At 65.2% G+C, this 57,671-nt stretch carries 44 protein-coding genes (2 of these 44 only partly in view); 21 read left to right on the plus strand and 23 right to left on the minus strand.

Going from position 1 to position 57,671, the window contains the following annotated elements; genetic code table 11:
* The 6 genes in view from H8F01_RS11435 to H8F01_RS11460 are tightly spaced (at most 10 nt apart) and all read right to left on the minus strand, a layout consistent with a single transcriptional unit that may run on beyond the window.
* Positions 1–685, minus strand: the 5' portion of a protein-coding gene (locus tag H8F01_RS11435; RefSeq protein WP_187055255.1) for an SMP-30/gluconolactonase/LRE family protein. The gene continues 242 nt to the left of window position 1, outside the view; only the first 685 of its 927 coding nucleotides appear in the window; it begins with the start codon at positions 683–685; its stop codon lies beyond the left edge, outside the window.
* Positions 682–1,443 carry an SDR family NAD(P)-dependent oxidoreductase gene (locus H8F01_RS11440; RefSeq protein WP_187055256.1) on the minus strand — a complete coding sequence of 254 codons (762 nt, stop codon included), beginning with the start codon at positions 1,441–1,443 and terminating at the stop codon, positions 682–684. The genes H8F01_RS11435 and H8F01_RS11440 overlap by 4 nt, the downstream gene beginning before the upstream one ends.
* 2 nt (positions 1,444–1,445) lie before the next feature.
* Complete coding sequence (gene dgoD / locus H8F01_RS11445) at positions 1,446–2,594, minus strand: galactonate dehydratase (protein WP_187055257.1); 1,149 nt, start codon at positions 2,592–2,594, stop codon at positions 1,446–1,448.
* A 10-nt stretch (positions 2,595–2,604) separates the two neighbouring features.
* The gene (locus H8F01_RS11450; protein WP_187055258.1) at positions 2,605–3,228 is read right to left on the minus strand and encodes a 2-dehydro-3-deoxy-6-phosphogalactonate aldolase; all 624 of its coding nucleotides are present in this window, start codon (positions 3,226–3,228) and stop codon (positions 2,605–2,607) included.
* Positions 3,229–3,232: 4 nt separating this feature from the next.
* Positions 3,233–4,156: a 2-dehydro-3-deoxygalactonokinase gene (locus H8F01_RS11455; RefSeq protein ID WP_187055259.1), complete on the minus strand. Its 924-nt coding sequence runs from the start codon at positions 4,154–4,156 to the stop codon at positions 3,233–3,235.
* Positions 4,153–4,878: a FadR/GntR family transcriptional regulator gene (locus H8F01_RS11460; protein ID WP_187055260.1), complete on the minus strand. Its 726-nt coding sequence runs from the start codon at positions 4,876–4,878 to the stop codon at positions 4,153–4,155. The genes H8F01_RS11455 and H8F01_RS11460 overlap by 4 nt, the downstream gene beginning before the upstream one ends.
* A gap of 372 nt (positions 4,879–5,250) precedes the next feature.
* Here H8F01_RS11460 and H8F01_RS11465 point away from each other — a divergent pair, with 372 nt between their 5' ends.
* The 5 genes from H8F01_RS11465 (at position 5,251) to H8F01_RS11485 (ending at position 13,236) form a co-directional block, all read left to right on the plus strand.
* Positions 5,251–6,381: an aldose epimerase family protein gene (locus tag H8F01_RS11465; RefSeq protein WP_238480954.1), complete on the plus strand. Its 1,131-nt coding sequence runs from the start codon at positions 5,251–5,253 to the stop codon at positions 6,379–6,381.
* 124 nt (positions 6,382–6,505) lie between these two features.
* Positions 6,506–7,690: a cellulase family glycosylhydrolase gene (locus tag H8F01_RS11470; RefSeq protein WP_187055262.1), complete on the plus strand. Its 1,185-nt coding sequence runs from the start codon at positions 6,506–6,508 to the stop codon at positions 7,688–7,690.
* A gap of 110 nt (positions 7,691–7,800) precedes the next feature.
* A complete protein-coding gene (locus H8F01_RS11475; protein ID WP_187055263.1) occupies positions 7,801–10,578 on the plus strand; it encodes a TonB-dependent receptor in 2,778 nt (925 codons plus the stop codon).
* Positions 10,579–10,678: 100 nt separating this feature from the next.
* Positions 10,679–12,259, plus strand: coding sequence for an exo-alpha-sialidase (locus tag H8F01_RS11480; protein ID WP_187055264.1), 1,581 nt, complete (start codon positions 10,679–10,681; stop codon positions 12,257–12,259).
* Between the two features lie 11 nt (positions 12,260–12,270).
* On the plus strand, positions 12,271–13,236 hold the full coding sequence (locus H8F01_RS11485) for a glycoside hydrolase family 43 protein (RefSeq protein WP_187055265.1): 966 nt from the start codon (positions 12,271–12,273) through the stop codon (positions 13,234–13,236).
* 129 nt (positions 13,237–13,365) lie between these two features.
* Here the strand turns inward: H8F01_RS11485 and H8F01_RS11490 are convergent, their stop codons facing one another.
* Entirely contained in the window at positions 13,366–13,656 is a 291-nt protein-coding gene (locus H8F01_RS11490) for a hypothetical protein (protein WP_187055266.1), read from the minus strand.
* 538 nt (positions 13,657–14,194) lie between these two features.
* Here H8F01_RS11490 and H8F01_RS11495 point away from each other — a divergent pair.
* Positions 14,195–14,647 (plus strand): nuclear transport factor 2 family protein, encoded by a 453-nt coding sequence (locus H8F01_RS11495; RefSeq protein WP_187055267.1) that lies wholly within the window; start codon positions 14,195–14,197, stop codon positions 14,645–14,647.
* A gap of 128 nt (positions 14,648–14,775) precedes the next feature.
* Complete coding sequence (locus H8F01_RS11500; protein WP_187055268.1) at positions 14,776–16,425, plus strand: M20/M25/M40 family metallo-hydrolase; 1,650 nt, start codon at positions 14,776–14,778, stop codon at positions 16,423–16,425.
* Positions 16,426–16,611: 186 nt separating this feature from the next.
* Here the strand turns inward: H8F01_RS11500 and H8F01_RS11505 are convergent, their stop codons facing one another.
* Together H8F01_RS11505 and H8F01_RS11510 are read right to left on the minus strand one after the other, a co-directional pair.
* The gene (locus H8F01_RS11505; RefSeq protein ID WP_187055269.1) at positions 16,612–17,259 is read right to left on the minus strand and encodes a hypothetical protein; all 648 of its coding nucleotides are present in this window, start codon (positions 17,257–17,259) and stop codon (positions 16,612–16,614) included.
* A 148-nt stretch (positions 17,260–17,407) separates the two neighbouring features.
* A complete protein-coding gene (locus H8F01_RS11510; RefSeq protein ID WP_187055270.1) occupies positions 17,408–18,526 on the minus strand; it encodes a hypothetical protein in 1,119 nt (372 codons plus the stop codon).
* Positions 18,527–18,843: 317 nt separating this feature from the next.
* Between H8F01_RS11510 and H8F01_RS11515 the strand changes: the two genes are divergently transcribed.
* Positions 18,844–20,025: an alpha/beta fold hydrolase gene (locus H8F01_RS11515; protein WP_238480955.1), complete on the plus strand. Its 1,182-nt coding sequence runs from the start codon at positions 18,844–18,846 to the stop codon at positions 20,023–20,025.
* Between the two features lie 102 nt (positions 20,026–20,127).
* Here the strand turns inward: H8F01_RS11515 and H8F01_RS11520 are convergent, their stop codons facing one another.
* Positions 20,128–20,721, minus strand: a complete 594-nt coding sequence (locus tag H8F01_RS11520) for a DUF4124 domain-containing protein (protein WP_187055271.1) — start codon at positions 20,719–20,721, stop codon at positions 20,128–20,130.
* Positions 20,722–20,984: 263 nt separating this feature from the next.
* On the opposite strand from H8F01_RS11520, the gene H8F01_RS11525 reads away from it, so the two are divergent.
* The 4 genes from H8F01_RS11525 to H8F01_RS11540 all read left to right on the plus strand — a co-directional run bounded on the left by H8F01_RS11525 (position 20,985) and on the right by H8F01_RS11540 (position 29,360).
* Positions 20,985–21,998: a LacI family DNA-binding transcriptional regulator gene (locus H8F01_RS11525; RefSeq protein ID WP_187055272.1), complete on the plus strand. Its 1,014-nt coding sequence runs from the start codon at positions 20,985–20,987 to the stop codon at positions 21,996–21,998.
* A gap of 244 nt (positions 21,999–22,242) precedes the next feature.
* Entirely contained in the window at positions 22,243–24,777 is a 2,535-nt protein-coding gene (locus tag H8F01_RS11530) for a glycoside hydrolase family 3 protein (RefSeq protein WP_187055273.1), read from the plus strand.
* Between the two features lie 367 nt (positions 24,778–25,144).
* Positions 25,145–27,577 carry a TonB-dependent receptor gene (locus H8F01_RS11535; RefSeq protein ID WP_187055274.1) on the plus strand — a complete coding sequence of 811 codons (2,433 nt, stop codon included), beginning with the start codon at positions 25,145–25,147 and terminating at the stop codon, positions 27,575–27,577.
* A 202-nt stretch (positions 27,578–27,779) separates the two neighbouring features.
* Positions 27,780–29,360 carry a tryptophan halogenase family protein gene (locus H8F01_RS11540; RefSeq protein ID WP_187055275.1) on the plus strand — a complete coding sequence of 527 codons (1,581 nt, stop codon included), beginning with the start codon at positions 27,780–27,782 and terminating at the stop codon, positions 29,358–29,360.
* A gap of 42 nt (positions 29,361–29,402) precedes the next feature.
* Here H8F01_RS11540 and H8F01_RS11545 read toward each other — a convergent pair whose 3' ends face one another.
* From H8F01_RS11545 to H8F01_RS11575, 7 genes are all read right to left on the minus strand, one after another.
* A complete protein-coding gene (locus H8F01_RS11545) occupies positions 29,403–29,684 on the minus strand; it encodes a hypothetical protein (protein WP_187055276.1) in 282 nt (93 codons plus the stop codon).
* 232 nt (positions 29,685–29,916) lie between these two features.
* Positions 29,917–30,378, minus strand: coding sequence for a hypothetical protein (locus H8F01_RS11550; protein ID WP_222615658.1), 462 nt, complete (start codon positions 30,376–30,378; stop codon positions 29,917–29,919).
* 109 nt (positions 30,379–30,487) lie between these two features.
* Positions 30,488–31,441: a hypothetical protein gene (locus H8F01_RS11555; RefSeq protein ID WP_187055277.1), complete on the minus strand. Its 954-nt coding sequence runs from the start codon at positions 31,439–31,441 to the stop codon at positions 30,488–30,490.
* 260 nt (positions 31,442–31,701) lie between these two features.
* Complete coding sequence (gene pip, locus H8F01_RS11560; protein ID WP_187059257.1) at positions 31,702–32,655, minus strand: prolyl aminopeptidase; 954 nt, start codon at positions 32,653–32,655, stop codon at positions 31,702–31,704.
* Positions 32,656–32,799: 144 nt separating this feature from the next.
* Entirely contained in the window at positions 32,800–35,730 is a 2,931-nt protein-coding gene (locus H8F01_RS11565; protein WP_187055278.1) for a TonB-dependent receptor, read from the minus strand.
* 240 nt (positions 35,731–35,970) lie between these two features.
* Positions 35,971–36,351, minus strand: coding sequence for an MliC family protein (locus tag H8F01_RS11570; RefSeq protein WP_222615659.1), 381 nt, complete (start codon positions 36,349–36,351; stop codon positions 35,971–35,973).
* Positions 36,352–36,354: 3 nt separating this feature from the next.
* Positions 36,355–38,337, minus strand: a complete 1,983-nt coding sequence (locus H8F01_RS11575; protein WP_238480957.1) for a serine hydrolase domain-containing protein — start codon at positions 38,335–38,337, stop codon at positions 36,355–36,357.
* 291 nt (positions 38,338–38,628) lie between these two features.
* Between H8F01_RS11575 and H8F01_RS11580 the strand changes: the two genes are divergently transcribed.
* On the plus strand, positions 38,629–39,666 hold the full coding sequence (locus tag H8F01_RS11580) for a sensor domain-containing diguanylate cyclase (protein WP_238480958.1): 1,038 nt from the start codon (positions 38,629–38,631) through the stop codon (positions 39,664–39,666).
* A gap of 16 nt (positions 39,667–39,682) precedes the next feature.
* Here the strand turns inward: H8F01_RS11580 and H8F01_RS11585 are convergent, their stop codons facing one another.
* The 3 genes from H8F01_RS11585 to H8F01_RS11595 all read right to left on the minus strand — a co-directional run bounded on the left by H8F01_RS11585 (position 39,683) and on the right by H8F01_RS11595 (position 43,743).
* Positions 39,683–40,360 (minus strand): MarC family protein, encoded by a 678-nt coding sequence (locus H8F01_RS11585; RefSeq protein WP_187055279.1) that lies wholly within the window; start codon positions 40,358–40,360, stop codon positions 39,683–39,685.
* A gap of 108 nt (positions 40,361–40,468) precedes the next feature.
* Entirely contained in the window at positions 40,469–41,335 is an 867-nt protein-coding gene (locus H8F01_RS11590; protein WP_187055280.1) for a ribonuclease H-like domain-containing protein, read from the minus strand.
* On the minus strand, positions 41,332–43,743 hold the full coding sequence (locus H8F01_RS11595) for a DEAD/DEAH box helicase (protein ID WP_425490115.1): 2,412 nt from the start codon (positions 43,741–43,743) through the stop codon (positions 41,332–41,334). The genes H8F01_RS11590 and H8F01_RS11595 overlap by 4 nt, the downstream gene beginning before the upstream one ends.
* A 183-nt stretch (positions 43,744–43,926) precedes the next feature.
* On the opposite strand from H8F01_RS11595, the gene H8F01_RS11600 reads away from it, so the two are divergent.
* The 6 genes from H8F01_RS11600 (at position 43,927) to H8F01_RS11625 (ending at position 53,250) form a co-directional block, all read left to right on the plus strand.
* Positions 43,927–44,592: a response regulator gene (locus H8F01_RS11600; RefSeq protein WP_187055282.1), complete on the plus strand. Its 666-nt coding sequence runs from the start codon at positions 43,927–43,929 to the stop codon at positions 44,590–44,592.
* Positions 44,589–45,989 carry an ATP-binding protein gene (locus tag H8F01_RS11605; protein WP_187055283.1) on the plus strand — a complete coding sequence of 467 codons (1,401 nt, stop codon included), beginning with the start codon at positions 44,589–44,591 and terminating at the stop codon, positions 45,987–45,989. Before H8F01_RS11600 ends, H8F01_RS11605 begins: the two co-directional genes overlap by 4 nt.
* A gap of 132 nt (positions 45,990–46,121) precedes the next feature.
* A complete protein-coding gene (locus H8F01_RS11610) occupies positions 46,122–47,441 on the plus strand; it encodes a TolC family protein (RefSeq protein ID WP_187055284.1) in 1,320 nt (439 codons plus the stop codon).
* The gene (locus H8F01_RS11615; protein WP_187055285.1) at positions 47,438–48,499 is read left to right on the plus strand and encodes an efflux RND transporter periplasmic adaptor subunit; all 1,062 of its coding nucleotides are present in this window, start codon (positions 47,438–47,440) and stop codon (positions 48,497–48,499) included. Before H8F01_RS11610 ends, H8F01_RS11615 begins: the two co-directional genes overlap by 4 nt.
* Positions 48,496–51,555, plus strand: a complete 3,060-nt coding sequence (locus tag H8F01_RS11620) for an efflux RND transporter permease subunit (RefSeq protein WP_187055286.1) — start codon at positions 48,496–48,498, stop codon at positions 51,553–51,555. The genes H8F01_RS11615 and H8F01_RS11620 overlap by 4 nt, the downstream gene beginning before the upstream one ends.
* Positions 51,556–51,642: 87 nt before the next feature.
* Positions 51,643–53,250, plus strand: a complete 1,608-nt coding sequence (locus H8F01_RS11625) for an ArnT family glycosyltransferase (RefSeq protein ID WP_187055287.1) — start codon at positions 51,643–51,645, stop codon at positions 53,248–53,250.
* 38 nt (positions 53,251–53,288) lie between these two features.
* Here the strand turns inward: H8F01_RS11625 and H8F01_RS11630 are convergent, their stop codons facing one another.
* From H8F01_RS11630 to H8F01_RS11640, 3 genes are all read right to left on the minus strand, one after another.
* Positions 53,289–55,148 (minus strand): sensor domain-containing diguanylate cyclase, encoded by a 1,860-nt coding sequence (locus H8F01_RS11630; protein WP_187055288.1) that lies wholly within the window; start codon positions 55,146–55,148, stop codon positions 53,289–53,291.
* 2 nt (positions 55,149–55,150) lie between these two features.
* Positions 55,151–55,459: a hypothetical protein gene (locus H8F01_RS11635; protein WP_187055289.1), complete on the minus strand. Its 309-nt coding sequence runs from the start codon at positions 55,457–55,459 to the stop codon at positions 55,151–55,153.
* A 368-nt stretch (positions 55,460–55,827) separates the two neighbouring features.
* Entirely contained in the window at positions 55,828–56,598 is a 771-nt protein-coding gene (locus H8F01_RS11640) for an alpha/beta fold hydrolase (RefSeq protein ID WP_187055290.1), read from the minus strand.
* A gap of 163 nt (positions 56,599–56,761) precedes the next feature.
* On the opposite strand from H8F01_RS11640, the gene H8F01_RS11645 reads away from it, so the two are divergent.
* Positions 56,762–57,184, plus strand: coding sequence for a hypothetical protein (locus H8F01_RS11645; RefSeq protein WP_187055291.1), 423 nt, complete (start codon positions 56,762–56,764; stop codon positions 57,182–57,184).
* A 97-nt stretch (positions 57,185–57,281) separates the two neighbouring features.
* Positions 57,282–57,671 carry the 5' portion of a fumarylacetoacetate hydrolase family protein gene (locus H8F01_RS11650; protein ID WP_187055292.1) on the plus strand. Its footprint extends 468 nt past the window's final position, so 390 of the gene's 858 nt are visible here — the first part of the coding sequence; it begins with the start codon at positions 57,282–57,284; the stop codon falls past the right edge of the window.

Raw genomic sequence — 57,671 nt, forward strand, 5'->3', positions numbered from 1 at the left:
GCAGCGCGCCATCTGGCGTGTAACGCACCACGCGACCCAGGCCCCACTGTGCGTTCCACAGGCCGCCCTCGCTGTCGACGGCGGAGCCATCCGGTTCGCCGCGCGGGTCGTCCAGCGTCACGAAGGGGCGGACATGGGAGACGCTGTCGCCGTAATCGCAGCAATCGATGCGGCGCGACAGCGAATCGCAGAAATACATGGTGCCGCCGTCGGGGCTGAACGCCACGCTGTTGCTGATCGCCACGCCGGGCAGCGGCAGGCGTTCCAGTGACAGGTCGTGATTCAACCGCCAGAAGCCACCCACGGGCTGCTTGGGGCCGCTGGCCGGCTCATGCAGGGTACCGAACACGAAGCGCCCCTGGCGATCGCAGGCGCCGTCATTGAGGCGCGTGGGAAGGTCCGCTTCCACATCGGCCACCGGCACCAGGGTCTGCGTGGACGGATGGAAGAACGAAAGCCCCGACGCGAGGCCCAGCAGCAACCAGCCATCCGCTTCGCACAGCGCAAAGCAGCCGAGCCGCTCGGGCATGCTCCACTGGTGCAGCGCGCCGTCGTGCGGGCGATAGCGCCACAGCGTGGCGTTGTGGATGTCGGTCCAGTACAGCACCTGCCCGCGGTCACACCAGGTCACACCTTCGCCCAGCGTGTTGCGTACCTGCATGGCTACCGTGGCGAGCATGTTCATACCCAGCCACCGTCCACGATGAAATCCTGCCCGGTGCACATGCGGCTGTCGTCGGCGGCCAGGAACAGCGCGGCGCGCGCAAGATCCTCGGCCATCAGATAGCCCGGCATGCACTGCACGCGGGCGATCTCTTCCTTGCCGGCGTCGTCCAGCCACAGGCGACGCTGCTTCTCGGTGATGACCCACCCCGGCACGAGTGCATTGATGCGGATGCGGTCGTGGCCAAGCTCCCGCGCCAGCCCGTTGACCATGCCGTGCACGGCCGACTTGGCCATGGCGTACATCGGATACCCGGCGTTCTTCTTCATCCAGCCGGTGGAGCCCAGGCAGATCACCGAACCGCCGCCGAGCGCACGCATGTCATCGCGCACGGCCTGCGTGGCGAAGTACTGATGGCGCAGGTTGATGGCGATGTTCTGGTCGAACTCCGCTTCGGTCGTGGTGCCGAAGGCATGGCGCACGTCGTTGGCGGCGTTGTTCACCAGCACGGCGACCTTGCCGTTGAGTTCGCGCGCGGTGGCAATGGCGGCGTGCAGGGCATCGAGCTGCGTGACATCGCAGCGGACGAACAGCGGGCGATGCGCACAACGGGCAAGGCTCTCTGCCAGTTGTTCGCCACTGGCTTCATCGATGTCGATGAAGGACACGCGCGCGCCCTGTTTCGCAAAATGCTCCACGAAGGCGGCGCCGATGCCGGTGGCGCCACCGGTGATGAACACGTGGCGATCGGCAAGACTGGGATAGGTCGCGTACGTCATGCTTACCACTCCGCCACGCTGCCGTCTTCATGACGCCAGATCGGGTTGCGCCAGCGATGACCGACCGCGGCGCGTTCGGCCACGTACTCTTCATTCACCGAGATGCCCAGGCCCGGGCCGTTCGGAATGGCAACGAAACCTTCGTTGTAGGCAAACACGCTGCGATCCTTCACGTAGTCGAGCAGATCGTTCGCCGCGTTGTAATGGATGCCCAGGCTCTGTTCCTGGATGAAGGCGTTGTGGCACACCGCATCCAGCTGCAGGTTCGCGGCGAGCGCGATGGGGCCGAGCGGGCAGTGCAGCGCGAGCGCCACGTCATAGGCCTCGGCCATCGCGGCGATCTTGCGGGTTTCGGTAATGCCACCCGAATGCGAAGGATCGGGCTGGATGATGTCCACGCCGCCGATCTGCAGCACGCGCTTGAAGTCGTAGCGCGTGTACAGGCGTTCGCCCAGCGCGATGGGCGCGGGCGAGATGGAGGCCAGCTCCGGCAGCGCCTCCAGGTGATCGGAAAGCACCGGCTCTTCGATGAACATCAGCTTGAACGGTTCCAGTTCGCGCATCAGCACCTTGGCCATCGGCTTGTGCACGCGGCCGTGGAAGTCCAGGCCGATGCCGATGTGCGGGCCCACCGCCTCGCGGATGGCCTGCACGTTCTCGATGACCTGTTCGACCTTGGCGTAGGTGTCGACGTACTGCAGTTCTTCAGTGGCATTCATCTTCACCGCGGTAAAGCCGCGGGCCACGGCTTCCTTCGCGGCGCGCGCGGTATCGGCCGGTCGGTCGCCGCCGATCCACGAGTACACGCGGATGCGGTCGCGTACCGGGCCGCCGAGCAGCTGGTGCACCGGCTGGCCAAGGTCCTTGCCCTTGATGTCCCACAGCGCCTGGTCTATGCCCGCGATGGCGCTCATCAGCACCGGGCCGCCGCGGTAGAAGCCACCGCGATACATGACGTTCCACAGGTCTTCGATGTGCCGCGGGTCTTTGCCGATCAGGTAGTCGGACAGCTCTTCCACCGCGGCGGCGACGGTATGCGCGCGGCCTTCGACGATGGGCTCACCCCAGCCAATCACGCCGGTATCGGTGTCGATGCGAAGGAAGCACCAACGCGGTGGAACGAGGTAGGTGGTGAGGCGGGTAATCTTCATGCAGTGTTCCTTAAGAAGCGTGGTGGCCGCGCCAGGCGTCTGCAAACGCGCGGGCATGCGTGGCGACGTCGCTGGCCGGGCGGCCGGGTGCGTAGAGGGAAGAGCCGATGCCGAAACCGTTGGCGCCGGCGGCAAGCCACGGCCCCATGTTGTCCGGCGCGATGCCGCCGACCGGCAGCACCGCAAGATCCTTGGGCAGCACGGCGCGCCATGCCTTGAGTACGGCGGGGCTGGATTGTTCAGCCGGGAACAGCTTCAGCGCAGCGGCACCGGCGGCCAGTGCGGCGAATGCTTCGGTGGGCGTGGCGACACCAGGTACGCAGGTGAGGCCGGCGTCCTTCGCGGCACGGATCACGGTGACATCGGCGTGCGGCATCACGATCAGGCGGCCACCGGCATCGGCGACGCGCTTCACGTCGGCCGGATCGAGCACGGTGCCGGCGCCGATCAGGTAATCGCTGCCCAGTGCATCCACCATGCGGCGAATGCTGTCGAACGGCTGCGGCGAATTCAGCGGCACTTCCAGCATGCGGAACCCGGCGTCGGCCAGCACATGGCCGATGTCGACGGATTCGTCGGGTGTCAGTCCGCGCAGAATGGCGACCAGGGGGAGGGGATCAAGCCATGCCTTCATGGGTTCATGCCGTTGCGTGGGTGGAGGTCAGGCCGGCCGCATCGGCGATGCGCCACAGGCCGTGCGAGGTGGTGGCATCGGGCGCGGCCTGCACGGCCAGCCCGAAACGCGCGGCAGCCTGCAGATAGCGATCGCACAGCGGGCCTTCGCCCACCATGTGCACCTGGCTTTGCACGTCGGCCCAGCCGGCGGCGATGGCCATGCGCAGTTCGTCGCCGATCAGCAGGCCCGAGAGATAGTCCGGTACGGAGCTGGCCGGCAGCGTGCCATCCAGCATCAGCGTACGTGCCGAGAACACGCGCGAAAGCGCGCCGGCCGCGCCGCTGTCGCGCGCCATGTCGACGCCGCGCACAAACGCATGCGCATCGTCGACGGCCGGCGGCAGCTGCGCGCCGAGGATCGAATGCTGCGTCAGCAGGCCGAACAGTTCGCCCGTCATCATGGTGGCGAAGCCGGTGACCACGCCATCGCGCAGCGACACCCACTTGCTGTGCGTACCCGGCAGCAGGAGCGTGCCTTTGCGTGCAACGTCCGGCGACTGCGCCATGACGCCGACGATCTGGGTTTCCTCGCCGCGCATCACGTCGGGCCGACCGGGATCGCGCAAACCGGGCACAAGGTGCAGCGTGCGACCGTCGGGCGTGGTCATCGCGGTCAGTGCATCAGCCAGGCGGTCGACGCCGGTGGGCGTATCCAGATAGGGCACTTCCTGCCAGCCGTTGCGACTGCCGACCATGCCGCAGGCGAGTACCGGCACGTCGGGCCAGCCGTCGGTCGCCTGCGCAAACGCGACGGGAAAGCCACCCTCCGGAAGATGGCGGATGCCGTGCGCAAGCGCGCGCTTTTCCAGCACGGCACCCTGCGCGTCATAGCGATACGCACGCAGATGCGTGCTGCCCCAGTCCAGTCCAATCAGCGTGGTACTCATGCGCTGGCCTTCCTGCGCGTGCGCGAGCGGTTGTTCTGCAGGTTCTCGAGCGAGTCGGCAATCATGGTCTGCATGGTTTTGCGCGCCACTTCCGGCTGCTTGCGCTTGATCGCCTCGAACACCTTCTGGTGGTAGGGCAGCGAATACCGGAAGTTGCTGGCGTTGCGCGCGGAGAGAGTGAAGAACGTGCCAAGCGCGGTCTCGATGACGGAGAACAGCGACTGCATCAGTTCGTTGCCGGTGGCCTGCAGCACGGCATCATGGAAAACAAGGTCGGCCTCCGACCAGGCATCGAGCGTTTCCGCGGCGGCCATGGCGAGATAGGCCTCTTCGATGCGGGCGAGCTGGGCGGCCGTGCGGCGACGGGCAGCCGCAGCGGCAGCAGCCGGTTCGATGATCTCGCGCATCTCCACCAGCTTGTCGACGAAATCGTCGGTAGGCATGGAGGCGCAGCGCCAGCTCAGCACGTCCGAATCCAGCTGGTTCCAGTGCCGCTCTTCGAGGACGCGGGCGCCTACGCCCGTGCGTGATTCGATCAGTCCCTTGGCGGACAGCACCTTCAGGGCTTCACGCAATGCCGTGCGGCTGACCTGCAGGTTCTCGGCCAGCGTGTGCTCGGGCGGGAGCACCTCACCGGGTTTTACCTTGCCGCTGACGATGCGTTGGCCCAGCTCGCGCATGACGTGCCCATACAGGGTACGAACGGCGATTGGTTTCATCATGAAATCCTCGAATAGGGCCAGCCGAATATCTTTTGTCGTACAAAATGACTATACGAAATATTTTTGCCCCACGCCAAGAGACATCGACGTCTTTTTTTGTCGCCGGAAGGGTGGCGGCAGGCGAAGGGTATGCCGAGCCGTGATTGATGCGCTGCGGAATATTCTCAGTTGGGTGACGCAGTCAGGCAGCAATGTTTCGCATGACTGATGGACTTCAACATCACCGTTCGGCGTCAGTACGTCTTTTTGCGTTGCACAAGTATGGCTTCGTAGTCCGGAAGATACTTGCGCAATAATCCTACCATATGATTGCATGAGGACATTGACGACCTGCCTGACGGGGACAAAAGCGATATGCGGCGCGCAGTTTTCATGACTTCGGTGGTTGGATTGGCAGCGTTGGCGATGTCCGCGCACGCGGCGGATGCCAGGCGCGAAACGTTCGGCACCATGCCTGATGGCACGAAGGTGGATGCCGTCGTGCTGAGCAACGCGCACGGCATGCAGGCGCGCATCCTTGCCTTGGGAGCCAGCGTGCAGTCGGTCACCACGCCCGATCGCAACGGCAAGGGCGCGAACATCGCGCTGGGTTACGCCACGCTGGATGGCTACCTGAGCAAGCCGCAGTACTTCGGTGCAACGGTGGGTCGTTATGCCAACCGCATCGCGAAGGGCCGCTTCAGTCTGGACGGCCACACTTACAACGTGCCGGTGAACGATGGCGCCAATTCCCTGCATGGCGGCACGCGCGGCTTCGACAAGGTGCTGTGGACCATCGGCGAGGTGAAGCACGACGGCGACAAGGCCAGCGTCACGCTGAGCCATGTCAGCCCCGACGGTGACATGGGCTACCCCGGCAAGCTGACGGTGAGTGTGGTCTACGCGCTGGACGAAAAGAACCAGCTGTCCATCGACTACCGCGCCACTACCGACAAGCCGACCATCGTCAACCTCAGCAACCACGCCTACTGGAATCTCTCCGGCGAGGGCTCGGGCAGCGTGATGGATGATCTGCTGACCATTGCGGGTGATGCCTACCTGCCGGTGGATGCCGGCTCCATTCCCACCGGCGAGGTCCGCAAGGTCGCCGGCACGCCGTTCGATTTTCGCCAGGCCAAGCCCATCGGCCGCGATATCCGCACCAACGACCCGCAGCTGCTCAACGGCCGTGGCTATGACCACAACTGGGTCATCAGCAAGGACGAAGCACCCGCGCTGCGCATGGTGGCGCGCGTGGAAGATCCCGCCTCCGGTCGCGTGCTGACGCTCAAGTCGGCCAAGCCGGGCCTGCAGTTCTACTCCGGCAACTTCCTCGACGGCACCACCGTCGGTACCGGCGGGCACGTGTATCGCCAGGGCGATGCCTTCGTGCTTGAGCCGCAGCTTTACCCGGACACGCCCAACCAGGCGTCCTTCGGTTCGGCACGGCTGGAGCCGGGCCATGAGTACCGCAATCTGATCGTCTACGAGTTCACCACCGAGTCGGCGCGCGGAGCGCACTGACCCACGAAATATCCGTCACCAAGGGCGCCTGGAAGGGCGCCCCCAGGGTCGCTTTGCCCGAAGAAAAGCGACTCTCCAACAAAGCGTCGTCCACCACGTCGGCGGCGCCAGAGAGGGAAACCCGATGAAGTACGCAATGTTGGCAGTGGCCATGGGCCTGGCGGCAACGTTTGCTGCGCCGTCCCATGCGCGGGATGCCGCGGAACGCTGGACCCCTGCCGAAGCCAAGGCCTGGTACGCCAGGCAGCAGTGGCCGCTGGGCAGCAACTACCTGCCCGCCGATGCGATCAACCAGCTCGAGATGTGGCAGGCCGACACCTTCGATCCGGCCCGCATCGACCTGGAGCTGGGCTGGGCGCAGCAGGCCGGCATGAACACCATGCGCGTGTTCCTGCATGACCTGCTGTGGCAGCAGGATGCCGCCGGCCTGAAGAAGCGCATGGATACGTTCCTGGCGATTGCCGACAAGCACGGCATCAAGCCGATCTTCGTGCTGTTCGATTCGTGCTGGGACCCGCAGCCCAAGCTGGGCCCGCAGCGCCCGCCGATTCCGGGCGTGCACAACTCTGGCTGGGTGCAGAGCCCCGGCGTGGCGATGACGGATGAAAGCCAGTACCCGCGCTTCGAGCAGTACGTGAAAGACATCGTCGGCAGCTTCGGCAAGGACAAGCGCATTCTTGCCTGGGACGTGTGGAACGAGCCCGACAATCCGGGCGGTGGCAACTACGACCCGGTGGAACCGAAGAACAAGACCGAGGTCGTCGCCAAGCTGCTGCCGCAGGTGTTCGCCTGGGCGCGCAGCACGGCGCCCACGCAGCCGCTGACCAGTGGCGTCTGGCACAACGACGACTGGTCCGAGATCGCCAAGCTCAATGCGGTCGAGCGCACCCAGATCGAACAGTCCGACGTGATCAGCTTCCACGACTACGGCTGGCCAGAAACCTTCGCGGGCCGCGTGAAGCAGCTGCAGAAATACGGTCGCCCGCTGATCTGCACGGAGTACATGGCGCGCGGCAACGGGTCGACCATCGATGGCGTGCTGCCGATCGCCAAGAAGGCCGACGTCGGCATGGTGAACTGGGGCTTCGTGCTGGGCAAGTCGCAGACCAACATGCCGTGGGATTCCTGGCAGCGTCCCTACACGCTGGCGCAGCCGACGCTGTGGTTCCACGACTTGTTCTACGGCGACGGCAAGCCCTATCGCCAGCGCGAGATCGACATTCTGCGCACGCTCTCGCACGCGCCGCGCGGCGTGGTGCCGGCCGAGGCGCTGAGTTTTCCCATGCAGGCGACCGGCTCGAGTCGCTGAGACAAAAAACATCCTGAAACTTCAAACGCCGCAGTGGAGAGCTGTGGCGACCTGGATAACGAAGCCGCAATCAAAAACTGCGGACACCGACCTCTGAGGGGAGGCTTACCATGACTCGCACACAGATCCACAAGACACTGCTCGCGGCTGCCATTGCCGCATCGTTCGGCGTTGCCCACGCGGCAGACACGCCGCCGGCACCGGCCGACGCGCAGCAGTCCACCACCAACACGGCCCAGCCCGCTGCTGCGCCGGCAAAGGACGGCAGCAACTCCGACGCCAAGCAGAAGGACGCGGTGAACCTGTCCGGCGTGGTGGTGACGCCGCTGCGCGAAAGCCTGCAGAGCGCGCAGTCGCTCAAGCAGGACTCGCGCATGATCACCGACTCGATCGTGGCCGAGGACATCGGCAAGCTGCCGGACAACAGCGTGGCCGATGCACTGCAGCGCATCACCGGCGTGCAGGTGGCGCAGGGCTTCCAGGGCGAAACCAGCTCGGTCGTCATCCGTGGCCTGCCCAACGTGATCACCACGCTCAACGGTCGCGAGATCTTCAGCGGCGTGGGTCGTGCGTTTGCGTTCCAGAACCTCCCGGCCACCGCCGTGAAGACGGTGCAGGTCTACAAGACCAGCGAGGCAAGCCTGCCCGATGGCGGCATTGCCGGCATGGTCGACATGCAGCTGTTCCGTCCGTTCGACTTCGATGGCTCCAAGGTCGCTGCCACCTTCACCGAGACCAACAGCAAGTACGCGGCACACACCGATCCGAACGGCAGCGTGCTGCTGAGCGATCGCTGGAAGACCGACGTCGGCGAATTCGGCGCGCTGCTCAACGTGGGCTATGACAAGCAGCACTACGCCTACAACGCCGTGTGGAACGACTTCCCGAAGGTGCTGACCAACAGTGACGGCACGCCGGTTCGCACCTCCGGCGGCAACCTGATCTCTGCACCCAACGGCTTCGGTGCCGACTACAACATTGGCGACCGCACGCGCCAGGAAATGAACTACGCGTTGCAGTGGAAGCCCAACGACAGCACCGAGGTCTACGTCGAAGGCCTGTACGATTGGGATTCGGACAACTACAACCAGCCGTTCTTCTTCAGCTTCCCAGTCGGTTCGGTCAACCCGTCGAGCATTACGGTGGGCAACAACTGCTATGCCAACCAGCTCACCGGTTCGGCGTATTACGGCCAGACCATCTGCGACGCCACCAGCGGCAGCTGGACCGGCAACACCTATGCGGCCACCAGCACGCAGGCGCACCAGCAGTGGGGCCACGACATCCAGAACTCGATCGGCGCGAAGTGGCATGGCGATCGCCTGAACCTGTCCACCGACCTGTCGTTCAACTCGTCCTCGTTCCACGACCAGACCTTCATCGTCGACACCTTCCTCAAGGCGCCGATCACCACCAACTGGTACGGCGCGCAGAACTGGCAGCTGGGCGGCAACCCGGCCGGCAATGCCTCCAACTACTACCTCAACGGCCTGTTCCAGACCTGGAACAACCAGCGCGGCGAGCAGACGGCATGGCGTGGCGACGGCAACTACGACCTCAACGGCAGCTTCTTCCAGTACATCGATTTCGGCCTGCGCTACTCCGATCACTCCGCGCAGTACAACGGCTCGGTTGAAGTGTCCACGCCGCCGCCGGGTGGCACGGGCGACATCTCGCTGAACCCGAACCCGGCCAACCAGGTGATTGCGCGCTTCCCGACCGGCTACTTCTGCAGCCAGCCGTCGACCAAGGCCATTCCGACGACGTGGCTGAGCGGTTGCTTCAACTACCTGACCAACAATGCCGACGCCATCCGCAGCCTGTACGGCCTGCCGACCGGCCTTGCCGCGGAAAACCCGGGTCGCTACTACCACATCGACGAGAAGTCCTACACGGGTTACTTCCAGTTCGGTTACGGCAACGAGCTGTTCGGCATGCCGTTCGACGGCCTGATGGGCATGCGCATCGAGCGCACCAAGCGCAACCTCGACGCGTTCTCCTATGACGCGTCGACCAACGTGTACTCGCCGCTCAGCGCCAACACCAGCTCGCCGGTGTACCTGCCGAACCTGAGCTTCAACTGGCACCTCAAGGACAACCTGCAGTTCCGCTTCGTGGCGGCGAAGACGCTGACCTATCCGGACTTCGGCCAGCTCAACCCGTCTCTGTCGCTCAACCCGGGCACGATCAACCGCGCCGGCATCGCCTCCAGCGGCAACCCGGACCTCAAGCCCATCCGTTCGAACAACTACGACGCGTCGCTGGAGTACTACTTCGCTCCGGCCAGCTACGTGAGCGGCGGCGTGTTCTACCGTGACATCAATGGCTACATCCAGAACTACGTGACGGACGTGACCATCGGCGGTCAGCCGTACCAGCTGAACTCGCCGCAGAGCGCGGGCTCGGGTCACCTCGACGGTGCGGAAGTTGCCTATCAGCAGTTCTTCGACTTCCTGCCGGCGCCGCTCAATGGCCTGGGTGTGCAGATCAACTACACGTACATCGAAGGCTCCACGCGTTCGCCGCAGTACATCGGCGGCCCGGTGGTCACCTCGCCGCTGCAGAACGTGTCCAAGAACAACGGCAACGCCGTGCTGATGTATGAAAAGTTCGGTTGGTCCGCACGACTGGCTTACAACTACCGCAGCCGCTTCATCGACGGCTTCACCCAGCCGACGGTGTCCGGCGTGAACGACGAGATCAAGCCGGCCAACCAGGTGGACTTCTCGCTCGGCTACGACATCAACCAGTACTTCACCGTGGTGCTCAACGCGACCAACATCTTTGGCGCGAACCTGCACCAGTACTGGGGTGACGGCGACAGCCGTCCGCGCGACATCCGCTACCAGGACCGCACCGTGGGCCTGGGCGTGCGCTTCAAGATGTAAGGCTCTCCCACTTGGCGGGAACGGGGGTGACTACCGTTCCCGCCATTTTTTTTGGGAATCGACTTCCGCGCCCTGCATGGCGTGAACCGGAAACCTGCACATGACCCGTTCCACCTTCGGCACTTCTCTTCTCGCGCTGTGCATCGCCGCGGCCACGGCCACTCCACTGGCGGCCCAGGACGCGGCCGAGGCGGCGGTGGGAACACGACTGGCGGATGGTTCGGGTTATGTCACGGTGGTTCGCGTCGAGCATGGCGATGCGCAGGACAAGGGCCGCCTGCTGATGGCTTTCGAGCAGGACGGCATGGCCGGTATTCCCCTGTGGGAAAGCCGCGACAATGGTGAGCACTGGCGCTTCCTCATGAACGTCACCGACCAGGTGCACGGGCAGGACAAGCGTTGGCAGTTGCGCTGGCAGCCGCACCTGATGGAGTTGCAGCGCGCCAGTGGCAACCTTCCCGCCGGCACGCTGGTGCTTTCGGCCAACGCCACGGGCAATGATCCGAAGGGGCGCGTGGTAGAGGAAGACCTGCAGGTCTACACCTCCACCGATGCGGGCAAGACCTGGCGCTACCGAAGCTCCATCATCAAGGGCGGCGGGCACCCGGAAGACAAGGACAACAAGGGCGTGTGGGAATCCAACATCCACGTGCTCGACGACGGCCGCATGGTGGCTTACTACTCCACCGAGCAGCACAAGGCCGAGGGATATAACCAGGCGCTGGGGCACAAGGTGTCCGACGATGGTGGCGCACACTGGGGCAAGGAAGTGCTGGACGTGGCCATCCCCGGCGGCGTGCAGCGACCGGGCATGGCCATCGTCACGCGGCTCGGTGATGGCCGCTACGCCATGACGTACGAGAACATCGACGGCCCGAAGAACGGCCAGGTGTTCATCAAGTTCAGCCGTGACGGCCTGGACTGGGGTCAGCCGGAGCGACACGGCGAACCGGTGATGACGCTGTCGGGCTTCTGGCCTGCCGCCTGCCCGGTGGTGAGCTGGTTCCCGCTGGGTGGTCCCGAAGGCGTGATCGTGGTTTCCGCCGAACGTGGTGGTGGCGGCGCCGAGGAAGGCGGGCGCGATCTTTACTGGAACAACGCTTCGGGCCGTGGCCCGTGGTGGGAAGTGCGTGCTCCGGTGCAGAAGCGCACCGGCAACATCCACGCGGGCTGGACGCAGGCGCTGCTGCTGCGCGACGACGGCAGCTTCCTGCATGTCACCACGTCCTCGTCCGCGGACAAGCCGGCGAGCGTGGCGCACAACGAAGTGCTCTACAACGCAGCGAAACTCGACTTCAGCCGCTACGAGGCCGAAGACGCGCAGTTCACCGGCGCTGTTGCCGTGCCCGATGCCAAGGCATCCAATGCGCGTAAAGCGCGACTCGGCCAGGGGCCGGATGCGCGCCTGCGTTTCGTGGTGAGCCACACGGGCGGCGAACATGTGTTGCGTGTCCGCTTCGCGGATCTCGGGCTCGTCGCGCAGCCGTGGCTGGTCGTCAACGGCGCGCGCCTGCCTGCCGTGGCCGCCACGCCCACCGGTGATGGTTGGTCGATGATCACGACGAAAGCGTCGCTGCTACCCGGCTTCAACACCATTGACGTGGATGGCGGCGCGCACGTTGTCGACGTGGATTACCTGCAGGTCGACGGCGATGCCGCGACAACTGGCAAGCCGCAATGAAAGGACCGTGCATGAAATCGTTGGCCACTGCCGTTGCCGGCATGCTGCTCGCCTCGGCCCTGCATGCGCAGGCGCCCGTCGCCCTGCATCCGCTGCTTCCGAGCGGGCCAGACCCGTGGGTGACGCAACGCGATGGCGTCTATTACTACACCAGCACCGATGGCGATCACATCGCGTTGCGCAAGACCACGGACATGACGCGCCTGGCCGATGCAACTCCCGTGGTGGTGTGGCGTCCGCCGGCAGAAGGCCCCAACTCCCATTCCATCTGGGCGCCCGAGCTGCACTTCCTCGATGGCAAGTGGTACCTGTACTACTCCGCCTCGGACAAGGCGCACGATGACGATGCGCATCGCCACGTGTGGGTATTGGAGAACGCCTCGCCCGATCCCACGCAGGGCCGGTGGATCGACAAGGGCATGCTGAAGACTCACCTCACCGGCATCGACGGCACCGTGTTCGACCACAAGGGCAAGCGCTACTTCGTGTATTCGGCCTACGTGGGTGATCACAGTGACCTGATCATCGCCCCGATGAGCAACCCGTGGACGCTGGGCGAGCCGCAGGTGGACATTGCGCAGCCCACGTACGCGTGGGAGATGCAGGGCGGTCGCAATATCCTCGAGGCGCCGGAATTCCTGCAGGGCCCTGATGGCCGCGCGATGCTCACTTACTCGGCCAGTGCCTGCTGGTCGGATGGCTATTCGCTGGGACTGCTGAGCGCGGCACCGGATGCCAACCTGCTCGATCCTGCCTCATGGCGCAAATCACCGACGCAGGTGCTGGCCAGCTCGCCCGCGCATCAGTTCTACGCGCCGGGGCACAACGGCTTCTTCAAGTCGGCCGATGGCAAGGACTGGATCATCTTCCATGCCAATGGCGGCCCGGACTGGAAGTGCACGGCGCGCCGCGCGCCTTACATCATGCCGTTCACCTGGAAGGCCAACGGCGAGCCCGATTTCATGGGCGGCAAGTAAGGCGAGGGGTTCGCGCATTCATCTGCGCGAACGTCTTCCGAAATACGTCAACGAAAACACCGCGCGGTCCGCAGGCAGGCGCGTTCGACGCCCGCGCCCGGACCGCTGGTGAAAAAGGGTCAGCGACGCTTACTTCCCTTCGGGAACGAGATTGGCGAGCTTGCCCTTCTTGTCGAACTGACAGGTGAAGCTTTTCTTGCCGTCCATGCCCGCATCGGCGACGCCCGCGATGGTGTATCCCGAGTCGGCGGCCTGGATCGGCTGCAGCTGGATGTAATCGTTCTTGACGTCGAACTTGCTCGCTGCCGCGTCCAGGCAGCGGGTGGTCAGCTTGCCTGGATCGGGCCGGTCGGAAGCGAGCGTATGCGAACTCAGTACAAGTCCAAAGGTGGCGGCCAGTAGCAAGGCAGAAGTGCGCATGGATCGATCTCCGTACAAGGCAGGGGACAGCGTTGTTACATTTCGAGTGTGCCTTGCATTTCCTTGCGGCAGGATGAATCGCTCGGTGCATTGCTGAGGCTCCCTGTGCTTCCGTCTCAGCGTTCATGCTCCGCACAGGAGGAGCATGGCAACCACGTGAAGGTCATGTCATGGCGTGCGCATGGGTCATCGTGGCGCTACGCATCCGCCGCGATCTCGATGCTCGTTGGCATGGGTGACGCAGTGGGACGAGGCTTCCTTTGCACTCATCGGTAGCGTCATCCAGGGCGACCCGTTTGGACGTCCATGTCATCTGAAGGGTGTCGCAGCTTTGGAACGAGTGGCGCGGGTCTGGCCATCTCCGATGGAACACCTGCGACCCATGCGGTGGCGCATGCCGGACAACGGAGGGTTTTCTGAAACGGGGCAGCTCGATGTGGATATGACCACTAGGCGCCGATTTTCGGCCTTAGCGGTCATTGCGCCACCGAACCACTGAACTACCTTGGCGCGATTACAGTGGCGATGGAGAGAAGTCATGCGACTTACGCGTTTGAGTTGGATCGTTTTCGCGATGTCGATCGCCATGCAGGCTCACGCGGGCCATGAGGTGGGTGACTACCGGGGCTTGCCCGACGACCTTGCCGCGGCTGCCACGGCCTATGACCTTGCGCAATTCCATTCCGACCGCGGCGAACTCGAAAGGCTGCTGGCCGACGATTACACGCTGGCGGGATCCAACGGCAAGAATCAGACCAAGGCCGAATTCATCGACGATTCGACGGCGCCAGGAAGCAAGACCACCTACGTCGCCATCACCCAGCAGGTGCGCAAGGTGTGGCCGGATGGCGCCGTGCTCGGTGGCATGTTCGATGCCAGGGGCATGGATCGCGGCAAGGCGTACACCTTGAAGGGCCGGTTTGTCGACGTATGGGCCAAGCGCGACGGTCGCTGGCAGGTGATCTTCACGCAGGCGCACCGGGTTCCGTAAATGCGCCGGGGCCGTGCCGTATCACGGCCGGCGGCCAGGCCGCGCGACGTTTGATCTGTCCTTCGCTGCGTGGCACCCTCACACTCCAACCCCCGGACGGCAAGCCGTCCGCGCCCCACGGAGTGTCCATGCCTCGCACCTTGCTCGCCTTCGCGCTCGCCGCGACGTTCACCACCGCCGCGCTGGCGGCCGTCCCCGCCAATGAGCAGCCGGGGCTCGCGCAGATCCGGGAGCGTGACCTGCACGCGGACATTGCCTTCCTCGCATCGGATGCGCTGCAGGGTCGCCTTTCCCTGCAGCCGGGTGATGATGCATCCGTGCAGTGGATCGCTTCGGAATTCGACAAGGCCGGCCTGAAGCCCGTCGCCACCGATGCGCAGGGCCAGCCCAGCTTCCTGCAGGCGGTGCCGCTGGTGGAGTACCGCCCCGACGCGAAGGCCACGCTGCTGACCCTCAAGCGCAAGGGCAAGGACACCGCGTGGAAAGATCCGGATGTATCCGGCGCGTTTCCCACCGACCAGGATGTGTCGGCACCGGTGGTGTTCGCCGGTTACGGCATTACGGCGCCGGAACTGGGTTACGACGATTACGCCGGCATCGACGTAAAGGGCAAGGTGGTGGTGGTGTTCGACCACGAACCACAGGAGAAGGACCCCAAGTCCATCTTCAATGGCACCGGCAATACGCGTTACGCCACCGGTTACGTCAAGGTGCTCAACGCGCAGGAGCACGGTGCAGTGGCCGTGCTGCTGGCACCGGAGCCCTCGCACAACCATCCGTCGGCGCAGGAGGTGCGTTCGCGCATCGGCCACCACGCCGAGCACGCGGCCAACCCGATTCCCGCGCAGGCGCTGGCCGATAGCCCGCTGCACATTCCCAGCATGATCATCTCCGCCGAGGTGGCCAATACCCTCCTGCAAGCCAGCGGCAGCACGCCGGCGGCGCTGCAGTCGGGTATCGATGCGGACCTCAAGCCGCGTTCGCTGGCGCTGCCGGATACGGCCATCAGCCTGCACCTGAAGAACAGCTCGCGCCGCGAGGCCACCACCTGGAACGCGGTGGGCCTGCTGGAAGGCAGTGATCCCAAGCTGGCGCCGGAAACCATCATCATCAGCGCCCACCACGACCATGACGGCATGGCGGGCGACAAGATCTGGCACGGTGCGGACGACAACGCTTCCGGCACGGTGGGCGTGGTCACGCTGGCGCGCGCATTCGCGGCCAACCCGACCAAGCCGAAGCGCTCCATCCTGTTCGCCGTGTTCGCGGCGGAAGAGCGTGGTCTGCTCGGTGCGTATTACCTTGCTGCGCATCCGCTGCGCCCGCTGGACACCACGCGCGCCATGATCAACTTCGACATGATCGGACGCGACGAGAAGCCCAGCCCGCAGACCGACGGCCTGATCGACATCCCGGCCGATACCAGCAACCGACTCAACCTGATCGGCGCCGCTTATAGCCCTGACTATCAGCGCACGGTGGCCAAGGCGAACGGCGATGTGGGTCTTACGCTGGATGACCGCTTCGATCACGAGTACGCGCTGAACGTGTTCTTCCGCTCCGACCAGTTCCCGTTCGTGCTGCACAACGTGCCTGCGTTCTGGTGGTTCACCGGCTTCCATCCGGACTACCACCACCCGAGCGATACGGCGGAGAAGATCGACTATCCGAAGATGGCGAAGATCCTGAAGCTGGCTTATCTGAGCACGTGGCAGTTTGCCAACGAGGCGACGCCGCCGAAGTTCGTCTCGCATCCGGGTAGCGGGAAGACGCCGTAAGAGTGTTTTCCTTGCCGCTTGCGTGATGTCTTCCGCCCTTCATTCCCGCGAAAGCGGGAATCCAGTGACTTGGCTCTTTCGCACGACGAAAGTCACTGGATGACCAGCCATTCGGCTGTTGAAAGGCGCCTCCTGCTTTCGCAGGGATGACGAGCTGAAGGCGTAGCGAGCCCTGTCATGCTGCCCTCAAGGCACGAACGACACGCGCTCCTTCGCGCGTTGGATCAGTGCCTTCTCGATGGACGGCCATCGATCATGCGCCGCGCCGCCTTTACCCAATTGCGAGGCGGTAAATCCTGTCGGCGCGAGATCCTCGCCGTAGATCACCATCAATTCCTTGCGCATCTGTGCATCGGGTAGATGGACAAGCCGCACATACATGCCGTTCGTCGGTCGCCGGTATCCCTTCGCCGCCAGCAGTTGTCGCTGGTGTTCGCTATCGGAGCCTTTTTCGGTGGGCTCGTCCGCGTTCTGCACCCACGTGTCCAGGTAGAACTCCAGACCATTGATGCGGATGCGGCGTGAGCCCGAGTAATCGTGATGCAGTTCGGGGCGCGAGGGGATATAGGCCTCGAACTGCACCCAGTAAAGGCGTTGGATGTGCCTGTTCGCATCGGCGTCCACGAACAGGTGCATCTCGCAATCATCAAAGCCAAGCAGCAGCCAGCGATCCGCGCCCACGTACTGCGCGCTGGCGGGAAGATCCACGCGGATCTTCGGATCATGCGTGGAAATGACGGAGCTGCCGCTTACCGTCCGCTCTGGTGCCGCTGCCTGTGCGGGTAGCGTCAGGCATGCGATCACCAGCGACATCAGTGTCATGGCTTTCCACATGATGCACCTCGTCAATCCAGATGAAGAAGCGAGGCGGGGCCATGCGTCGGCGTCACCTCGTCATGAACGTGATCACGAGGATGCCACCGTGCTCCGGGTGTCGTCACATGCCATGCGGCACGGCCGGGCCGGAGTGTTGCCGGGCAGCTCAACTCTTGGATGCGACCGCCTGCTTGGCGATCTGCTGGCAACCATTGCTGAAGTTGCGTAGTTCGTTGCGCACTGGATCCATCTCCATCCAGAAGCCGTAGCGCACGTTGCCGCCACGATCGGCCAGCCATGCCGCCATGAGGTAGGCCGTCGGCAGCTGGTTCAGCTGCGTCAGCGGAATGGTCTGGGTGAACACGACCGATGACCCGACGGTCGAAATGTTTGCGTGATTGTCTTCGGCGGCGGGTTTGTCGTTGATCTCGAAGTACGAGTGCGTGGCGCGCGCCACCATCTGCCGTGCGCGATCCGCGCCGATGGCGTAGTTCGCGGTGATGGAGAGGCCGTCGGCGCGGCACTGCAGGACCAGGCGGTGTTCGCCATCGCGAGCCAGCTGAGTCAGGGTGAGCGAGGTGCCGCCGTTCGCCGGGCCATATACCGCGGTAGGCGTCAGCCGCCCGTTGTTGGACATGCCGTCCTGGCGCATCTGCTCGGAGTTCAACCACGTGACCTCGCCCTTGGGCAGGTTGCCGAATACTTTCGGGTCCACGCCCATTTCCTTGAGATAGGCGGTCGCATCGGTGGCTGATGCATTGCCGGCCACGGCCTGCGCACCAAAGCGGTCGCTGCCGGTGGGCGCCCAGCGGAACAGGCCGCCGGCATAGGCATAGGCGCAGGCATCCACGCATTGGGATGTCTTGGGCACGATGGGCTGGCGCGCGGTGCGGCGCGGCGAGCCGAGGTGAGTGGTCATCTTGCCGGCGCGGAACAGTCGGCCCAGCGCCATGCCCGCAGCCATGTCGCCGCCGGGTGAGTTGAGGTAGATGTCGCTGTTCTGGGGAATCTTGTTCGACTGCACCAGGGCCTGCACGCGCTGCGCGGCCCCGGCGTCGATGGTTCCGTACAGATACACCTGCGGCACCTTGGCCACGGACAGCGTCATGCGGTCATCGTTGACCTGCACGGCAAGCTGGCTGGGGTTCGTGCCTTGCGATGCACTGTCGCTCGTATCGTGCGCGTGCACAGGGGAGGCGGCCATGGCGGTGAGCAACATGCCTGCAAAACCCAGTGAGCGGCGCAGCTGATATCCGAAACGATGCGGTAGATGAACGACTTGCACGCGACTGACCTTGCGACGGAGGCCCGTCAGTTTGCGGCAAAGTGAATGTCTCAGGGGTGAAGACGATGTAAGGCGTGGACCGGACGCGAGGTGAGCGCAGCGGACCCCGCCGGACGTCCGCCGTTTTGTCCGCGGACGCACGGCCTTCCGCCGACCCTGTGCGCAAGTGCCTGATGTGGCGCGATTACGTCGCGTATGGTTGGCTGGCACGCCGCTTGCTCTCATGCAACCAACGGCGATGCGCAGTCGCGCAGGTCGCCGACGTCGTACCCGAAGGAGCAGAGGGGCTCCTCGGAACACCAGCCAGGAGAGCTGTCTTGAATATCTTGCGTGCTTCCATGTTTGCCACGTTGGCCCTTGCGATCGGCATCAGTGCCGGACGCGCCCATGCCGACGAGTCCACCAAGCCTTCACCGTCCGCCAGCGCGCCGGACCCGTCGATGATCTCGCGCGACGAAGTGCGCCGCATCCTCGACAGCAACCGCATGATCGATACCACGCAGGGCATCAACGAGAAGATCAAGCTGCATATCAACGGCATCGATCAGTGGATCTCCATCCGCGGCAAGGATCGTCGCAACCCCATCCTGCTGTTCCTGCACGGTGGACCGGCCTCGCCGACCATGCCCGAGGCTTACACTTTCCAGTCGCCATGGGAGGACTACTTCACCGTGGTGCAATGGGATCAGCGCGGTAGCGGCAAGACCTATGGCGCGAACACCGAAGCCGCCATGGCACCGGGCATGTCGGTGGAAGGCATGACCGACGACGCGGCGCAGGTGGCCCAGTACCTGCGCGAGCATTACCACAAGCAGAAAATCTTCCTGCTGGGTCATTCCTGGGGCACCATCCTCGGCGTGAACCTGGCGCAGAAGCATCCTGACTGGTTCTACGCATACATCTCGGTGGGCCAGGTGGTGAACGGCCGCAGCAATGAAGCCGTGGGCTACAACTACGCACTGGGCCGCGCCCGTGCAGAAGGCAACACCAAGGCCATCGCCGAACTCGAGAGCATCGGGCCGTACCCCGGCACCGCCAAGCTCACGCCCGAACGCGTCGGCGTGCGCAGCAAGTGGGAGATGTATTACGGCGGCCTTGCGTGGGGCCGCAAGGACTTCCAGTTCGACGTGGATGCGGAAGAACTGTCGCCCGACTACACCCGCGACGACCTGCATGCCATCGACAAGGGTAGCCTTTTCTCTTTGAACCACTTGCTGGATGCCCTGCTGGATACCGATTTCGACCACACCACGCACTTCGGCTGCCCGGTGCTGGTCTACATCGGTGCCCACGACTACACCACGCCGCACGAAAACGCGGAGAAGTGGTTCGGCAACCTGCAGGCCCCGTCCAAGCGCCTGGTGGTGTTCGCCGATTCCGCGCACATGGTGATGCAGGAACAGCCGGGTCGCTTCCTCGTGCATCTGGTGAACGATGCGCTGCCACTGGCCCAGAAGGTAGGTGATGCGGCGCCGGCGGAAGTGACCCGGGATCACTGAGGTCAGCTTGCCCGGCGGGCCCCTGTGGTCCGCCGGGTGAACCGGTCGCGGCAACGGAACGAGAGCGTGGGGTGTGCCGTGACTGCTGCGGTGCGAACTCGATCAGAGGGTGGGACAGGCGGACCGGGTGATGATCTGCGGCAGGCCCCCGCCGCTGTACAGCAGGATGACGGGCTGGCCACCGGCGTCCTTGCCCGTGTAGATGCCGTACAGGCTGTACGCTGAAATAGGTTGTGCCACCGGCGTGGTGCTGGTGACGTAGCGGTTGCCGATGCGACTGGTATACGCCACGGTTCTCGTCGGTGCGCTATAGCGGCTCAGGCCTCCGGTGATCTTGATATGGAGACCGCTGCCAACCGCCGCCAGTTCTTCCGGTGTGGCCTGCTTGAGCACGCTGCCCGAGCCCAGCGGATTGCGTTCATCCAGCAACTGGTAAGTACCCGCACCGTTGGCGCGGACCTCGTAGTAGTGCGCGTACTGTCGGTCAACGGCGGCAAAGCAGCCGACGAAATGGTCCGACGCGTGATCTTCGATGTGCGTGGCCTGCACATTGCTGCCCTCGCACGGGGATTCCTGGTAGGCGACGGAACCGCCTTTGACACACTTGTAGATATCGGCGTGTGCATGGCCCGGAACCAGCAGCGCAAGCAGCAGCAAGCCGGCGGCCAGCCAGCTGGCCCATCCGTTTTCAGGCAACGAAATGTCCCCTTCTCCCCTGTTGTCAGAACGGTGCGTGGCGGTACGAAGCTACCGTCAGGCCTTCCCTGTTGACGTCCCACTTCGCCGGCGAGCATAGCCCGGATCCGGGCCCGTCAGCAGACTCCGGCGATAGCCCGTTCGGCGGGCTGGCCGGGTAGCCGCAGGGGCGGCATGCAAGGCGCTGCATGGAGGTTCTTGTAAACCCCCTCCGGCAAAAGGCATATTGACTCGGCAGCAGCAGCTGGACGTCGGGAGTCACCATGCGGGTCCGCCTCGAAGATGTAGCACGTGCGACGGGCGTCTCGCCAAAGACGGTGTCCCGCGTTCTGAACGAAGAATCCTCAGTGAAGGAATCCACCCGGCAGAAAGTGCTGGCGGCGATGGAATCCATGAACTATCGACCCAGCCCCGCGGCGCGCGGGCTGGCCGGTAGCCGCTCGTTCCTCGTGGCGATGCTTTACGACAACAACGACAATCCGGCGTCGACCTATCTGGCCGAAGTGCAGGATGGCGTGCTCGACGCCTGCGACGCGCACCGCTACAGCATGATGGCGTGTCCGCTGCGCATGCGCGGCAAGGACTTCATCCGTCGCGTCGATGCGCTGGTCTACGACCATGACATTGATGGCGTGATCATGACGCCGCCGCTCACCGATTACGCGCCCCTGCTGGATCGCCTGAAAGAACACGGCGTGCCGCATTCGAGCATTTCACCGCTGCAGCATGCGGGCGCCATTGGCGTGTGCATGGACGAACAGCAGGCGGCGAAGGCGCTGGTGACCCAGCTCGTGGAGCTGGGGCATCGCCGCATCGCGCATATCGTGGGCATTGCCAATCACGGTGCAAGCCGCTGGCGCATGGCTGGCTACAAGGATGCGCTGGTGGCCGCCGGTCTGCCGGTGGATCCGCAGTACGTGGTGCAAGGCGAGTTCACCTTCGGCTCCGGCGTGCTTGCCGCGCGTGAGCTGTTTGCGCTGCCGGAACTGCCCACCGCCATCTTCGCCGCCAATGACGACATGGCCGCCGGCGTGATGTGGGCGGCGAACGAGCGTGGCCTGAAGGTGCCGCGCGATCTTTCCGTCTGCGGTTTCGACGACACCCCGCTCGCCACGCAGTTGTGGCCACCGCTGACCACGGTGCGACAGCCCAGTCGCGAGATGGGCAAGCTCGCCGCGCTGCAGTTGATGGAACTGTTGCGCGGGCGTGGCCCTGGCCTGCTGGTGCAGGTGCCGTACGCTTTGCAACTGCGCGAGTCGACCTCGGGCGTTCCCTGAGGGAGTCCTTTGGCTCCGTTTGGGTGGGTGCGGGTCGTGAGGCCGGCAGGGCCCCGGGTGGCCCCCTGGCCGTCATGATCAGGGTCTGATGGGCCATCAACATCATGATTTGATTGAAGATTAAGGTTGGCTTTGCCCTCGAGGGCAGCCGGAGCCGGTCTGTTGCGTCGCAAATTGACAGCGCTGTCATTTCTGTCAGTCTCCAGTCCGACCGGCTCCGAGGGGGAGCCGGGCCCCCTGCCTGATGGAGAGAGCCGTGCTGGCTTCCGTTCGTCGTTTGCGTCGTGTCCCGACCGTCCTCGCGGTTGCCCTGGCCTGTGCCTGCGCGGGAAGCGCATGGGCAGTCGATGATGGATCGGCCGTGCATCCCGACACGTGGCCGCGCGCCACCTGGCCGTTGCCGAAAGACGCCGCGCTGGAACAGCGTGTCGCCACGCTGATGGCGAAGATGACGCTGGAGGAAAAAGTTGGCCAGCTGATCCAGGCCGATATCCTCAGCGTGACGCCGGAGGAAGTGCGCACGTACCACCTCGGCGCGATTCTCGCCGGCGGCAACTCCAAGCCGCGCCACACCGTCACCGCGACGGCCGACGAATGGAAGGCTGCATCCGAGACGTTCTATCGCGCGGCGATGGCGCCGAACGACAAGCACGAGCCGATTCCGTTGCTGTTCGGCATCGATGCCGTGCATGGCCACAACAACGTGGTGGGCGCCACGCTGTTCCCGCAGAACTCCGCTCTGGGCAATGCGCACGATCCGGAACTGATCCGTCAGATCGGCGAGGCGACCGCCGCGGAAGTGCGCGCCACCGGCATCAACTGGACCTTCGCGCCGACGCTGGCCGTGCCACAGGACGAACGCTGGGGCCGTGCGTACGAGGGCTATTCGCAGGACCCGAAACTGGTCGCGCAGTACGCCACCGCGATGGTGGAAGGCCTGCAGGGCAAGGTCGGCACGCCGCAGTTCCTCGATGGCTCGCACGTACTCGCCTCGGCCAAGCACTTCCTGGCCGATGGCGGCACCAAGAACGGCAAGGACCAGGGTGACGCGCAGATCAGCGAGGCCACGCTGCGCGACATCCATGCGGCGGGCTACCCGCCGGCCATCGATGCCGGCGTGCAGGTGATCATGGCGTCGTTCTCGAGCTGGAACGGCCGCAAGATGTCCGCCGACAAAGCCCTGATCACCGATGTGCTCAAGCAGCACATGGATTTCCAGGGACTGGTGGTCGGTGACTGGAATGCGCACGGCCAGGTGCCTGGCTGCACCAACGACGATTGTCCTGCTTCCTACAACGCCGGCCTGGACATGCTGATGGCGCCGGACAGCTGGCGCGGCCTGTACGAACACACGCTGGCTGAAGTGAAGGCGGGCACGATCCCGATGGCGCGCCTGGATGATGCGGTGGCACGCATTCTGCGCGTGAAGTTCCGCGCGGGCCTGTTCGAGCAGGGCGCACCGTCCACGCAGCCGATCGTGCAGAAGGCGGACGAGGTGGTGGGCAGTGCGGCGCATCGCGCCGTCGCGCGCCGCGCCGTGCGCGAATCGATAGTGTTGCTCAAGAACAACGGCGGCCTGCTGCCGCTCGATCCGCGCAAGCACATCCTCATCGCGGGCGAGAGTGCAGACAATATCCCGCGCCAGAACGGCGGCTGGACGCTCAACTGGCAGGGCACAGGCCTGAAGAACGAGAACTTCCCCGGTGCGCAGTCCATCGGCGCCGGCATCGCCGAACAGGTCAAGGCGGCCGGTGGTTCGGCGCAGATCGATGTGGACGGCCATTTCACCAGCAAGCCCGACGTGGCCGTGGTGGTGTTTGGCGAAGATCCATACGCGGAGTTCCAGGGCGATCTTCCGAACCTGATGTTCAAGCCTGGCGATGACCACGATCTTGAACTGCTGCGCCAGTTGCGCGGGCAGGGCATTCCCGTGGTGGCGGTGTTCCTCAGCGGGCGTCCGTTGTGGGTGAACCGCGAGATCAACGCCGCCGATGCATTCGTCGCCGGCTGGCTGCCGGGCAGCGAAGGCGGCGGCCTGGCCGACGTGCTGCTGCGCAAGCGCGACGGCAGCATCGCCCATGACTTCCACGGCAAGCTGGCCTATAGCTGGCCGGCAACGGCCGTGGTGGGGCAGGGCAAGCCGCAGTTTGCGCTGGGCTACGGCCTGACCTACGCCGATCACTCCACCTTGCCCAGACTGCCTGAGGTATCCGGCATCACCGGCGAGCAGATTCCCGTGGGCAACTATCTCGATCGCGGCAAGGGCGTGCACGGTTATACGTTCACGCTGATGGATGCGAAGGGTGCCTCCGTCACCGGTGACGTGGCGCCGACGAGCACGCCGGACGGCAGCCTGCACATGAGTGCGCTCGACTACAAGGCGCAGGAAGACGCGCGCCGTTTCTCCTGGCAGTCGGATTCGGGCGAGCTGTCGATACGCGCGCGTGCTCCGCTGGATCTGGATCGCGAAACCAATGGCGACGTGTTGCTGGTGACCACGCTGCGCGTGGATGCCTTGCCCTCGCAGAACGTGTGGATCGGCATGGGTTGCGGCAAGGGTTGCCAGGGACGCGTGCAGCTGGGCAAAACCTTGTCCAAACTTCCGGTGGGCCAGTGGACACGCGTGGGTGTGCCATTGAAGTGTCTTCGTGCAGCCGGTGCGGACATGCACCACATCGACCAGCCCTTTGCATGGGGTGCGGGCAAGGGCACCGAGATCGCCATTTCCCGCGTGTCGCTCGGCACCGACATCGATCAAGTGGCTGAATGCGTCAAGTGATGGATGGGCATTTCGGGAGTGGCATATGCGGTTTTACTCGCCATCTCCCTGCGCTTAAAAAGTAGTCCGACGTAGGGTGTGCGTAAGCGATTACCTGCAATGGACGCTTGGATGTCTATTTGCTATTGCACAAAACTGGCGGGTGTTACATGTGTAACCATCCATAAAAGCAAGTCGTAGCAAGGGCTTCGAAGGTATTTGCACCTTGTTGCCGCGCGTCAAGCTTCTGCCGGGCAACCGGTCTATGATCGCCATGACAGCGCTGTCATACAACTGAATGACAGCGCTGTCATTGGGGGAAGTCATCAAGCCAGTCGCCGTCGAGGGCGGTGACGAACAACAATCCGATGAATTGAGGGGAAGTCACATGAAGTTGCGCTATTCGGCGTTGTACATCGCCATGTCCCTGGTGCTCGCCCCAGGCGTGGTGCTGGCAGCGGATCAGGATGCAGCGCCGCAGAGCGCGTCCTCGCAGAACTCCGCGCCGCCGGCCGACAAGAAGGTGAAGCAGCTCGACACGATTTCGGTGAGCGCGACCAAGCGCGAGACGCCGCTCCAGAAAACCCCGGTGGCGGTGAGCGCCATCACGCCCGATACGCTCGACAAAGAGCGCGTCATGACCGTGCAGGACCTGACCAAGCTCGTGCCGGGCCTGCAGGGCACCAGCCAGGGCGACCACGGCGTGGTCACGCTGACGCTTCGCGGTATCGGCAACGACAGCGCGAAAACCGAATACGCGGATCCGGAAGTGGCCACCTTCGTCGACGGCGTGTACGCGCCGCGTGCGGAAGCGGCGTCGGGCCTGCTGCTCGACATGGATGGCGTGGAAGTGCTGCGCGGTCCGCAGGGCACGCTGTGGGGTCGCAACTCCACGGCCGGTGCCATCAGCTTCCAGACGGCCAAGCCGGACATTGGCGCGGGCTTCTACGGCAATGCGCAGGTGGAAGCGGGCAACTACAACCAGATGGGCGCGCGCGCCGCGTTCAACCTGCCCATCAGCGACACCTTTGCCATGCGCGTGGCAGTCGTGCATGAACAGCACGACGGCTACGTCGATTACCAGAACCCGTCCAGCGAACTGCCCACCGTGGCGCAGCAGCAGCAGGCGTACCTGGCCTCGGGTGGCAACCCGGCGAACTTCAAGTCGATCGACCCCAGCCAGTATGTGCAGGGCGGCCAGAAGTACAACTCGCAGGATCAGTCCGCCGCCCGCGTGAGCGCGCTGTGGCAGCCCAACGATTCGTTCAAGTGGAACCTGTCGTACGAGTACTTCCTCGATCGCGGCACGCCGGACCTCAGCCTGATGCAGACGCCGCGCCAGGGCCAGGATTTCTGGTCCGCGCTGATCGACACCGCGCCGTACCTGGACCGTACGTCCAAGACGCTGCGCAGCCGCATGGACTGGAACATCAACGAGGGCATGCAGCTCTCCTACATCGCCGGCTACAACCGTTACTCGGGCAAGAGCGATTTCGACCAGGACGTCGGCGTGGCCGTGCCCACCAGCTTCACCACGGGCGGCGTGTACCAGGATGACCGCACCAACTACTCCAACTACGAAAGCTGGAGCCAGGAAGTGGACCTGAAGTCCACCGGCCCGCAGACCGTCGACTGGATCGTGGGTGCGTACTACGGCTACGAAGACAACAACATCCGCTTCGACATCCCCATCATGAACGGCACCCGCTACGGTTCCGTCAGCTGGCAGGGTTCCTTCATCCAGCCCAAGGAAACGGTGGAGTCATATGCGTTGTTCGGCCAGGCCACCTGGCACATCAGCGATCACTGGCGCCTGACCGGCGGTGCGCGCTGGTCGCACGATGACAAGGAAAACAAGGGCGGCATCAACTGGGGCTGGAACTATGACCCCACCGTGCCGCAGGTGCCGATCTCCCCGGGCGTGTATCCGGATCCGTCGAACGGTTTCAGCATCTCGCAGGTGAACACGGCCAAGTACAGCAAGGGCAAGCCGACCTGGCTGCTTCGCGTGGATACCGACGTTGGCTCCAACGGCCTGCTTTACGCCAGCGTGTCCACCGGTTACAAGTCCGGCGGTACGCAGGACGCGGGCACGCTCTACAAGCCCGAAACGCTGACCAACTATGAAATCGGCAGCAAGTTCACCTTCCTCGATGGCCACATGACGTGGAACTCGGCCATCTACTACGAAGACTTCAAGAACTTCCAGCTGTCCGCGCCCATCGTCTATCCGGACGGCAACCACGGCCTGGGCTTCTCCAACGTGGGCGGCACCACCGAGGTCTTCGGTATCGAGTCGGAGCTGGCTTATCAGCAGAAGGACGATCGCGCGAGCCTGATTTTCTCGGCCATTCCGAAGAAGAAGCTCGGTACGCTGGTCTACGCCGGTTCCAACGACTACCAGGGCCTGCCCGCCTGTCCGCCGGCGTCGAATCTGGCCAACTGCATGAACGTTACCGGCAACGACCTGCCGCACGCGCCGAACGTCTCGCTCACTGCGATCTACGAGCATGACTTCCATCTCGGCAACGGCGGCAAGCTGACCCCGCGCGTCAGCGCCCAGTACCAGAGCACGCAGTGGCTGAGCTACTTCAACCTGGGCTCGGGCGACCAGCAGAAGGCGTATACGCGCGGCGACCTGTCGTTGCGTTACACCGAGCCGGGCGACAAGTGGTGGGTCAACGCGTACGTGCAGAACATCTCCGACGACAAGATCCGCACCAGTGCGGGGCGCTTCCTGATGTCGGATGGTTCGCTGCAGTACGTGTCGCAGTACCTCGCTCCGCGCACTTACGGCGTGCAGCTGGGCGTCTGGTTCTGACGAGATGAAAGGCGGCCCCCATGATGCACGCGCCGCCCATGCTTTGCCGTTCTACAGGCGACGCTACGGAAGGCGTCGCCGCCTCTCCCCTTGAATGGCGTTTTTGCCGGGTCCGCGTGGGGTGGCCCGGCATTTCTTTTATGCAATCGGCTGCGGGACAAGCGCAGCACGTTTCCGGCGCAGGCGCCGGGCGGGAGACACCATGGCTCGTCTGAAGAAAGTGCTGATCGTGGGCGGCGGTACCGCCGGCTGGCTGGCGGCCTGTTACCTGGCCAAGGCGGTGAACGCCGTGGATCCGCAGGGCGTGCAGGTGCACCTGGTGGAGTCCCCGGATATCGGCCTGCTGGGCGTCGGCGAAGCCACGTTTCCCTCCATCCGCGGCACGCTCGCGGCCATTGGCCTGGATGAGCGCCGTTTCCTGGTGGGCGCCACGGCCACCTACAAGCAAGGCATTCACTACCGTCACTGGGTGCGCCCGCCGGGCACGCCGGGTGCCGATCACTTCTTTCATCCGTTCAATGCGCCCAGCCAGCGTCCGGGTGGGCCGGACCTGGTGCCGTACTGGTTGCTGGGCGCGGCACCGGAAGGCATGCCATTCGCCGATGCGGTGTCGATGCAGGCTACGCTGGTCGATCACTCGCGCGGCCCCAAGCGCTTCAAGGACGCCGACTACCAGGGGCCGATGAACCACGCGTTCCACTTCGACGCCGCCTGCTTCGCGCGGGTGCTGGCCGAACACGGGCAGGAGGCACTCGGCGTCAAGCGCCACGTGGCCACCGTGGAGCGCACCGAGCTGGACGAGCAAGGCGCCATCGCACGCGTGGTGACCAAGGAGCTGGGCGAACTGACGGCAGATCTCTATGTCGACTGCACCGGCCTGCGCAGCATGCTGATCGGCAACGTCATGCAGTCGCCCTTCCGCAGCCGCGCCGATGTGCTGTTCGCCAACCGTGCCGTGGCCATGCAGGTGCCCTACGCCAGCGCCGATGCGCCGATTCCGTCCTACACCATTTCCACCGCACAGGAAGCCGGCTGGATCTGGGATATCGGCCTGCAGAAGCGTCGTGGCGTGGGCTACGTGTATTCATCGAACCACACCACGCAAGAGCGCGCGGAGGAAGTGTTCCGCGGCTACCTGGGGCCTGCCGCCAACGGCCTGAAGGCCATGCACATCAAGTTCGAAACCGGCTATCGCCCCGAGCACTGGCGCAAGAACTGCGTGGCCGTGGGCCTGGCCGGTGGCTTCGTCGAGCCGCTGGAATCCACCGGCATCGCGCTGATCGAACTGGCGACCTACCTGCTTACCCACCTGTTGCCCAGCGACACGGACCAGATGGAGCAGGCCGCGCGTCACTTCAACGAGATGATGATTGCGCGCTACGACCGCATCATCGATTTCATCAAGATGCACTACTGCCTGAGCCAGCGCCGGGATTCACCGTTCTGGATCGACAACGCCGATCCGGCGAGCATCCCGCAGACACTGCAGGACAAGCTGGCGCAGTGGAAGCATCGCCCGCCGCACCGCCTGGATTTCGTCAGCGACCTGGAGATGTTCCTGGTCTGCAGCTGGCAATACGTGCTGTACGGCATGGAGTTCAAGACCGACCTCAGCGCCATGCGCCATGCCTATCCGCGCATGGACGACGCACGCCAGGAGTTCCGCAACATCCAGCTGGCCGCCTCGCAGGCCCTGCACGACCTGCCGGACCATCGCGCCCTGGTGGAAAAGATGTGCCGGGAACATCGCGAACGTACGGGAATGGATTCGGTCGTCGCCTGAAAGACGGCGTCGTGCCGTGATGCAGGGCGCCGTGGTGCGAGCTCAGCGAGTAGCCCGCCGGAACACCACCCGGTCATCGAAGGCCATGCTCAGCATGGCCCAGAGTCCGCCGAACAACGTGCTGCCGATAAGCATCGATACCAGCAGCGAGTCGTAGAAGAAGTGATGCGAGGCGATGGCGAGCCAGATCGATGGCAGCAGCGCTGTCATCGTGTAAGGCCATGGCACGCCATAGCTCACGGTGGCGTCGCAACTGCGGCAGACCTTGATGCCCTTGCGCAGTTCGATCGCGCAGTGCGGGCAGATGATGAACTGGACAGACAAAGATGACACCCGTGGGAGAAAGCACCCACGGTAAGCACTCTCAAGGCACTCATCTATCGGACAAGTCGGGAAAGCCTGGGTGCACCGATCAGGGGCTCGTGGCGAGGGTCCGGAACCGGTTGATGAGGGTGAGCGGCGCGTGCGGTTGCTTCGGCCGTCCTGCCCTCATCGCTCTTTCGTGAACTGCAAGGCCGCCGTCACGGGCGGCCTTGCATGGTGCCGCAGGGGATGCTCAGCGCTCGTAGTGCACGTCATCGATGGCGTGGTCGACGGCGGCCTGCGCCTGCTCCACATGCATCAGTGCGCGATGCTTGAGGTCGCGCGTCATAGGGTCATCTTCTTCGCGATCAATGTCGTGGTGAACCCTGGCCAGCAGGTCGGCGGCCTGATGCAGGCGGCCGGGCTGGTCCATCGGTGCGTCGACCTGCGGGTGGTCATCGAGATTCTTGCCGTCGTCGTAGGCGGCATGCTTGATCTCGCCAATGGCACGATCGATCTCGGTGATGGCGATGTCCTCCTGGCTGCTCACCGCCGCGTCGCCCGGGCGATGCGCAATCATCCAGCGCGCGGCGCGCAGATCGGACAACGCATGCAGGTAAGCCGGGTGATGGCCCGGCATGTCGGCGTGGGCGGAAAGCGGCAACAACACGGTCATGCCGGCAGTCAAAATCATGCGCTTGTACAGCAACTTCATGCGGCCCCCTCGGGTGTGAAAGTGGCCGCATTATTCAGTGGCGTCGCTTGCGCATGCCTTGCTGCCGGATAGCGTGTTTATCCGGCAGTCGGCAAGGTTTCCACGTGGCTCAGTGCGTTGTGTCGGCCACGTTGCCGGCGCCGAACGTGCGGATGGTTTCGTCGATGGCGAAATCGGCAGCGTTCATCGATGCATCGGCGCGATAGCGATTCCAGTCGCGCTCCATCGCACGAAGCAGAACCCGCCGCGGCGTATCGCCCGCATCGCTGGCGGCTACCTCGTGGCCATCACCGTAAGACGTGGGAAGTTTCGACTGCATAAGCAGGCACAGCGCCTCCTCGATGTCGTACGAGGTGCCGCCACGGGTGGAGATCGCATCGATCGCCCTGGTCGCGTTCTTGCGCTTCTTCCAGCCACCGTCATGCCCGTTCATCATCATGTGGGTGCCCTCGTAACCGACCACGGCGGAGAGGTCGGCATCTTTCATGGTGGCGAACATGATGGGCGGATTCTCCATGTTCTTGCCAAGCGGGCCGAGCGCGATCACGGCGACCTTCACTGATGCATAGGGAAAGCGCATGCGCGTGAGTTGTTCCAGTCGCTCAACGTTGTGGCTCTTGGCTTCTTCGGCCTTCCATGCGGCGATGGTCGCCTGCTCCACCGGCTCCACGTGCTGCTGCCAGTACGACATGAACGCATGGAAGCGGGGCTCACCCTGCCTGAGGGTGTCAACGAGCACGGTGCTGTCGTCGTAGGTATAGGCCAGCTTGTAGAGGTCGTCGTAGCTGCGTACATCCGACGCCATCACATAGGCGGGCAGGAACATGCCGGTGTTGAGCTCCTTCACGCCATCCAGCGGCACGGAAGCACGCAGGTCGGGAAAGTTCGCGTTGTCACGGTGCAGCAGGTAGAAAAGGAAGTCGGCGTATGGGGAAGCGACAAAATCCAGCGTGGCGCCGTTACTCCCTGTCTTCGTGGATGGTGTGGCGTTCGCCACGGCGCCAAGCAGCAACAGCGCCGTCAGCGCAGCCCGAAGCACGAAACCTTGCTTGCCCTTCTCCATGTCATCCTCCCGGGATTGCGCGGACTCAACTGCACTGGACAGCGGAACACACATGACCGGCTGGACCGGCGGAGCCAGCCGGGAAACACGCAAACGCGCGACGCGTTGCGGTCGAGGCATCCTGAATGCCGGCGATGCGATGTGCGGGGGACTTCATCACCGGCTGACCGCATCAAAGCGCAGGCGACCGACGATGACAAGGGGGGCGAACGGGCCACCGACAACCCGCCATCCATGGCAGGCCGACGTGGTGCTGACCATCAGGCGTAGCGATCAGCCAGCGCGTCGGTGGCGCCGATGAGTACATCCGTGATGGCCGGATCCGCGGCGCTGTGACCGGCCAGCACCATATGGAACGACGCCTCCGGCCACGCCGTGGCCAGATCGTGCGCGGTCTTCGCCGGACAGATCACGTCGTAGCGGCCGTGCACGATGGTGGTGGGAATGCGGCGGATGCGATCGATATCACGCAGCAGCTGGTCCGGCTCAAGGAAGATCTTGTGGCGGAAGTAATGCGCTTCCGTGCGCGCCACGCTGACCGCGGCATGCGGGTCTTCGAAGATGCCCGGCTCATCGGGATCGTGCACCAGCGTGGTGCTGCCGCCTTCCCAGTCGCTCCACGCGCGGGCTGCGGCCATGCGTACGGCTTCGTCGTCGCTGTCCAGTCGGCGCCAGTAGGCTTCGACCATGTTGTCGCGCTCGTCTTCCGGAATGTGCGCCACGTAATGGGCCCAGCGTTCGGGGAAGATCCAGCGTGCGCCGCCATCCAGTTCGTTGAACCAGCGCAACTCCGCGGGGCGGCCAAGGAAGATGCCGCGCAACACCAGCCCGAGCACGCGCTCCGGATGCTTCTGCGCATAGGCAAGGGAGAGCGTGGAACCCCAGGAGCCGCCGAACACCACCCAGCGCTCGATGCCGGCGTGTTCGCGGATGGCCTCGATATCGTCCACCAGGTGCCAGGTGGTGTTGTTGCGCAGCTCGGCCTGAGGCGTGGACTTGCCCGCGCCACGCTGGTCGAACAGCACGATGCGATAGCGGGCGGGATCGAAGAACCGGCGGTGATACGCGGAAAGCCCGGAGCCGGGGCCGCCGTGCAGGAACAGTACGGGCAGGCCATCGGGGTTGCCGCATTCCTCCACGTGGAGCTCGTGGATCTCGTCCACGCGCAGGCGATAGGTGCGATAGGGCTCGATCTCGGGATATAGCTCGCGCATGGTCAGGTCCGTAGCAGTGCTCACCGAAGCATAGCCACCTCGGCCTCCAGGGGAAAAGCACGGCGTCCCGATGCCCGCCACCGGGGGCATCGGGACAGCCGGGCCCATCCCCGGGCGGAAGGGGCCCGGTGGCCTGCCCCGGGGTCAGATCTTGTAGTTGAGACCGAACATCACCGTGCGGCCCCACGTGTTGTAGTCGAGCGGACGACCCACCTGCACATTGTTCGGCAGGTCGGAGATCTGCTCGGTCTTGTACGGCGAATTGGTCAGGTTGTAGACCTGCAGCAGGATCGACAAGCCGTTCCAGCTGCCCTGCGTGAAGGCGTAACCCGCCTGGAAGTCGGTCTGCTTGTCGGCCAGCACCTTCTGGTAGCCCAGCTGGTCGAACAGCGCGATGGCTTCGCCGGTGAACGACGAGCGGTAGCGTTCGGTGAGGCGGAACGACCAGCCGAACTTCTCGTAGTACAGCGTGAGGTTGGCGACCTTGCGCGACAGGCCTGGCAGGGTGCTCGGTGCGCCGGGAATGGAGGTGATCGAGCTCACCGGCACGGTGCTGTTGGTCAGCGAGAAGTTGCCCTGCATGCCGAAGCCGTCCAGCCAGTGCGTGACCAGGCCGCCTTCCAGCGAACCGGACAGCTCAAGGCCCTGCATCTTGCCGCCGGTGCCGTTCTCCGGAGTGGTGAACGAGCCGATGTTGCTGCTGGCCGGGTGAGTGGGATCGTCGTTGGTGTAGTGGGAGAAGTCATAGTCGAGCACGGTCTGGTTGTAGATGTAGTTCAACAGGTTCTTGTTGAACACCGCGACGGCAACGTAGCTCGACTTGCCGAAGTATTTTTCCCACGACAGGTCCGTGCCCACCGCCACATACGGCTTGAGGTTCGGGTTGCCGCCGCTGCCCGTCCACAGGTACTGCCCGGCGGCGGGACCGGATTCCACCAGGTTGAGGCTGGCGGACGTCGCCACCTTCTCGTCATCGATGCGACCGCGCGCCATGGTCTTGGCCAGGCCAAAGCGCAGGTACTGCTTCTCGCCAATGGTCGCGATCAGGTTGAGGCTCGGCAGCACGTTGTTGTACGAGGTGCCGCCGCTGATGGGGGCCACCAGGTCGTTGCCGTTGGTCTGCAGTGCATCGGACGACTGGTTGGTGTGCACGAACTGCACGCCCGCATTGCCGCGTAGCGGTATGTCACCCAGCATCGTGTCGATGTTGAACTTCACGTAGGCCACGGGGACTTTTTCTTCCACCGAGTAATTGCGCGCCCAGTCGTTCTGTCCGTTGCCCGAGGTGAGGTAGAACTGGCTGTTCAGCGCAGCCAGCACGTTGTAGTTGAGGATGGAGCCGATGCCGCCGTAGCTGAGGTTGGTCGGTCCATAGATGAAGGACGGGTTGATCGGCACGCTGTAGGCAGGGTTGTAGTCGCTGCCGGTGGAGCCGTTGCCGTTGAGCCACGCGAACTGCACGTCCGCCGACTTGGTCTTCTTGCGGTCGGAGTAGTTCACGCCCGCGTCAACCGTGCTGAAGATCCAGCCGACGGGGTGCGACACCTGCAGGCGGATGGCCTTGATGTGATCGTCCTGGTGGTCGAACTCCTGGCGGCCGTTGTAGCCGTAGTCGTCCGGGTCGGTGAACATGATGGACGACGGGTCGGACAGGTCCACGCCGGTACGGAAATTCGGGTAACCGTAGTTCTGCGGCGTGGCGAACTGCACGCTGGTGGTGCCCTGGTCAGGGATGCCCGAAAACAGGTACGCGTCGTGCAGATCCTTCTTCGCGCTGGAGTACGACAGATCGGCCATGGCCTCCCAGCCGTTGCCGAACTGGAACTGGTTGTTCCAGCCCACCGAGAACAGCTTGTCGTGTTCCTTGGTGTATTCGTTCTGCAGGATCGGGCGGATGTTGTCGATGGTGCCGGTGGTGACGATGGGATAGGGCGATGCGGGCACGGTGCCGACGTTGCTGTATTCAGCGGGGCCTGCGCTGTTATACGGGCCGCTCGCCCACTGCGCGCCGTTGGTGTACTTCTTTTCGTTGAAGGTGGAGTAGTAGGTATCCAGCGTGCCGTGGTACCAGTCGTTGGGCGCCCACTCCAGCACCGCCATCAGGCCGTTGCGCAGCTGGTTCTCCGATTGCGCGCGCAGCTGCATGCCTTCCTGCGAGAGCACGCTGTCGGGCATGCCCGGCGTGTGCGGCCCACCCCACGCGTCTTCGATGCTGCCCGGGCCGTTGTCCAGGCTCCACCACCAGGCCTGGTACTGCTTCTCCTGGATGGGCGAGTCGAGCTGCGCGAAACCTACCGCGACGCCCAGCGTGTGGTCGAGGAACTGGTCCACGTACGAGAAACTCGCGCGATGGCCCAGGTCGCCGGTGCCCGTGCCGGGGTTCAGCTTGCCGTTGCTCGTGTATTCGCCGCGCAGGTTGGCGGCAATGGCGCGGTTGGGCAGGTCCAGTGGATGCAGCGTGTGCAGGTCCATCGTGCCGGACAGGCCCTGGCCGATCAGGCTGGCATCGGGCGTCTTGTACACCACCGCGCCGCTGATCAGTTCGGCAGGATACTGGTCGAACTCCACGCCGCGGTTTTCGCCGATGGTCGCCTGTTCGCGCCCGTTGAGCGTGGTGCCGGCAAAATCAGGCGAGAGGCCGCGAATGGAGATCTGGTCAGCACGGCCGTCGACACGCTGTGTGGCGAGGCCCGGCAGGCGCGCCAGGCTTTCGGCGATGCTTGCATCCGGCAGCTTGCCGATGTCTTCGGCAGAGATCGCCTCCACGATATTGTTGGCGTTTTCCTTGGTCCGCAGCGCGTTCTCGATGCTGCCGGCAATGCCAGTCACCACGATCGCATCGAGGTTGGTGGCACGGCCTTCGGATTTCGCCGCCTGCTTGTCCGCAGCCTTCTTGTCGGCTGGCGCGGGCTGCGTGGTTTGCGGTGTGCTGGCGGGCTGGTCCTGCGTCTGTTGCGCCCATGCCGGGCTGGCGGTGCCCATGGCGAGCAGTGCAGCGGCACAGGCGGCGGCAAGCGGGCGCCTGGCCCGGGGCATGCGATGTACGACGAGATACTGCGAGCGGCGACAGTCCATCTCTCTTCCCCATGTCGTTGTGTGTGGCCGTGCCCCCCGGCACGGCGCAGCGCAGGCATGCGCGTCCATGGCCATCAAGCTCTTTCGATCAGGCGGCCAAACGTCAGGTTTCTGCGTGCGGGCGAGAGCATGGGCGAGAGAAATTGCCGCGTCATCATGCGACGCAACAACCGGGTTGCGTGCGGGTCAGGTAGCTGAAGGAGATTGCCGCCGGTGTTCAGCGTGATGAGGAAACCGTCATCATTTGGCCGGCGTGACTGTGCATGCGGCAAAGATCGGCGGTGCATCCGGCCCGGCCGTCATGTCGTAGAGGTCGCCCTGCTCGCCCTTGGTCCACCATGTATAGGGACCGGCCACGTATTTCACGCCGGAGGCCGCGATGGTGTCGACGAACAGCATCGCCTTGCCCTTCACCGTGAGCCTGGCAAAGCTCTGCCCCTCGTGCTGGTTGTAGTAGGCCACCTGCAGCGACTTGCCATCCTGGCACTGGTAGTTGCGTACCAGCGTGTTGTCCACCGGGATCGGCGGCAGGGCGTTCGTCCCGGCCGTGGCGAGCGGCCCCATCAACATCATCGACGTGGCGAGGGCGGCGTGCATGAGCTTTCGAGTGATCGCGGCCATGGCCTAGTTCACCTCGTCGTAGACGTATTCGTGCTGGCCGTCGCGCAATACCAGCTTGCGATCGGAACCGGTGCCTGACATCACGAACTCGAAACCGTCAGAGCCCGGCGAAATGGTGACGAAGGAAACCGTGCCGTCATCGTTCTTGCGCGATGCCACTTCGCTGTGCCACGCGCCGAAGTTGAACACCGGGTGCTCGCCGCTGCGATCCACCTGGATGTTGCCGACGGCAGGGTTGCGATAGTGCTCGGCGAGCCTGGCCACCTGTGCCGGGTCGGCCGGCACGACAAGGCGTTTGCGCTCGGCGGCAATCTGCGCCTTCAGCCGCTTTACGCCCGCATCGATATCACCCTGCGCCAGCGGTTTGCCGTCGAACAGGAGTTCCAGCAGGCGGCGCTGGAAGGGCCCGCGAATGAACATGCCGGCATCCGCATTGGTCAGGATGACCGCGCCCACGCCCTGTTCCGGCAGCCAAAGCATGTCCGAATGAAAGCCGGCCAGGTCGCCGCCGTGATGCACCACCGGCACGCCCCAGGTGTGGTCCACCATCAGGCCCATGCCATAGGTGGCCGTGGTGCCCAGCGCCACGTTGGGCTTGCGGCGTTCAAGCAGCGCCTCTTTCGATACGTAGCGTTGGCCATCGGGCAGCAGGCCTTCGGCCAGCTCCATCTGCACGTAATGCAGCATGTCGCTGACCGAGCTCCACGCGGCGCCGGCCGGGCGGGCAGCGCGGATGGAATCGTTGATGCCCATGGCGGCGACTTCGGTGCGGCCGTCCACGTCAAAGCCGTGCGGCGTGGCGTGGTCGCCAAGCAGCGCCTTCTCATAGTCGAAGGTGGTGATCTTCATGCCCAGCGGGTCGAACACCTGGCGTTGCATGGCAAGGTCGTACGCCGCGCCCAGTTCAAGGCTGGGATACAGCACGTGGCCACCGAGGTAGCCGGCAGCTGCCGCCATCAGGTTGGAGTACTGGAACAGCTCGCCGAACTTGCTGGTGGGCTGCATGCCGGACAAGGCTTTCATGACCGATGCCGGCGTGGCATCGCGGCTGTTGAACACCCACTCCATGTCCTGACGCGGCATGCCGGTGCAGGCGCAGATCAGGTGGCGGATAAGCACCTGCTTCGTAGTGGCAGTGTCGCCCAGCCGGAACGACGGCATCACCTGCACCACCGGCGTATTCCAGGTGAACTTCTTCTGATCCACCTCGCGCGCCAGCATCAGGGTGGTCAGCGCCTTGCTGTTGGAGGCAATCATGAACAGCGTATCGGCGTCGACCGCGTCGGCCTTGCCGATGTCGCGCACACCCAGGCCGCCGGCAAACACGACTTTGCCCTGATCAATCAGGCCAATGGCGATACCGGGCACGTCGTACGCCTTGCGTGCGTTGTCCACGAAGGCCTTGAGCGTCTCGATGCGCCCCGCATCCAGCGGATGCGCCTTGCGGCCGTTGAAGCTTTCGCGCTTGTAGCCCTTGGGCAGCAGGCGATCGGAGATGGCCCGCGTCTGTGAGGCGCGCTTCTCTCCCACGTCCGTCGGCATGTCGTAGATCAGCACCGTGTACTGGTCGCCGTGACGGTAGGCGAACGCGAGAACGTCGCGCTTGTCGTTGGCGGAGGTCTCGTAGTTGTAGACGCGGATCTGGTCCCAGTCGTCGCGCGCGGCCACGTCGCTCGACACCTGCAGCGGCCACGTTTTAGCCGGTGCGTAGGCTTTCCACGCCTTGCTGGTGGCATCGTCGGGCGTATCCGCCTTCACGTCGACCAGCACGATCTGCGCACCGGCTTCCGGCGGGTTCAGCGTGACCTTATTGCCGGCCACATGCATGGTCCACTCGGCAGGCACCGTGAACTGCGTGCCGGTGGAGGTCGTACCGGGGGTGTCGGTCGTGGCTGCCGAGGCCGCGGCAGGGGGTGGTGCAACATCCGCCAGCGCGGTGTTGGACAACAGCAGCAAGCCGACCAGTGCAACGCAACGCATCAACATGGAGGCACCTCGCCCGAGGAGAACGCTCTGCTGTCGTACGCCTTCAAGCAGGGCGTTTGGACAGGGTCGATGACACGGTGGACCGGGGCAGTCTACACACGTTGGCACGCAGCGCCAGTGCGTTGACGGGCCATGACATGCCCGGAACTGTGCGGCAATCACGATCAAACGACAGCTGCCATGTCCATCATCCACGCATGGCGTCACCCGATGATGCGACGAAAGCCCCGCGCCAGACAGCTGGATATCATGGCGGTGGCGCATACAATCCAGTTCGCACAAGATGCAGCGATGAACATGACCGATACCTTTGCCCCGCCCGATTTCATTGGCCAACTGGCCGCCTCCGTCGCCAAGGCGCGCACGCTGGAAGAGCTGGTGCGTCCCCTGCTCGAGCTGCTGCAGACGGTGACGGGGCTGGAATCCACCTACCTCACCACCATCGACACGCAGGCGGGTTACCAGTACATCCTGTTCTCGCGCAACACGAGCCGGCTGGACATTCCCGAGGGCCTGTCCGTGCCGTGGGAAGGCACGCTGTGCAAGCGGGCACTGGAGGAAGGGCGGCCCTATACCGACGACGTCGCCAACTGCTGGGCGGATTCCGGCCCCGCGCGCGAGTTGGGTATCGAGACCTACGCGAGCACGCCCGTGCGGCTGGACGATGGCACGCTCTATGGCACCCTGTGCGCGGCCAGTGGCGAGCGCAAGCCGCTGGCGGACGGCGCGGAACAGGTGCTGCAGATGTTCTCGCGCCTGATCGGCCAGCAGATCGAACGCGAACGCATGTTGCAGGCACTGCAACGCGCCAACGACACGCTGGCGGTGAGTGCGCTGACCGATGCAACCACCAGCCTGCCCAATCGCCGCGCCCTGATGGACGAGCTGCGCCGCCGCCTCACCGGCCATGGTCCGGACGGGCACGCGCTTATCGTGGCCTTCGTCGACCTGGATCAGTTCAAGGCGATCAACGATATCCATGGCCACGACGCCGGCGATCGCTTCCTCGCCGCCATCGGCGGGCGCATGCAGGGCGCGGTGCGGGCTGGGGATTTCGTGGCACGACTGGGCGGCGATGAATTCGTGGTGCTCTCCAGCCCCGCACACGGGGACGCGCTGGTGGTCGCCGATGCCCTGCGAAAACGCCTGCAGGAAGCCACCACGGGCCGCTTCCATCTTGGCGAACTCACCCTGGATTACGCCGGCCCCAGCATCGGCAGCATCGTATCCATGTCTGGCGACGTGGAGCCGGAGGCACTGCTCGCCGAAGCGGACGCCGCCATGTATCAGGTCAAGCGCGAGCGCAAGCAGGGACAACCGCCGCGCTGAGCGCGCGGCGGCCGGTTCACGCCGGCAGCTTCAGCGAGCGAAGCAGGTCGGACAATCCCAGCCACAGCAGCTGCATGCCGATGCAGAACGTGATGAGTGCGAACAGCCGCATCACGATCTTGGTGCCGGCGGCGCCCAGCCAGCGTTCCAGTGTTCCTGCAGAACGCATGCATACATAGATGCTCAGGCTCAGCACGGCCAGTGCCGCCACGACGCCGAGCACGTGAGCCACTTCGAGCCCTTGCTGGGGCGAGCTGGTACCCAGCGCGATCGCCACCGAGATGGAGCCCGGACCCACCATCAGGGGCAAGGTCAGCGGATAGAAGGTCTTGGCCGCGAGCGATGCATTCGGCCTGGCCGCCTGCACCTCCTGCGCCTTGACCGCCGCTTCACCGTCGTCCTCGTCGGGCTTCTGCAGCAGGTTCCAGCCGGCCACCGCGATGATCATGCCGCCTGCCACGCGCAGCACCGGAATGGAGATGCCAAAAAAGGTGAGCACGTAGGCGCCCATTACCAGCGACACCAGCAGGATCGCAAAGCTGTTGAGGGTGATGCGCCATGCAAGGTCGGTGCGCTCGGCGGCGGATGTTCGCGGCACCATGCTCAGCACGATGAAGGCCGAGCCGATGGGGTTGATCACCGGGAACAGGCCCGTGATCAACAGCAAGGCAGTCTGGATGAAGTCCTTGAACATGGCTGACGGCTCCTCGATGTACGCTGGCGCGCCCGCACATCGCAACATGGACGGATGAAAGGGGCAAGGGAATGCCAGCCGGCGCGCGCCGGCGGCCATATTCCCCGCTCAGGGGGCCATCACGCTGTCGTCATGTGCCGCAAAGCGATGAAGGATGCCGCCGAGACTGCGCAGATCCTGGCTGTTATGCCGCGCCACCTGGTGCAGCGGCGCCGTCGGGCCACCGCGCAGGAACCCCAGCCATGCCGCTGGCGCTTCCGATCCCGGCAGGTCATCTTCCCGCACCACCTGCAACAACTTCCGCTCTGCCGTGGCCAGCCGGCAGTTCTCCCAGGCGCCGCGCCAGCGTCGCCGTACGGGATGAAGCAGGTCGATATGCGCAAGCCCCTCCAGCGGGCACGTGCGCTGCTGCAGGCGGAAACGTGTCTTCAGCAGTGGCGCGTCATACGATTTGCCGTTGTAGCTCACCAGCACCGCATCCGGCCGCAACCACGTTGCAAAACATTCCAGCATGGCGGCTTCGCCGGCCAGGGTGGTGATCAGCAGTTGCCGTTCGCGAAAGCCGCCTTCATGCCAGTCGCCCACGCCGATCATGAAGGCGCGGGTGCCGGTGCCGCCGGCCAGGCCGGTGGTTTCGGTGTCGAACAGGAACAGGCGCGTGGGATCGATCACCTCGTCGATGCGGGCGAAGCCAGCGTGGAATGCAGGCGGCGCCGGCGGCCAGGCACTGCGTGCTTCGCATAACTGCAGGCCCGGCGCGATGGTCACGCCGGGTAGTGAGGCGGGATCCACCACGGCCTTGCGACGCGGCGGGCTGCCTTGGACGCGCTGGCGTATGCCAAGCAACTGGGCGATGTTGTCTGGCAGTGCGGGGCGCTGGCGCGCGGGAGCGGGCGTTGGCACCGGCGCCGGGGCCGGTGGCAATACGCCGGCCTGGCGGCGCAAACCGCGCAGTTTGTCGGCCAGTGCGCTCACAGGGCGATGACCAGATCGAGCACGCGCGTGGCGAGCGATTTCAGCGAGCGTTCGTTCTGCTCGTCCACGGCCAGCACCGGCCCGACGCAGGCGGGGCAGCCGGCGCGGCAGTCGCAGCGCTGCACCAGTTCGCGGGCCAGGCGCACCAGGTCTTCCCGTCGCTCGAATAGCGGCGCGCTGAGGCCCACGCCACCGGGGAAGGCGTCGTAGAGGTAAAGCGTGGGAATGAAGGGGCCGAGCGTGGATGGCTCACCTTCGCCGAAGCCGGAGCGGATCTGCGCGCGGCCATTGGCATCGGGCGTGGCGAACCACGCGCCATCGCCGCTGCCCACGGCCTTCTGCAGATCGCGCGCCTCGGCCATCACCGCCACCGTCGCCACGATATGCAAGGCGTGTGCGGCGGCAAGGAAACCATCGAGTGCTTCTTGTCGGTGATCGAACGCCTGCTCCAGCGCGCGCTGCGGCAACTGCCACCACACGGCGGTGGTATGCAGCTCCAGATCAGGCAGGTTTACCGGGCCGTAGCCGATGTTCTCGTGTGTGTAGTAGCGGATTTTCTTGTAGCCAGCCACACGACGGGCCACGTGCACTTCGCCGTGATGCGCGCTGCCTGAGCCGGCGGGTGAGCCGTCGAAGGCTTCGAGCACTTTCAGCTTGGTGTAGTCGATGGCGTCGGTGTAGTAGTCGACGTTGGTGCGCGTGACGAAAGCCTTGCGGCCGTTCCAGTCCAGCCGCTCCACCTGATATGGCACCGACTGGACCATATGGATGGCGCCTTCGTACAGCGTGAGCGAAGCGGCACTGAAGTCCACCTCCGCGATGATGGTCTGGCGCCCGTCGGTGCGATCTACCACCACGAAGTTGCCGTCGGCCACGGAGCGAAGCGATACGGCATTGGCGGGGTAGCTGTCGGCGATCCATTCGAAGCGCTCGCCTTCCTGATGCAGCACGCCTTCCTCGGCCAGCACCTGCAGCCATGGCGTGGCGTCTTGCGGGCCAAACAGTTCGCCATCCCGGAACGGCAGCTCGAACGCAGCGCAGCGGATGTGGTCGAGCAGGATCAGCGGCTGATCGGCCGCGATGCGTGCATGTTCCGGTGGCGCACCCTGGAAGAATTCCGGATGCCGCACCAGGTACTGGTCCAGCGGATCGCTGCTGGCCACCAGCACGCCCAGCGAGGCCTGCTGGCGGCGGCCCGCGCGGCCGAAGCGCTGCCAGGTAGCGGCGACGCTGCCGGGATAACCGTTGAGCACGACGACATCGAGCGCGCCGATATCCACGCCCAGCTCCAGTGCCGAGGTGCTGACGATGCCGTCCACCTGTCCCGCGCGCATCTCGCGCTCCGCCGCGCGACGTTCGGTGGGCAGGTAGCCCCCGCGATAGGCGCGGATGCGCGGCGGCTTGCGTGGGTCGCTGTCGAATACGTCTTTCAGGTACTTGGTGAGCACCTCCACCATCAGGCGCGACTGCGCGAACACCAGCGTCTTCAGCCCGGCACGGATCGCCGTGCGTGCGATGCGGTTGGACTGCGAACGCGCCGAAGCACGCAGGCCAAGGTCAGGATTGACCACCGGCGGGTTCCACAGCAGCACGTGCTTCTCGCCCACCGGTGCGCCGCTCTCGGTGATCGCCGTGACGGGCTGCTCGATCAGCGCGCTGGCATGTTCGGCCGGGTTGCCGATGGTGGCCGAGCACAGGATGAACTGCGGCGACACGCCGTAGAACGCGCACACTCGCTGCAGCCGGCGCAGCACGTTGGCCACGTGCGAACCGAACACGCCGCGATAGGTATGTACTTCGTCGATGACGATGTAGCGCAGGTTCTCGAAGAACTGCGCCCATTTCGTGTGGTGCGGCAGGATGGCCTGGTGCAGCATGTCCGGGTTGCTCACCACGATGTCGCCGTGCAGGCGGATGGCCTGTCGCGCATCGCCGGGCGTGTCGCCATCGAAGGTGAAGGCCTTCACGCCGAGATCGCCGGCCTGGTTGAGCTCCAGCAGTTCGGCCACCTGATCCTGCGCCAGTGCCTTGGTGGGAAACAGGAACAGCGCCTTGGCCCGCTGGCGGATGGCCGCACTGATCACTGGCAAGGTGTAGCACAGTGATTTGCCCGAGGCGGTCGGCGTGGCGATCACCACATGCTCGCCGGCGGCGGTGGCGTTCCATGCCTGCGCCTGGTGCGCGTAGAGCTGGTGGATGCCGCGTGTGCGCAGCGCATGGGCCAGTGTCGCTGGCATATCGCCGGGTAGTGGCGCGAACTGGCCCTCGCGTCCGGGCAGCACGAACGAGCCGGTGATGCGGTCGCTGTAGCGTTTGCTCAGCCGGCGGGCGAGCTGGTCGCCACCGGAGGCCGGCGCGGCCAGTGCGCCGTCGCCGCGCACCGCGCGCTGGGCCAGGGGGTTGGGCAAGGCGTTCATGGGTGCACTCCGTCCGGGGCTGGCATTGCACCCGGGGGCCGTCTCAATCCCTGAGACCGTGCGCCCTGTCGGCATCACCCCCGTGTAGGAGCGCACCGCCTTTAAGAGTTTCCTAAGTGTCTTGTCGGATAATCCCGGCGAACATCGCCGGACGGGCGAAGGAGCGTCAGGCACGTGCACATTCTTCTGGTCGAGGACGATGCGCAGCTGGGATCAGCCATCCAGCGCGCCCTGGAACGGCTGAGCTATACGGTGTCGTGGTTGCGCGACGGCCGCTCGGCGCTCAATGCCATGCGCGACCGCACCGCCGATCTGGTGCTGCTGGACCTGGGCCTGCCGGGGCGCGACGGTATCGAGGTGCTGATCGAGGCCCGTCGCGCCCACGTGGAAACGCCGGTGCTGGTGATGACCGCGCGTGATGGCCTGTCGGCCCGCGTGGACGGCCTGGATGCCGGTGCGGATGACTACCTCACCAAGCCCTTCCATGTGGAAGAGCTGGCCGCGCGCATCCGCTCGCTGACGCGTCGCATGCGCGGCTTGTCGGTCAATCGCATCGACGTGGGCGTGCTGAGCCTGGACGTGGGCACCTCGGAGGTGAGTTTCCGCGGCGAGCCGGTGGACCTCACGCGACGCGAGTTCGCCCTGCTGCAGGCGCTGATGGAAAACGCCGGCAAGCTGGTGCGGCGCGAAAGCCTGGAAAATTCCTTGTACGGCCTGGATCACGTGGTGGGCAACAACGCGCTGGAAGTGCTGGTGCATTCGCTGCGCCGCAAGCTCAGCTTCGAGACCGTGCGCAACGTGCGCGGCTTTGGCTACATGATTCCACAGGACCCCAAGTGAGTCGCCGCAGCCTGCGCGCCCGTCTGGTCTGGCTGATCCTTGGCGTCATCGCGCTGGTGCTGGTGCCGCTGGGCGTTTACAGCATGCGGCGCACCATCAACGAAGTGAACGAACTGTCGGACGGCCGCCTCGCGCAATCGGCGCGCACGCTGCAGACGCTGGTGGACGAAATCGGCCTGCCCGCGTTGCAGAAGCGCAGCGCGGAGACGGGCATGGTCGTGCCGGTGGCCACCAAGCCCAGGCAGGAGGTGGTCCTGCATGGCCACACCTACGAATCGGAAGTGGGATTCCAGGTGTTCGACCGCACCGGCCGCACGCTCATGGCCACGGGCAACATGACCGCGCTGCCGGCGCCCGATGCCGCGCACTTCGGCTACCAGGACGTGCGGCTGGGTCACTATCGCTGGCGCCTGTTCACCTTGCCGCCTACGGACGACGGCCTGGTGGTGCGCGCCACCGAACGCTACGACAGCCGCCGCGACATCACCGTGGCGTTGTGGGTGGAGCACGCGCTGGCGCCATTGATTGCGCTGCCGGTGCTGGCGCTGTTGATTGGCTGGGCCGTGCGGCGCGGCCTGCGGCCGCTGGAGGCGCTGGCGGCCAAACTCGCCGCGCGCAAGCCGGGCAGCCGCGACACGCTCGACGTGATCGAGGCGCCGCGCGAACTGGAGCCAGTGCTGGACGCGCTCAACAGCCAGTTCACCCTGCTGGAGGAAGCGCTGGAGCGCGAACGTCGCTTCAGCGCGGATGTGGCGCACGAGCTGCGCACACCGCTGGCCTCCACCATGATCAACCTGGAGAACGCCCAGGCCAGCCGCGACACCGGCGAGGCGGACATTGCCCTGTCCGGCGCCCGCGAAAGCCTGGCGGCGCTGGCACGCCGCGTCGAGCAGCTGCTGTCGCTGGCGCGACTGGAAGCCAGCTCGCGTGCGGAACCGCATGCCGATATCGACCTGCTGACCGTGGCGCGCACCGTGATCGAAGAGCTGGCCCCCCTGATCGGCGACTCGGACGTGGAGCTGGACGTGGCCCTGGCCGATGGCAGGCTGATGGTGCGCGGCCATGAGGTAGCGCTGGCGGCCCTGCTGCGCAACCTGCTGGAAAACGCCTTGCGCCACGTGCCCATGGGCGGCCTGGTCAAGCTGATCATCCAGCGCGAGCAGGCGCACGCTGCGATCGACGTGATCGACAATGGCGAGGGCATTCCGCCCGAACGTCGCGCGGCGGTCTTCGCACGCTTCCATCGCGAGGCCGGCAGCCGGGGCGACGGCTATGGCCTGGGCCTGTCCATCGTGCAGCGGGCCGCACAACTGCATGACGCCACCATCGAGCTGCTGGATTCGCCCTATGGGCAAGGATTGCGTGTGAACGTACGCTTGCCGCTCAGCCGGGGCTGACCGGCGGGCGTAAGGCGCCGCTTTACAAAGTGAACGCTAAGACACTTTCGGTAGGGTATGTCTTCCCCCTTCTTGCACGGATTGTCGGTGTTCCATTCCCTTGCCAAGGCGCCCGCCGGACGGCCCCCGCGGATGCGCCAGGTCACTGCCGCGCTGCTGATGGCGTGTCTTGCCGGCTGTGCCACCTACCACGCCAAACCGCTGCCGGAGCAGGCCACGTCGGTGTCCTCGCTGTCGCAGCTCAATGGCTACGACGGCAGCACGCTGCCGCTGGACATGGCAGCGGTGGAGCGGTTGGCGCTGCTCAACAACCCGGACCTGCGCAGCCAGCATGCGCGCCGCCAGGCGGCCCAGGCCCAGCGCAAGCAGGATGGCGTGCTGCCCAACCCCACCGTCGGTGGCAACGTGGGTTACCTGCTGTCCGGGGTGGGTGATGCCACGGCCTGGACAGCATCGATCAGCCAGGACATCACCTCGCTGATCACGCTGCGTCCGCGCCGCGAAGCGGCCCAGGCGAATGCGGATGAAGTGGACGCGAGCCTGTTGTGGGAGCAGTGGCAGGTGATGGGCAAGGCGCGCCTGCTGGTCATCGACCTGGTCGAGGGCGAGCGGCAGATCCACCTGCAACAACAGGCGCTGGATGCACTGGCGCAACGCGAATCGCGCATTGTCAGCGCCGTGGCCGCAGCCAACATGGAGCGCGTGACGGTGGCTTCGGACCTTGCCGCCGCCGCCGATGCGCGCACGGCGTTGAATGACCTGCAGCGTCGCCAGCTGGACCTGAAGCAGCAGCTCGATGCGCTGCTGGGGCTCCAGCCCGGTGTCGACCTGCCGCTGTCACACGATCTGCCGCAACCCAGTGTGGATGCGTCGGCGATCCGCCAACAGTTCGATGACGTGAGCCGTCGCCGTCCGGATCTGGTCGCCCTGCAGCTGGGCTATCGCGCGCAGGAAGCCACCTTGCGCGCCGCGGTGCTCGCGCAGTTTCCGCCGCTGGCCATCGGCTATGACGCCTCACAGGACAATAGCCGGGTGCGCAACGGTGGCCCGGCGGTGAACTTCACGCTGCCGCTGTTCGATCACAACCAGCACAACGTGGCCATCGCCAAGGCCACGCGCGAGCAATTGCATCAGGAATACACCGTGCGCCTCGCCACGTCGCGTGACGACGTCAATGCCTTGCTCGCGCAGTACGCGCAACTCGATACGCAGCGCCAGGCGCTGGTGCCGGCCACCGACGATGCCGTGCATGCTTCGGCGCAGGCCGGGAAGGCCGCGCAGGCGGGTCTACTGGATCTGCGCAACGTTACCGATCTCCGTGTCGCCGCCCTCAACCGGCAGCTGGCGCAGCTGGCCACCGAGCAGGCCATGCTTGAGCAGCAGGCCGCGCTGGAACTGCTGGTGGGACGCGGCATGCCGACCGCTCTTGAACAGGATGTGATGGCCCCATGACTTACCGACTGCCATGGATTGTCGTGACGCTGGCCACCGGCGCACTGATGGCGTGCTCGCTGACGGGGTGCTCGCACGGCGAGTCGCCCGACGACGCAACGGTCAGCGCTGCCGTGACCACCGTGCCGCTGAAGCAGGGCAGCCTGCCCGATACGGTAGCTGCCTATGGCAGCGCCGGCCCGGCAGCCGATGCCGCGCAGGTGATCAACGTGCAGGCCGCCGGCCGCGTGCAGCGTTGGAACGTCACGGCAGGCGCCTCGGTGAAGCGCGGCCAGTCGCTGTTGAGCTTTGCACTGGCACCTGCCGCGGTCGCTGCCTACCAACAAGCGGTAACGGCACAGACGCTGGCCGAAGCGCAGCGGGCGCACACGGCGCAATTGCTATCCCAGCAACTCGCCACGCGCGACCAGCTGGATCAGGCCGAGAAGGCCCTGCGCGACGCCCAGTCCAACCTGGATGCGCTGGTGCAGCAGCAGGGCCGCACGGCCACCGTGGACGTCACCGCGCCGTTCGACGGCACCGTGGTCACCGTGGATGCGCAACAGGGCGACAACCTGCAGCCCGGCGCACCGCTGCTCACCGTGCAGCGTGGCGATGGCCTGGTGGTGACGGCCGGCGTGGAACGCGATGCGATGACGCGCGTGCAGGTCGGCGCCAGGGCTGAGCTGGTGCCCATCGACGGCGGCGAGTCCATGCACGGCACCGTGCGTCGCGTGGCGCGCACGCTCAACAAGGCCACGCACCAGCTTGACGTGGAGATCGTGCCCGATGGTGCGCTGGTGGGCGGCGAAGGATTCCGGGCGGACATCGTGGTGGGGCAGTGGCAGGGATGGTTGCTGCCGCGCGACGCGGTGCAGGGCGACGACGAAGGTCACCACGTGTTCCAGGTGGCCGACGGCAAGGCGAAGAGCGTGCCGGTGAAGGTGCTGGGTGAAACCGGCGAGGTCACCGTGGCCACCGGCGCACTGGATGCGAAGCTGCCACTGGTGACGGAAGGCGCCACCCAGCTCGACGACGGCATGGCCGTGCGCCTGCCGTCGGAGAAAGCCAAGCCATGAGCCTGCCGACGTTGCTGGCACGGCACGCGCGTGCCATCGTCATCGTGGCCTTTGCGCTCGCGCTGGCGGGCCTGGCGAGCTCCTTCACGCTGCCCGTGGGCCTGTTTCCGCAGGTGTCGTTCCCACGCGTGGTGGTGGATCTCGATGCCGGCGACCGCCCGGCCGATCAGACCGCACTGCTGCTGACACGCCCGGTGGAAGAAGCCATCCGCACCGTGCCCGGCGTGGCCGGCCTGCGTTCGGAAACCACGCGCGGCTCCGCGCAGATCTCGGTGGATTTCGGCTGGGGCCGCGACATGATCGCTTCCACGCTGCAGGTGGATTCGGCCATTGCACGTGTGCTGCCCAGCCTGCCCGCGGGTGCGTCGTACAACGTGCGCCGCATGGATCCCACCGTCTATCCCATCATTTCGTATTCGCTGCAGTCGGACAGCCTGTCGCCGGTGGCGCTGCGTGATCTCGCGCAGTACCAGATCGTGCCCTTGCTGGCCTCGGTGGAAGGGCTGGCGCGCGTGGACGTGCAGGGCGGCGAAACGGCCGAAGTGGAAGTGGAGGCCGATCCGCGCAAGCTCGCCCAGTACGGCCTGGGCCTGGACGACCTCGCCACGGCCGTCAGCGGCGCGAACCAGCTGGAAGCGGTGGGACGCCTGCAGGATCGCAACCAGCTTTACCTGGTGGTGGCCGACCACTCGCTGCAACGCATGGAAGCCATCCGTAACATCGTCGTGAAGAATGACGCGCACGGCTGGGTGAAGCTGTCTGATGTCGCGACCGTGCACGATGGCTACGTGCCGCAGTGGATCAAGGTGAGCGAAGACGGCAAGCCCGCCGTGCTGTTCAACGTCTACGAACAGCCCGACGGCAATGCCGTGCAGATCGCCGGCGAAGTGCGCGCCAAGCTCGCGTCTTTCCGCTTGCCCAGGGGCGTGACGCTCAAGCCCTGGTACGACCAGAGCGAGCTGGTGGTGGAATCCGCGCACAGCGTGCGTGATGCGGTGCTGATCGGCCTGCTGCTCGCGGCGGCCGTGCTGCTGGTGTTCCTGCGCAACCTGCGCGTCACCCTGATCGCCATGCTGGTGGTACCCGTAACGCTGGCCGTCACCGTGCTGCTGCTGCAGGTGTTCGGCATGAGCTTCAACATCATGACGCTGGGTGGCATTGCCGCAGCCGTAGGGCTGGTGATCGACGACGTGATCGTGATGGTGGAGCACGTGGCCCGCCGTGCCGGTGCGCGGGAAGGCGGTGGCGAGGCGGCTGTGTTGCCGGCGGCGCGCGAATTCCTGCAGCCACTCACCGGCTCCAGCCTGGCAACGCTGATCGTGTTCGTGCCGCTGGGCCTGCTCAGCGGCGTCACCGGCGCGTTCTCCAAGGCGCTGTCGATCACCATGGCCAGCGCACTGGCCGTGTCATGGCTGGTGTCAGCCTTCGTGGTGCCGCCGCTGCTGCGGCGCTGGGTGGATTTCCAGCGATGGCACGATCCCGGGCTCGATCACGAAAGCTGGCTGTCACGCGCGCACTCGCGGCTGTACGACGCCTTTGCGCGGCGGCCGGCGTGGCTGCTGGCCATCGTGATTCCGCTGCTGGTCATCGGCGGCTTGGCCTATACGCACGTCTCCACGGGCTTCATGCCGTCGGTGGATGAAAGCGGCTTCGTGATGGACTACTACACCAAACCTGGTACCTCGCTGCCCGAAACGGCGCGGCAGGTCGCGCAAGTGGAGGCTATCCTGCGCTCCATGCCGGAAGTGGATACGTTCTCCCGCCGGCTGGGTACCGGCCTCGGCGGTGACCTGGGCCAGTCGTATCACGGCGATTTCTTCGTGCGTCTGAAGCCGGATCACGAACGTGCCACCGAGGAAGTGATGAGCGACGTGCGCGAGCAGGTCGAGCACGACGTACCCGGTGTCGAAGTGGAGCTGGCGCAGCTGATGGAAGACCTGATCGGCGACCTCACCGCCGTGCCCCAGCCCATCGAGATCAAGCTGTACTCGGCCGATCCGAAGTCGCTGGTGCCGCAGGCACAGAAGGTGGCCAAGGCCATTGCCGACATCCCGGGCGTGGTGGAAATCAAGGACGGCGTGCAGCTCGCCGGCGACGCGCTCAACGTACAGGTGGATCCGGACAAGGCCACCTTCGAAGGCATGACCGTGGCGATGGTGACGCAGGCCATCAACAACGCGCTCACCGGCGTGGTGGCGACCCAGTTGCCGCAAGAGACCAAGAGCGTGGGCGTGCGCATCCGCATGCCCGATGCCATGCAATGGCGCCTGCCGCAGTTGCTTGAGTTGCCGGTGCACGCGCCCGACGGCCATGTATTTCCGCTGAGCCGCGTGGCGCGCATCGTTACCGAAAACGGCCAACCGCAGATCTCGCGCGAGAACCTGCAGCAGATGGTGGCGGTGACTGCGCGCATCGACGGACGCGGCATGGGCGCCGCCGTGGCCGACGTGAAGAAACTGCTCGCGCAGCCGGGCATGCTCCATGCCGATACCCGCTATGAACTGGGCGGCTTGTACCAGCAACAGCAGATCGCTTTTCTCGGGCTCGCCAAGGTGTTCCTGATGGCGCTGGTGGCCGAGTTCGTGTTGCTGCTGTTCCTCTATGGGCGCCCCAGCCTGGCACTGGTGGTGATGGGCTGCTCGCTGTTCTCCGCCACGGCTGTGTTCATTGCGCTGTGGCTGTGCGGCGTGGACCTCAACATCACCGCCATGATGGGCATGACGATGATCATCGGCATGGGTACGGAAATGGCGATTTTCTACGTCTCCGAATATGTCAGCCTGGCGCAGGGCATGCCCGCGATGCAGGCTTTGCGCACGGCAAGCCGCGACCGTCTGCGCCCGATCACCATGACCACGCTGGCGGCCATCCTCACGCTGCTGCCGCTCGCCCTGGCTTGGGGGGCGGGTGCGGGAATCCAGCAGCCGCTGGCCATCGCCATCATCGCCGGCCTCGCCCTGCAGTACCCGCTGGTGCTGCTGGTGATGCCCACGCTGATCGGCCTGGTGACGGGTCATGCGCGACACCCTGATGACCGGGGGACGGCGGCTTCGTGAAAGCTGCCATGGCGGCATCGTGGCGGGCGGGGCGCGGGATACTGAGGCTCTAAGAGAACTGTAAGCAAGCGCCCGCAAGATGCCGCCATGAATTCCGTTGCCCAAGGCCTACGTCGGCTGCCTCCGGCCATCTGGCTGCTGCTGCTGTTGCCGCTGCTCGCCGTGCTGTCGCCGATTCCCATCGACGAAACACGTTACCTGAGCATTGCGTGGGAAATGCGCCAGACCGGCCAGTGGGTGACGCTGCATCTCAATGGGTTGCCGTACTTCGACAAGCCACCGCTGCTGTTCTGGCTGTTGAATGCCGTATGGGCCGTGCTGGGGCCGTCGCTGTGGACAGCCCGCGCCTTGCTGGTGGCTTGCGGTGTTGGTTGCGTGGCGCTGTGCGGTCGCGTCGAGCGCAAGCTGGTGCCGGAAGCAGGTAATCAGGCCAGCTGGATGATGCTCGGGCTGATCTTCTTCGTGCTGTACACCGGCGTCGTGATGTTCGACGTGCTGCTATGCCTGTGCGTGCTCTCCGCTTTCCTCGCCATCGTCGCTTACGTGCAGGAGCGCGGCTACAAGGCGCTGCTCTGGCTGTTCGTCGCCAGTGCGCTCGGCGTGCTGGCGAAGGGGCCGGTGATGCTGCTGCATCTGGCCGGGCCCATCGTGCTGGCACGGTGGTGGTCGATGAGGTCGTCGCCGCGCGTCACCTGGCGCACCGTGCTGGTGATGGTGCTGGTGGCCGTGCTGGGTGGCATGCCGGCCCTGGCGTGGGCGTGGGCAGCCGTGCATCACCTCAACCCGGCCGATGCGCAGGAGCTGTTGCTGCACCAGACGGCGGGGCGAGTGGTGCAGAGCTTTGCGCACAACCGTCCGATCTGGTGGTACCTGCCCTGGGTGCCGGTGCTGCTGCTGCCGTGGCCACTGCTGCTGCGCTGGCGACGCATGGGCCACGCCATGAACGCATGGCGTTCGTCCAGGGCCGCACGCTTCGGCATCTGTGCAACGGTGCCGGCATTGCTGGCGTTCTGCATCGTCAGCGGCAAGCAGATGCACTATCTGCTGCCGGTCATGCCCGGTGCGGCCATCCTGTTGAGCGCGTGGTTCCGTCAGGATGCCGGCTTGATCGCGGTGCGGCGCGTGTGGGTATTGCTGGTGGTGATGGTTGGCGTGCTGGGGTGGGCCGTGCTCAGCCCGTCGCCGCTGGGCAATGGCACGCTGGATCATGCGACGGCGACCGGCCTGTATGTGCTGGCAGCGGTGCTCCTGGTGATCGCCATGCTGGCGTACTGGCTGGGGCGCGGTGCCGATCCTGCGGCACGCGTGGCGCTGGTGGCATTGTGGGCGGGGCTGGCCATGTTGCCGCTGGTGCGTCTGCAGGCGGTGAGCGCGCTGGATGTGCGCGGCGTGGCGCAACGGGCGAGTGAACTGCGCGCCAGCGGCGTGCCCCTCGCACGAACGGGCAACGAACCGGGTCTGCTGACCTTCCTCGCACGCATGCCCTCGCCGCTGCCGGAGGCGCGCGATCCCGAAGCGTGGTGCAGGCAGCATCCGGATGGCGTGCTGCTGGCCTATCAGACCCATGGCAAGGTGCCGGCGGAGGCCATCGCGGGTACGCGGCTGGCCAATGGCTGGGTTGCATTGCTGCCTTCGGCCTTCGTGGTGGCTCGTCCAAAGTCGATCGACAAGTCCGGTGACGCGGCATCGGACTAAGCCGGCCTGCGTTGCGCGCATGGCTGGAGTGCGCTTGCCTAGAGGTTGTTGGCGCTCGCCGCGTTGCCGAGGTTGCTGCCTGCGTCCGCCGTGTGGTCGTTCGCCGGCCTGCCGGGTTCGTTCGATACGATGAAGTCGCCCAGCTGGCCGTACACCACGCGGTTGCGACCTTCGCGTTTGGCCTGATAGAGCGCATTGTCCGCGTCGATCATCAGCTGGTGCAGGTCGTAGCCACTGCGGTCGGTGGATGCCAGGCCAAAGCTGGCCGAGACGATCACGTGCCGCGTTTCGCCCCACAGCGGCGCGGCGGCGATGGCCTGGCGAAGTCGTTCGGCGCGTTCACGCGCCTGTGATGCGCTGCAGTCAGGCATGAGCACGGCGAATTCCTCGCCACCCAGACGACCGAAGACATCGTGGCGCCGCAGGTGGTGCTGGCACGCGGCTACCGCACGCTTGAGCACCAGATCGCCAACGAGATGCCCATGCGTGTCGTTCACGTCCTTGAAGTGATCCAGATCCAGCAGCACCAGGCAGGCGTCATGCGTGGACCGGGCCGATACGCGCAGCAGCGCCTCGGCCTCGTCGACGAAGTGCTGGCGGCTGTGCACGCCGGTGAGGCTGTCGCGGGTTGCCAGCCGCTTGAAGCGCAGCTGCGAGCGCTTGGTGCGCAGCAGCCAGAAGGCAATGGAAGCCACGAAGGTCAGCAGCAGGGCGATGTACAGCCGGCTGGTTTCCATGTCCTTGCGATCCAGCCTGCGCTGCAGCTGCAGGATCTGGTTCTGCTTGTTCAGCGCATCGACCTGCATCTTGTTGGCCAGCAACTGCTGCTTGACCGTCTGGTAGGCAAGGGCACGCGCGGTGACGTCGTTGAGGTAGCCCTTGTCCGTGTCCATGTATTTTTCATGGTATTCGAGCGCGGCCTGGGCGTTCCCCAGCCGGTTCTCCACGTTGTAGAGCGCCTGATAGGCCAGGCTGCGCGACTCGGCGTACTCATCGTGCACGGAGTTCTCCAGCGCGGCCATGGCGTACTTGCGGGACTGTGCCAGGTCGCCGCGTTCCCAGTAGGCACGCGCGAGCAGGGAGTCGAAGTTCGCGATGAGCGCGGGATAACGGTAGGAAAGCACTTCGTCGTAGTGCGATTGCAGCAGCGCGAGCGCTTCGTCGGCGTGGCCTTGCCGGATCGCGTAGTCGGCACGGTCGCCACGCATGGCGTTGGCGAACAGCTCTTGCCGGCTTTCCAGGCAGGTGTCGATGCCGTGGTCGAATCCAGGGTCGGAGCCCTTGATCCGGTTGCCCAGATACTGCGCGTGCAGCTTGAAATACATGCCCTGGCACGCATGGTCGCGCAGCGCGGCGTCGTCCAGGATCTGCTGCGCGTAGCCCGACGCAAGTTCGTACTGCCCGGCGAAAGTCAGGAATTGCGCCGCTTCGCCCAGGGCCTGGTAGCGCGCTTCAACGTCCTTCACCGAGGGCAGCTGGTCCACCAGGATGCTCAGGCGGGTGAAGGCGTCTTCGTAATGGTGGCCAATGCCCAGGATGTTCACGAGCGTCGCGGTGGCCCGGACCTGCAGGGTGGCGTCGCCCGACTGGTTCACTACTTCGGTGAGTTGGGGCTTGGCCTGGTCGTAACGGCCTTCGTACGCCGTCTGCCATGCATCGAGGTAGCGCAGCTGCCAGCGCTGGCGTGCGGGCAACTCGGCCTGGCGCTGGTCGAGCTGGCCCAGCAACTTCAGGAATTCGTCGTGGTTGGACGTCTTGATGTGGTCGGCGTGGTCCAGCATGTCGACCGCGCTCTGCACGCCAGCGGGCGTGGCCGCATGGGCCACACCCGAGTGCGTTCCCAGCAGCACGCAGGCTGCCAGGAACAGTTGCCGGCACATGGCGCCGGTACGACGCATCGTCAGGCCGTTTCGGCCAGGGCGCGCGCGCCGATGAAGGACCGGCTGGCGCTCTTGTCGGGCGACTTGGGCTGCTCGTCCTCGTCCTCTTCCTCTTCCTCGTCTTCCTTGTGCGGCACGGTCTGCACGCACACCATGGGTGCGCGCTTCAGCAAGGCGTAGAGCGCCTCGCTCTGGCCCGACAGGATGGCTTCGCTGGCGGTGGCTTCGACGCAGGCGTCAGCCAACGCGAGGGCGACTTCTTCCTTGGTGGCCTGGCGCAGGTGCGCGTCGGCACCCAGCCTTTCCAGAAACTCGATAACGCTCGACATGGTGTTCCCCCTGGTAACCAAAGTATGACGGCGGCGGCGTACGGGTGTTGTTTGCAGGCGCGACCTGAAGGCATCTCCCGGTATGCAGCGGAGCGTGGCGTCCCTCTGCAAGAGGCGCGCATGCGGTAGCTGCGGTTGACCGGCTCCGGCATCGAATCCGGGCATGCCGTGGGCTGCCGCCAAGGCGGACGGAAGCGCCGTTTCGTTTCTCCCCTGGTCTGGCAGCATCGGGACGCCGCTCGACACCAGATCATAGCCCTGTTTTTTGCCGGATATGTGCACGTCACGGTTTGCCAGTCCGAAAGCTGTTACGCATCGGTGCGTCAGGTATCTGTCCTGTTGAGATCGATGGGCGGTGCCCCACGCCTTCAGGCGGATTCGCCCAGGAAGGGCAGCACCGCGGCAAGAAACGCGTCGGTGTGCTCGCCATGCAGGTGATGGCCATGGCCCACCGTTCGGGCGGTGGCCCGGGGCATGTGGGCGGCCAGCAACGGCTGCCGCATCGTCACGAGTCCATCACCTTCGCCGGCGAGCAACAGGCAAGGCGTCGGCAGCGCGGCCAGCCGGCTCCACCACAGCGGCATGGGCAAACGCAGTTCCGGCAGCACGAAGCGGGCCGAGCGAGGATCGAACCGCCGCATGAGCACCCGCCGGAGCAGGCGACCCGGGCCGGCCAGCCGCAGGGAGCGCCGCCATGCCGGCCCGCCCCGCGCGGCATCAAGGGCGGCCGCGTCTGCCGCGTCGCGCGGCGGTATCGGGGCAGCCTCCACCACCAGCCGGTGGATGCGATCGGGCTGGTGCGTGGCCAGCTTCAGGGCGAGGTGCCCTCCGAGCGAGTGACCGATAAGGCTTGCGCGCGGGAGCTGCAGCGCATCAAGCAGGGCGATCAGGTCCTGCTCGAAATCCATCAGCGCATAAGTGGCGGTCCAAGGGCTGCGACCATGGCCGCGCAGGTCAGGCGCGATGACCCGGAAGCCGCGCCTGCCCAGCGCCTCGGCCGTGGCCCTCCAGCTGGCAGACTCGCTGGCAAACGCGTGGATCAGCACGATGGGTTCCCCGTGCTCGCTTCCGCAGGTGCGAAAGGCCATGCGGTGCCCGCGCAGCTTGATGAACCGGTACGTCGACAGGCAGCTTTCCATGGCACCCTGGTTTGACGATGGGAGGGTGCATGTTGCCCGGCTTGAATCGTGAGCAACAGCAGGAGCAACATCACTGGCTCCTGATCGGGCGTGATGGCTATGATCGCGACATTCCCTCGGGGCACGCGTCCCTGCAGGAGAGGCTCATGGAAAGGAGCAAAGCATGACCCTGATGAAACCGCGAAACCTCTCCATCACCGCGGGGCTGCTGGCTGCGCTGATGATGCTGCCGGCGTGGGCACAGCAACCTGCGGGAGCATTGCCGGGCGACTCTTATCGCGAACCACTTGCCCTGGCGAACTCGCCAACGACGGCCGTGGCACAGCCTCTGGCCAGGCGCCCGTCGTTGCCGGTGTTCTCCGTGCAACCCACCGCCGGCGAGCGCATTTCCCGGGATGCACTGACGTTCGTGTCTCGTGCCGCCGTGCAGGTGGCCTCGGAGCAAAGCGGGGTATCCACCCCGGTGCCGTCCCCGACCTACCAACCCTATCGACCCGGCGTTTCGGTACCCGAGCCGGCAACGCAGGAGCGTAGCTGCCCGCCGCTCGCCACGCCGAATCTTCCCGCGGACTGCTCTTTGCGTTGATGACACCCGTGTGCGACCCGCCTTCCGCGTAAGGGGGCATTTCGCCGTATCTCCGCTGGCTCTACAGTAGGCGCCGGATTCAACGTGGGAGCTCGGCATGCGGTTCATGCGCTTTCAGCAGGTCGGGCGAGTGGGGCTGGCGGTGGATGCGGGCGATGGCTGGCGCGCCCGGTTCCTGGACGAAGGCGGAGTGCCTGCCGATGTCGGTGCCATCGCCGAGGCCGACGAGGCGCAGCGGGCGGCATGGGTCGATCACCTTCGAACAGGCGTTGCCCTCGATGCGGACGGCGTGACCTGCCTGCCGCCGAGCGCAAACCCCGGCAAGATCATCTGCCTCGGGCTCAACTATCGCGACCATGCGCGCGAACTCGGCTCGCGACCACCGTCGTACCCCACGCTGTTCGGCCGCTTTGCCTCCAGCCTGGTCGGGCACGGGCAACCGCTGGTGCGCCCGCGGGTGTCGGACACGTTTGATTACGAAGGCGAG

The sequence above is a fragment of the Dyella telluris genome, from assembly GCF_014297575.1.
Lineage (GTDB): Bacteria > Pseudomonadota > Gammaproteobacteria > Xanthomonadales > Rhodanobacteraceae > Dyella > Dyella telluris.

Bases quoted from the DNA above. Each gene is read 5' to 3' on its own strand.
- H8F01_RS11585 (WP_187055279.1), bottom strand. From the start codon at position 40,360: ATGTTCAAGGACTTCATCCAGACTGCCTTGCTGTTGATCACGGGCCTG.
- H8F01_RS11465 (WP_238480954.1), top strand. From the start codon at position 5,251: ATGACTTCGGTGGTTGGATTGGCAGCGTTGGCGATGTCCGCGCACGCG.
- H8F01_RS11485 (WP_187055265.1), top strand. From the start codon at position 12,271: ATGAAATCGTTGGCCACTGCCGTTGCCGGCATGCTGCTCGCCTCGGCC.
- pip (WP_187059257.1), bottom strand. From the start codon at position 32,655: ATGCGCGAGCTATATCCCGAGATCGAGCCCTATCGCACCTATCGCCTG.
- H8F01_RS11555 (WP_187055277.1), bottom strand. From the start codon at position 31,441: ATGGAGAAGGGCAAGCAAGGTTTCGTGCTTCGGGCTGCGCTGACGGCG.
- H8F01_RS11610 (WP_187055284.1), top strand. From the start codon at position 46,122: ATGCGCCAGGTCACTGCCGCGCTGCTGATGGCGTGTCTTGCCGGCTGT.
- H8F01_RS11570 (WP_222615659.1), bottom strand. From the start codon at position 36,351: ATGGCCGCGATCACTCGAAAGCTCATGCACGCCGCCCTCGCCACGTCG.
- dgoD (WP_187055257.1), bottom strand. From the start codon at position 2,594: ATGAAGATTACCCGCCTCACCACCTACCTCGTTCCACCGCGTTGGTGC.
- H8F01_RS11630 (WP_187055288.1), bottom strand. From the start codon at position 55,148: ATGCGTCGTACCGGCGCCATGTGCCGGCAACTGTTCCTGGCAGCCTGC.
- H8F01_RS11580 (WP_238480958.1), top strand. From the start codon at position 38,629: ATGAACATGACCGATACCTTTGCCCCGCCCGATTTCATTGGCCAACTG.
- H8F01_RS11640 (WP_187055290.1), bottom strand. From the start codon at position 56,598: ATGGAAAGCTGCCTGTCGACGTACCGGTTCATCAAGCTGCGCGGGCAC.
- H8F01_RS11645 (WP_187055291.1), top strand. From the start codon at position 56,762: ATGACCCTGATGAAACCGCGAAACCTCTCCATCACCGCGGGGCTGCTG.
- H8F01_RS11460 (WP_187055260.1), bottom strand. From the start codon at position 4,878: ATGATGAAACCAATCGCCGTTCGTACCCTGTATGGGCACGTCATGCGC.
- H8F01_RS11505 (WP_187055269.1), bottom strand. From the start codon at position 17,259: ATGTGGAAAGCCATGACACTGATGTCGCTGGTGATCGCATGCCTGACG.
- H8F01_RS11475 (WP_187055263.1), top strand. From the start codon at position 7,801: ATGACTCGCACACAGATCCACAAGACACTGCTCGCGGCTGCCATTGCC.
- H8F01_RS11495 (WP_187055267.1), top strand. From the start codon at position 14,195: ATGCGACTTACGCGTTTGAGTTGGATCGTTTTCGCGATGTCGATCGCC.
- H8F01_RS11535 (WP_187055274.1), top strand. From the start codon at position 25,145: ATGAAGTTGCGCTATTCGGCGTTGTACATCGCCATGTCCCTGGTGCTC.
- H8F01_RS11440 (WP_187055256.1), bottom strand. From the start codon at position 1,443: ATGACGTACGCGACCTATCCCAGTCTTGCCGATCGCCACGTGTTCATC.
- H8F01_RS11470 (WP_187055262.1), top strand. From the start codon at position 6,506: ATGAAGTACGCAATGTTGGCAGTGGCCATGGGCCTGGCGGCAACGTTT.
- H8F01_RS11530 (WP_187055273.1), top strand. From the start codon at position 22,243: ATGGAGAGAGCCGTGCTGGCTTCCGTTCGTCGTTTGCGTCGTGTCCCG.
- H8F01_RS11575 (WP_238480957.1), bottom strand. From the start codon at position 38,337: ATGTTGATGCGTTGCGTTGCACTGGTCGGCTTGCTGCTGTTGTCCAAC.
- H8F01_RS11615 (WP_187055285.1), top strand. From the start codon at position 47,438: ATGACTTACCGACTGCCATGGATTGTCGTGACGCTGGCCACCGGCGCA.
- H8F01_RS11565 (WP_187055278.1), bottom strand. From the start codon at position 35,730: ATGGACTGTCGCCGCTCGCAGTATCTCGTCGTACATCGCATGCCCCGG.
- H8F01_RS11540 (WP_187055275.1), top strand. From the start codon at position 27,780: ATGGCTCGTCTGAAGAAAGTGCTGATCGTGGGCGGCGGTACCGCCGGC.
- H8F01_RS11490 (WP_187055266.1), bottom strand. From the start codon at position 13,656: ATGCGCACTTCTGCCTTGCTACTGGCCGCCACCTTTGGACTTGTACTG.
- H8F01_RS11635 (WP_187055289.1), bottom strand. From the start codon at position 55,459: ATGTCGAGCGTTATCGAGTTTCTGGAAAGGCTGGGTGCCGACGCGCAC.
- H8F01_RS11500 (WP_187055268.1), top strand. From the start codon at position 14,776: ATGCCTCGCACCTTGCTCGCCTTCGCGCTCGCCGCGACGTTCACCACC.
- H8F01_RS11550 (WP_222615658.1), bottom strand. From the start codon at position 30,378: ATGAAGTTGCTGTACAAGCGCATGATTTTGACTGCCGGCATGACCGTG.
- H8F01_RS11450 (WP_187055258.1), bottom strand. From the start codon at position 3,228: ATGAAGGCATGGCTTGATCCCCTCCCCCTGGTCGCCATTCTGCGCGGA.
- H8F01_RS11525 (WP_187055272.1), top strand. From the start codon at position 20,985: ATGCGGGTCCGCCTCGAAGATGTAGCACGTGCGACGGGCGTCTCGCCA.
- H8F01_RS11455 (WP_187055259.1), bottom strand. From the start codon at position 4,156: ATGAGTACCACGCTGATTGGACTGGACTGGGGCAGCACGCATCTGCGT.
- H8F01_RS11620 (WP_187055286.1), top strand. From the start codon at position 48,496: ATGAGCCTGCCGACGTTGCTGGCACGGCACGCGCGTGCCATCGTCATC.
- H8F01_RS11625 (WP_187055287.1), top strand. From the start codon at position 51,643: ATGAATTCCGTTGCCCAAGGCCTACGTCGGCTGCCTCCGGCCATCTGG.
- H8F01_RS11480 (WP_187055264.1), top strand. From the start codon at position 10,679: ATGACCCGTTCCACCTTCGGCACTTCTCTTCTCGCGCTGTGCATCGCC.